At 60.0% G+C, this 57,671-nt stretch carries 44 protein-coding genes and 1 pseudogene (2 of these 45 only partly in view); 17 read left to right on the plus strand and 28 right to left on the minus strand.

Going from position 1 to position 57,671, the window contains the following annotated elements; all coding sequences use genetic code 11:
* From CKW11_RS03070 to gspG, 9 genes are all read right to left on the minus strand, one after another.
* A protein-coding gene (locus CKW11_RS03070; protein ID WP_095136341.1) for a filamentous haemagglutinin family protein crosses the window boundary here: on the minus strand, window positions 1-6,702 show its 5' portion. The gene continues 5,793 nt to the left of window position 1, outside the view; only the first 6,702 of its 12,495 coding nucleotides appear in the window; the start codon lies at window positions 6,700-6,702; the stop codon falls past the left edge of the window.
* Window positions 6,703-6,892: 190 nt separating this feature from the next.
* On the minus strand, window positions 6,893-8,005 hold the full coding sequence (locus CKW11_RS03075; protein ID WP_095136342.1) for a substrate-binding domain-containing protein: 1,113 nt from the start codon (window positions 8,003-8,005) through the stop codon (window positions 6,893-6,895).
* A gap of 490 nt (window positions 8,006-8,495) precedes the next feature.
* A complete protein-coding gene (gene gspF, locus CKW11_RS03080) occupies window positions 8,496-9,707 on the minus strand; it encodes a type II secretion system inner membrane protein GspF (RefSeq protein WP_027613651.1) in 1,212 nt (403 codons plus the stop codon).
* Window positions 9,707-11,113, minus strand: a complete 1,407-nt coding sequence (gene gspE / locus CKW11_RS03085) for a type II secretion system ATPase GspE (RefSeq protein WP_095136343.1) — start codon at window positions 11,111-11,113, stop codon at window positions 9,707-9,709. The genes gspF and gspE overlap by 1 nt, the downstream gene beginning before the upstream one ends.
* Before the next feature lie 304 nt (window positions 11,114-11,417).
* The gene (gene gspD, locus CKW11_RS03090; protein WP_095136344.1) at window positions 11,418-13,799 is read right to left on the minus strand and encodes a type II secretion system secretin GspD; all 2,382 of its coding nucleotides are present in this window, start codon (window positions 13,797-13,799) and stop codon (window positions 11,418-11,420) included.
* Window positions 13,796-14,344 (minus strand): type II secretion system protein GspM, encoded by a 549-nt coding sequence (gene gspM / locus CKW11_RS03095; RefSeq protein ID WP_095136345.1) that lies wholly within the window; start codon window positions 14,342-14,344, stop codon window positions 13,796-13,798. Before gspM ends, gspD begins: the two co-directional genes overlap by 4 nt.
* Window positions 14,337-15,521 (minus strand): type II secretion system protein GspL, encoded by a 1,185-nt coding sequence (gspL, locus tag CKW11_RS03100; protein ID WP_095136346.1) that lies wholly within the window; start codon window positions 15,519-15,521, stop codon window positions 14,337-14,339. The genes gspM and gspL overlap by 8 nt, the downstream gene beginning before the upstream one ends.
* Entirely contained in the window at window positions 15,518-16,471 is a 954-nt protein-coding gene (gene gspK, locus CKW11_RS03105) for a type II secretion system minor pseudopilin GspK (RefSeq protein ID WP_095136347.1), read from the minus strand. Before gspK ends, gspL begins: the two co-directional genes overlap by 4 nt.
* Window positions 16,472-16,479: 8 nt before the next feature.
* Window positions 16,480-16,938, minus strand: a complete 459-nt coding sequence (gene gspG / locus CKW11_RS03110) for a type II secretion system major pseudopilin GspG (RefSeq protein ID WP_041062388.1) — start codon at window positions 16,936-16,938, stop codon at window positions 16,480-16,482.
* A 148-nt stretch (window positions 16,939-17,086) separates the two neighbouring features.
* Here gspG and gspI point away from each other — a divergent pair, with 148 nt between their 5' ends.
* On the plus strand, window positions 17,087-17,461 hold the full coding sequence (gene gspI / locus CKW11_RS03115) for a type II secretion system minor pseudopilin GspI (RefSeq protein WP_159974160.1): 375 nt from the start codon (window positions 17,087-17,089) through the stop codon (window positions 17,459-17,461).
* 232 nt (window positions 17,462-17,693) lie between these two features.
* Here gspI and CKW11_RS03120 read toward each other — a convergent pair whose 3' ends face one another.
* The 7 genes from CKW11_RS03120 to CKW11_RS03150 all read right to left on the minus strand — a co-directional run bounded on the left by CKW11_RS03120 (window position 17,694) and on the right by CKW11_RS03150 (window position 24,011).
* Window positions 17,694-18,053 carry a DUF6124 family protein gene (locus CKW11_RS03120; protein ID WP_095136349.1) on the minus strand — a complete coding sequence of 120 codons (360 nt, stop codon included), beginning with the start codon at window positions 18,051-18,053 and terminating at the stop codon, window positions 17,694-17,696.
* Window positions 18,054-18,547: 494 nt separating this feature from the next.
* Window positions 18,548-18,964, minus strand: coding sequence for a hypothetical protein (locus CKW11_RS03125; protein ID WP_095136350.1), 417 nt, complete (start codon window positions 18,962-18,964; stop codon window positions 18,548-18,550).
* A 249-nt stretch (window positions 18,965-19,213) separates the two neighbouring features.
* Complete coding sequence (locus CKW11_RS03130) at window positions 19,214-19,573, minus strand: DUF6124 family protein (protein WP_095136351.1); 360 nt, start codon at window positions 19,571-19,573, stop codon at window positions 19,214-19,216.
* 1,667 nt (window positions 19,574-21,240) lie between these two features.
* Entirely contained in the window at window positions 21,241-21,600 is a 360-nt protein-coding gene (locus CKW11_RS03135; protein ID WP_095136351.1) for a DUF6124 family protein, read from the minus strand.
* Window positions 21,601-22,008: 408 nt separating this feature from the next.
* Window positions 22,009-22,395, minus strand: coding sequence for a hypothetical protein (locus CKW11_RS03140; protein ID WP_095136352.1), 387 nt, complete (start codon window positions 22,393-22,395; stop codon window positions 22,009-22,011).
* A gap of 87 nt (window positions 22,396-22,482) precedes the next feature.
* Window positions 22,483-22,866, minus strand: coding sequence for a hypothetical protein (locus CKW11_RS03145; RefSeq protein ID WP_095136353.1), 384 nt, complete (start codon window positions 22,864-22,866; stop codon window positions 22,483-22,485).
* Window positions 22,863-24,011 (minus strand): hypothetical protein, encoded by a 1,149-nt coding sequence (locus CKW11_RS03150; RefSeq protein WP_095136354.1) that lies wholly within the window; start codon window positions 24,009-24,011, stop codon window positions 22,863-22,865. The genes CKW11_RS03145 and CKW11_RS03150 overlap by 4 nt, the downstream gene beginning before the upstream one ends.
* A gap of 389 nt (window positions 24,012-24,400) precedes the next feature.
* Between CKW11_RS03150 and CKW11_RS27505 the strand changes: the two genes are divergently transcribed.
* On the plus strand, window positions 24,401-24,652 hold the full coding sequence (locus CKW11_RS27505; protein WP_143499895.1) for a hypothetical protein: 252 nt from the start codon (window positions 24,401-24,403) through the stop codon (window positions 24,650-24,652).
* 110 nt (window positions 24,653-24,762) lie between these two features.
* On the opposite strand, the gene CKW11_RS27510 is transcribed toward CKW11_RS27505, so the two are convergent.
* From CKW11_RS27510 to CKW11_RS03160, 3 genes are all read right to left on the minus strand, one after another.
* Window positions 24,763-25,245, minus strand: coding sequence for a hypothetical protein (locus CKW11_RS27510; RefSeq protein WP_143499897.1), 483 nt, complete (start codon window positions 25,243-25,245; stop codon window positions 24,763-24,765).
* 101 nt (window positions 25,246-25,346) lie between these two features.
* Entirely contained in the window at window positions 25,347-25,667 is a 321-nt protein-coding gene (locus CKW11_RS03155) for a hypothetical protein (RefSeq protein WP_095136355.1), read from the minus strand.
* A gap of 737 nt (window positions 25,668-26,404) precedes the next feature.
* Window positions 26,405-26,836 (minus strand): type II secretion system protein N, encoded by a 432-nt coding sequence (locus tag CKW11_RS03160; RefSeq protein WP_095136356.1) that lies wholly within the window; start codon window positions 26,834-26,836, stop codon window positions 26,405-26,407.
* 133 nt (window positions 26,837-26,969) lie between these two features.
* Here CKW11_RS03160 and gspH point away from each other — a divergent pair, with 133 nt between their 5' ends.
* Both gspH and CKW11_RS03170 read left to right on the plus strand, forming a co-directional pair.
* Window positions 26,970-27,422: a type II secretion system minor pseudopilin GspH gene (gene gspH / locus CKW11_RS03165; protein ID WP_095136357.1), complete on the plus strand. Its 453-nt coding sequence runs from the start codon at window positions 26,970-26,972 to the stop codon at window positions 27,420-27,422.
* On the plus strand, window positions 27,419-28,027 hold the full coding sequence (locus CKW11_RS03170; protein WP_095136358.1) for a prepilin-type N-terminal cleavage/methylation domain-containing protein: 609 nt from the start codon (window positions 27,419-27,421) through the stop codon (window positions 28,025-28,027). The genes gspH and CKW11_RS03170 overlap by 4 nt, the downstream gene beginning before the upstream one ends.
* Window positions 28,028-28,365: 338 nt before the next feature.
* Here CKW11_RS03170 and CKW11_RS03175 read toward each other — a convergent pair whose 3' ends face one another.
* The 3 genes from CKW11_RS03175 to CKW11_RS03185 are packed head-to-tail and all read right to left on the minus strand — an operon-like array spanning window position 28,366 to window position 30,549.
* Window positions 28,366-29,304, minus strand: a complete 939-nt coding sequence (locus tag CKW11_RS03175; protein WP_095136359.1) for a DUF4880 domain-containing protein — start codon at window positions 29,302-29,304, stop codon at window positions 28,366-28,368.
* Between the two features lie 31 nt (window positions 29,305-29,335).
* The gene (locus CKW11_RS03180) at window positions 29,336-29,887 is read right to left on the minus strand and encodes an RNA polymerase sigma factor (protein ID WP_095136360.1); all 552 of its coding nucleotides are present in this window, start codon (window positions 29,885-29,887) and stop codon (window positions 29,336-29,338) included.
* Window positions 29,884-30,549 (minus strand): secretin and TonB N-terminal domain-containing protein, encoded by a 666-nt coding sequence (locus tag CKW11_RS03185; protein ID WP_256582016.1) that lies wholly within the window; start codon window positions 30,547-30,549, stop codon window positions 29,884-29,886. The genes CKW11_RS03180 and CKW11_RS03185 overlap by 4 nt, the downstream gene beginning before the upstream one ends.
* 207 nt (window positions 30,550-30,756) lie before the next feature.
* Between CKW11_RS03185 and CKW11_RS03190 the strand changes: the two genes are divergently transcribed.
* Window positions 30,757-31,071, plus strand: a complete 315-nt coding sequence (locus tag CKW11_RS03190; protein WP_086790949.1) for a hypothetical protein — start codon at window positions 30,757-30,759, stop codon at window positions 31,069-31,071.
* 300 nt (window positions 31,072-31,371) lie between these two features.
* On the opposite strand, the gene CKW11_RS03195 is transcribed toward CKW11_RS03190, so the two are convergent.
* Window positions 31,372-31,812: a carboxymuconolactone decarboxylase family protein gene (locus CKW11_RS03195; RefSeq protein WP_095136362.1), complete on the minus strand. Its 441-nt coding sequence runs from the start codon at window positions 31,810-31,812 to the stop codon at window positions 31,372-31,374.
* A gap of 312 nt (window positions 31,813-32,124) precedes the next feature.
* Between CKW11_RS03195 and CKW11_RS03200 the strand changes: the two genes are divergently transcribed.
* The 4 genes from CKW11_RS03200 to CKW11_RS03215 all read left to right on the plus strand — a co-directional run bounded on the left by CKW11_RS03200 (window position 32,125) and on the right by CKW11_RS03215 (window position 35,530).
* On the plus strand, window positions 32,125-33,558 hold the full coding sequence (locus CKW11_RS03200) for a PLP-dependent aminotransferase family protein (protein ID WP_095136363.1): 1,434 nt from the start codon (window positions 32,125-32,127) through the stop codon (window positions 33,556-33,558).
* Window positions 33,559-33,681: 123 nt separating this feature from the next.
* On the plus strand, window positions 33,682-33,975 hold the full coding sequence (locus CKW11_RS03205; protein WP_095136364.1) for a putative quinol monooxygenase: 294 nt from the start codon (window positions 33,682-33,684) through the stop codon (window positions 33,973-33,975).
* A 198-nt stretch (window positions 33,976-34,173) separates the two neighbouring features.
* Entirely contained in the window at window positions 34,174-34,575 is a 402-nt protein-coding gene (locus CKW11_RS03210; RefSeq protein ID WP_095136365.1) for a cupin domain-containing protein, read from the plus strand.
* Window positions 34,576-34,816: 241 nt separating this feature from the next.
* Window positions 34,817-35,530, plus strand: a complete 714-nt coding sequence (locus CKW11_RS03215) for an ATPase (protein ID WP_095136366.1) — start codon at window positions 34,817-34,819, stop codon at window positions 35,528-35,530.
* A 165-nt stretch (window positions 35,531-35,695) separates the two neighbouring features.
* On the opposite strand, the gene CKW11_RS03220 is transcribed toward CKW11_RS03215, so the two are convergent.
* Both CKW11_RS03220 and CKW11_RS03225 read right to left on the minus strand, forming a co-directional pair.
* Window positions 35,696-40,591 carry an NAD-glutamate dehydrogenase gene (locus tag CKW11_RS03220; RefSeq protein WP_095136367.1) on the minus strand — a complete coding sequence of 1,632 codons (4,896 nt, stop codon included), beginning with the start codon at window positions 40,589-40,591 and terminating at the stop codon, window positions 35,696-35,698.
* A gap of 479 nt (window positions 40,592-41,070) precedes the next feature.
* Entirely contained in the window at window positions 41,071-41,589 is a 519-nt protein-coding gene (locus CKW11_RS03225) for a hypothetical protein (protein ID WP_177439967.1), read from the minus strand.
* 326 nt (window positions 41,590-41,915) lie between these two features.
* Between CKW11_RS03225 and CKW11_RS03230 the strand changes: the two genes are divergently transcribed.
* The 7 genes from CKW11_RS03230 (at window position 41,916) to CKW11_RS03260 (ending at window position 49,319) form a co-directional block, all read left to right on the plus strand.
* On the plus strand, window positions 41,916-42,269 hold the full coding sequence (locus CKW11_RS03230) for a hypothetical protein (protein WP_095136368.1): 354 nt from the start codon (window positions 41,916-41,918) through the stop codon (window positions 42,267-42,269).
* A gap of 207 nt (window positions 42,270-42,476) precedes the next feature.
* Window positions 42,477-43,436 (plus strand): MoxR family ATPase, encoded by a 960-nt coding sequence (locus tag CKW11_RS03235; RefSeq protein WP_003218556.1) that lies wholly within the window; start codon window positions 42,477-42,479, stop codon window positions 43,434-43,436.
* Between the two features lie 5 nt (window positions 43,437-43,441).
* The gene (locus CKW11_RS03240) at window positions 43,442-44,386 is read left to right on the plus strand and encodes a DUF58 domain-containing protein (protein ID WP_027613096.1); all 945 of its coding nucleotides are present in this window, start codon (window positions 43,442-43,444) and stop codon (window positions 44,384-44,386) included.
* Window positions 44,383-44,880 carry a DUF4381 domain-containing protein gene (locus CKW11_RS03245; protein WP_007968588.1) on the plus strand — a complete coding sequence of 166 codons (498 nt, stop codon included), beginning with the start codon at window positions 44,383-44,385 and terminating at the stop codon, window positions 44,878-44,880. The genes CKW11_RS03240 and CKW11_RS03245 overlap by 4 nt, the downstream gene beginning before the upstream one ends.
* Window positions 44,873-45,952: a VWA domain-containing protein gene (locus CKW11_RS03250; RefSeq protein WP_095136369.1), complete on the plus strand. Its 1,080-nt coding sequence runs from the start codon at window positions 44,873-44,875 to the stop codon at window positions 45,950-45,952. The genes CKW11_RS03245 and CKW11_RS03250 overlap by 8 nt, the downstream gene beginning before the upstream one ends.
* Window positions 45,949-47,685, plus strand: coding sequence for a tetratricopeptide repeat protein (locus tag CKW11_RS03255; protein WP_095136370.1), 1,737 nt, complete (start codon window positions 45,949-45,951; stop codon window positions 47,683-47,685). Before CKW11_RS03250 ends, CKW11_RS03255 begins: the two co-directional genes overlap by 4 nt.
* Entirely contained in the window at window positions 47,682-49,319 is a 1,638-nt protein-coding gene (locus tag CKW11_RS03260; protein WP_095136371.1) for a BatD family protein, read from the plus strand. Before CKW11_RS03255 ends, CKW11_RS03260 begins: the two co-directional genes overlap by 4 nt.
* Before the next feature lie 88 nt (window positions 49,320-49,407).
* Here CKW11_RS03260 and CKW11_RS03265 read toward each other — a convergent pair whose 3' ends face one another.
* On the minus strand, window positions 49,408-53,031 hold the full coding sequence (locus CKW11_RS03265; protein WP_143499901.1) for a hypothetical protein: 3,624 nt from the start codon (window positions 53,029-53,031) through the stop codon (window positions 49,408-49,410).
* Window positions 53,032-53,307: 276 nt separating this feature from the next.
* On the opposite strand from CKW11_RS03265, the pseudogene CKW11_RS03270 reads away from it, so the two are divergent.
* A pseudogene (locus CKW11_RS03270) lies at window positions 53,308-53,823 on the plus strand (protein BatD); the annotation flags it as partial.
* A 201-nt stretch (window positions 53,824-54,024) separates the two neighbouring features.
* Here CKW11_RS03270 and CKW11_RS03275 read toward each other — a convergent pair.
* Together CKW11_RS03275 and CKW11_RS03280 are read right to left on the minus strand one after the other, a co-directional pair.
* Window positions 54,025-54,480: a hypothetical protein gene (locus CKW11_RS03275; RefSeq protein ID WP_095136373.1), complete on the minus strand. Its 456-nt coding sequence runs from the start codon at window positions 54,478-54,480 to the stop codon at window positions 54,025-54,027.
* A 3-nt stretch (window positions 54,481-54,483) separates the two neighbouring features.
* On the minus strand, window positions 54,484-57,671 hold the 3' end of the coding sequence (locus tag CKW11_RS03280) for a hemagglutinin repeat-containing protein (protein WP_095136374.1). The gene runs 9,784 nt beyond the window's last position; the window shows 3,188 of its 12,972 coding nt (coding positions 9,785-12,972); its start codon lies off the right edge, out of view; it ends in the stop codon at window positions 54,484-54,486.

The following is a 57,671-nucleotide window of genomic DNA, read 5'->3' on the forward strand; positions in this document are numbered from 1 at the left end:
ATTGGCGGTGATGCGCTCGCTGGCGCTGAGGTTGACGTTGGCAAAGCCCAGCGCCAGACGATTGTTCTGATCCAGACCGCTGGCCTGGGGCATCGGTCCGTAACCCAGCTCGATCCGCTGGGCCTGAATGTCCAGCGTGCCGGCGCCCGTACCGGCGCCACCGGTGATGACGCTGCCGGCGCTTTGCGTCGCGCCGTTCCAGATCAGGTTCGCGGTACGAATGCTCGCCACATCGTTGGCATCGCCCAGACCGTAGATCGCCGGGGTGACCAGCAGCAGATTCTGCAGTTTGCTTTGGCCGGTCTGCGGATCGATTGTGTCGAGGCTCACGCTGCCATAGAAATTGAAGGCATCGCGGGTGGTCAGGCTCAGGGTTTCCAGTGCTGGCGCGCCATATTGGGTGTCGCCGCGCAGCAGTCGGTCGAGCACGTTCTGGTTAAGGGTGAGACCGGCCGGTACGCGACTGCCGGCGGCCGCCAGCGCGGCGGCGCTGCCGGCGTTGACCGAGCCCACGGTCAGCGCCAGTTGGCGCGTGCCGAAACGTACCGCTTCACCCAGTTCAAACTGATTGTCCGTCGCCGCGGTGATGCTGCCGTTCGAATACAGCAGCGCCGGATCGTTGCAGGATGACGTGACACACACGCCAATCCGGATGCTGCCCGCACCGCTGATGCCGCTGGCCGCTTCCGGCGCCAGCACATTGGTCCAGCCGTTGGACACCACCAACAGACTCGAGGCTTGCGGCTGGTAGAGGTAGCCGGACGTTGAATCGAAGGCCACATTGCCACGCCCCAGGGTATTGATCCCGGCGCCCGCTTCGACCGTGATGCCACCGGTGGTCGAGGTGGTGCGCAACACGACTTCCGGCGCAGACAGGATGGCCCCTTCACGCAGCGTGATGTTGTCCGAGGTCCCCACGAACTTGATGATGTTGCCGGTCGTGTTGTAAATCACCTCCGGCAGCGCACCGAGCGTCAGACGTCCGGCATTGAGATTGTTCAGCGTGTCGGCATACACCGACACGCCATTGAAACCCGGCGTCGGCGCATGCCCCGCACCGAGCACCTCGAACTCGGCACCGGCGTAACCACCGCGTAGCGCCGCGGTGCCGATCAGCCCGCCCTCGGCCGCATCAAACAGCGCTCGCCCATCGAACTGCAACGCAGTCTCTTGCTTGCCACCCGTGCTCAGGCGCAGATCGAGCACCTTGCCGTCCATTGGCGCCAACGCACGGGGCACGCCGCGCCGGGCGGCATCGCTGCGGATGAACTGGGTGAAGGTCGTTTCGTTGTACTGCGAGTAACGACGCAACACGTCAGCCGACGTCAGGATCACCTGACTGGCCAGACTGTCGCGCAGGCCGGTATTGGCAATCGACATCTGCCCGCTGCTGGTCCACGACCCATTGCGCAGCTGCAACGCCGCGGTCGGCGCAGCCGGTGTTGCCTGACCATTGACCTCGACCCGGAACGCGCCCGGCAACAAGGCAAAAGTGGACGGCAGCAACGTGTAAGTCCCCGCTGCCAACCCCGGTACGCCAGCGCCAATAGTGACCTGCTGGCCGATGCGTGGATCGACCGCTCCGGCTTCGGCCAGGACCGGCGCGTAACGGCTCTGATTGCCCGGCACGATGGCGTAGACCGGATTACTCGCCAGCCCCGGCAGACTGAAGGTGCCATCGGTGGCGTTGCGCACCAGCGGATTGAAGCGCGCATCGGTAGAGCCGCCGCGTCCGGAAATGAAACCGGCGCCGCGAAGATCGCCACCGCCGGACAGATCGATCAGCGCACCTTTCTGCACCTCGATGTATTGCCCACCGATGGCCACGCCGTTTTTATCGCCCGTGATGCCGTTCAACACCACCGATTTACCGTTGTAGAGATAGTCGATGCCGTCCGTAGTGCCACCGTATGGCATGACCAGACCGGCGCCGCTGACCGACGTGGTGCTGCCCGACAGCAGTCGAACCTCATGACTGGTGGTCTGCAAATCGTCGCCCAGCACAATCTTGCCCAACGGGGCCCGCACCACGCCGCCCTGCTCGATGTACGCCGCGGAAAAACTCAGATTGCCGAATACCGAGTACGGCACCTCAGCGGGTGCCGCACCGTGGCTGCTGATCCGCAGCGTATGGTCGGACACCGCAACGGCGCCCTGATAGCCAACGCGCACTTCAGCCTGGACATCACTGGCGGGATAGATTTGTGCAGCCCCGAGGTTCAAGTCACCTGGCGTCCACAGCCGGGTTTTTTCGGCACCGTCGTTGGGCGCGAGGAAACGCAGATCGCCACGACTGTCGAGGTTCACCAGACCAAATGCCCGTCGGCCATACGCGAGCGCCGGCGCGCCGAGTTGCAGGATCGAACCCTGTGTACCGAACGACAGGCCATTGCCCACGTCCAGCAAATCCGCTGATGCGTTGAAGGTCGCGTCCGACAGCTGTGTCGTCGGATTATTGGTCAATCGCGGCCGTATCAGGCCGAAGCCGGCGTGGTAAGTGCCCACGCCGGACAGGCGCAGGTACGGCGCGCTCAAATCGACGCGGGTCGTACTCGCGGAGGCGTCGGCCAGCGCCAACGCCCCGGCGTACAGCGTCAGGCTCTGGTTCATGTGCAGATTGACGTCGCCGTCAAACGACAGCAAACCGTTGCTCAACAGGCTCAGGTTATCGAAGCCGCCCGCCATCAGGCTGTCTGCGCTCAAGCGCGTCTGACCGTAGCGCAGGCCAGCGGCGCCCTCGCCCGGACGCAGATCCTGCGCAAGCGGTTTGTCCGTCGGCGCCTGGCCAATGATCATCTCTCGCGGCGCCCGCACGGCATTGCTTGCCGAGTCAACGTACAGCGGTGTCTCAAGCGCAATGTCCAGACGACCGCCGGCAGCCCCGACACCGCCCGCCGCTGCACGCAGATTGCCCTCAAGGAACAGGCCGTTGTAGGAACTCAGGCTGATCCGCCCGCCATCCGTCGCAACGCGGGTCGGCCCCTGGCCGGCGATATCCACAACGGCCTCGCTGCCGGAAGCGTCCAGCCGCGCACCCTGACGCACGATCACATAGGCATCGGCGGCCGTGGCGGTGGCCAGTTTCGCATCGATTTCACCGCCGATGATGATACTGCCACCCTTGCCGACCTGACCGTAAGTGCGGCCCAGCGTATCGACTGCCGTATTGGCGCGTCCGGCGACATCCAGCACAGCCTGTTCACCGATCCAGATTGACCGGTCATGGGCGCCCGGATCGGCCACCACAATGGAGGTCGCCGGTTTATTCGAACCGAACTGCTGCTGACGGATATCAATCGCACCACCCCAGGCATTCAGTTCACCGTCCACGGTGATCTGCCCGGCACCGCGCAGTTTGATGCTCTGCCCCGGATCGACGCTGATCCGCGAACCGCGCCCGAGCGTCAACGAGCTGTTGGCGGCATCAATCAAGCCGATCAGGCTGGCCCCGCCCTGCAAGGTCAGGCTGGCGCCGGCACGTTGAGTCAGCAGGCCCTTGGTCGGGTTTTCCTGGAACAGCGGCGGCGTCCACAACTCCAGCGCTGTTTGCGGATCGACACCACTGACCTGATTCGGCGCGGCATCAGCGAAACGGTACACCGGCATGTGCACATCGATTGCCGTACCGTCAGCAACGCCCAGCCCATTCAGGCCAATCAGGTTGTAGGCGGAAAAGCCCTTGCGCAACAGATCGGCAGACAGCTGCAGTGTATTGTCGGCCAGCGCCTTGTCGGTTTGACCGACGAGTATCTTGTTGGCCTGCACCGTCAGCGTGCCGCCGCCCGTGACACCGTAGCCCCGCAGATCGCCCGCAAGGTTCAGGTGGGTTTCACCGGGCGCCGAAATCGCACTGGATTCCAGCGTCAGATCCCCGCCCTTGCCACCCCGGGTCTTGCCGCCGGCCAATACCGCCCCACCGGAAGACACATCGAGCAGGCTGCCCGCGCCCACATCGATATCGCCGCTGCTGCGGATCGACAGCAAACCGCCATTGAGGTACGCCAGACTCGCAGCATCGTCCGGGTTGGTGCGCAGGTTGCTCCACACGCCACGGGTATCGAGTTGCACACCGTCGGCCACGTTGACCTGCGTCGCCTTGTCGACCTTCGCCGTGAGCCGAGTGTCAGCGGTGTCGCTACTGAGAAACTGATTGAGCACGTTGCCCAAGCGCAGACTACCGCCACGCGCGCTCAGGTCGGCGCCGATCTGCACATCCGGGGAATACAGGGTGATGTCGCCACCGCTATCGACCGTCAGCGCACCGTCAACAACAATCTGATCGCTGGCCGCGACCTTGAGCGCACCGAGCCGGAAACCATTGAGTTGATCGTTATCCAGATACAACTTGCCCTTGCGCGACTCGGACACTGCGGCGCTCAGGTTCAGATCACTGCCGGCGAGCGGACGCTCGCCACCAATCTGCACCTGATCCAGCGTCGGATTGAGGGTGTAGAGCAGGCCATTCGACGCCGCGACGAAGGTCGGGTCGTAACTGCCGACGATCAACTGCGCCCGCCGCGCCAGCGCGGTCTGGCTCTGCTGATAGCCGTCGAGGACCGGTTTTGGCGCCTGGTTCTGCCGTTCGCCCTGATACACCTCGCCGATCAATTGCCCGTCGAGTACCGCATTGGCCGTGGCGATCACCAGTTGTCCGGCGTCGCGACCCACGGTGTAACCCGACTCGAAACGCGAGCGCGGGGCGATCAGCGGGCTGTAGTAATAACTGGTCTGGCCCCAGCGTTCGCTGCTGTCTTCATAACCTTTGTAGAGGCCGGTGTAGAGCAGGTCCCCCGGGGCACGCGACACTTCATACAACTTGCCGTCGGCGCCACGCAGCCAGCTCTGGCGGATCTCGCCGCTCTGCACATCCAGGGTTCCGCCGGACAGGTTGATCTGCGAACCCTTTTCGGTGACCACGTCGTTGCCGGCAAAACTCACCGTGCCGCCCTGAGCCATCCATTCGCCGACACTGTGCCCTTGGGTGCCGAGGTAACCGCCGACTTCGAGCAAACCGCCCGCCGTGTACCAGCGATCGGTGGCATAACCGTTGGTGCCCGCCGGCACATACACCAGATCGCGCACGTCGACCCAGATGTCGTTGCTGTTGAGCGCGCCTTTCTCGCGGTTGATCGAGGCATCGCGCTGCTCGTTACCCTGCACGTTGATCTTGATGCTGTTGTTTTCCATCGCCACTTTGACGCCGAGGGCACCGGACACATCGATCATCGCGCCGTCGCGCACAAGGCTGCGGCGTTGTGCGCTGACCGCGACCTGGCCGCCGGTGGCCAGGGTGATCGAACCGCTCTGGAACTCGACAGTGCCGCCGCTCTGAATCTCGACGCGTGACTGGTCGCTACGGATCCGGTTATTCGCGTTGACAGCTGTCAGGGCCGCGTCGCGCTGGCTGTCGAGGGCGCTGAGATCACTGCTGTCGAGCATGATCGCCGTGGCACTGCCCTGTCCCAGCGTCACGCTGCCGTTGGCATCGGTGCTCGGGTTGGAGAGGTGAATCGTGCCCCGCGTCGCCACTGAAGTGCTGGCGAGCAACACACCGTTCTGCACGACCTCGTGACCAGTCAGAGTGATGTCGCCGGTAGACGATTGGATCAGTCCGTTGTTAGTGACTTTGCCCGCAACGGCACCGGCCTTGAAACCCGGTATGACTTCGTTGCCGAATGTGGTGGACAGCGCATTGCCCTCGGTGCCCGAGCCTTTGCGGATGTAGAAACGGTCGCCGGCCGCCAGCACGGTCTGGCCCTTGGCGGAGTTGATGTTGCCGTCGTTCTGCACTTCGTTGCCGAGCAGCAGCGCATAGCCGCCGGCATCGGTGGAAGCCGCCGGCTTGTGGGTTTCAATTGACGCACCGCGCTCCACCAGCACTTTGCCGGCCGCATCGGTGAAGGTCGGCTGAGTGCCGGCACTGTCGAAATACAAGCCACGATCACGGAACTGGATGTCGGTGATGTTGGCGGCAGCGGCCACCAGGTTGCGCACGTTGACCTGACTGCTGCCGCTGAACACGATGCCGTTGCGGTTGATCAGCATCACCGTGCCGTTGCCCTTGATCTGGCCCTGGATCTGGCTGGCCCGTGCATTCGGGTCGTTGACGCGATTGAGCAGCGCCCAGTTCGACTGCTGGGCGAATTCAACGGTGGTGTTGCGGCCGACGTTGAAAGTCTCCCAGTTGAGGATCGCCTTGTCGGCGGTCTGCTCGATCTTCACCGTGGTCTTGCCGTCGACTTGAGTCTGTTGCGGGCCCCTCGCGTTCTGCCAGCCCTGGGTCAGGCTGTTATCGACTTTCAAACCGCCCTCACCCAGACCGTCCGGCACAAACTGCACCGTGCCCAACGCGGCAGCGCGTCCGGCCGCCTGCGCCGCTTGTTGCGCGGCAATCGCGGCGACGGTGTTGTTCAGGGTCTGGATCGAACGCTGCAACTGCGCATTGGCTTTTTGCTGCTGGGCCAATGGCGGTGTCATCCCCGGCAGCCCACCCACGCTCGGACGCGCAGCCGCGGCCTGCTGCGCCGCTCCCTTGGCGGCAAACCAGCTCGAACTGAACGCCGTCTGCGCCTGCGCGCTACCCGCCACCAGACACAGCGCAACCGCGTGCGCCAACGGCTTGAGCAGCCACAGCGCCGGCTCCACGGCATCACGCTGGAAGGACTGAACGTGGGTACGACGACGGGATGGGCGAGCGAGCATCACTACGAGATCCTTTTTGATTGCCACACAAGGCCGCAGGCGTTCAAAAACCTGCTGTTACGACATAGGCCGTTGGCGAGGGGCGCGACCGAACGGATGTCACACAAACTTCATGTTCGGCGTGTATCCGAGCCAAAAAAAATGACGGCAACCCGAAGGTTGCCGTCATCGGTGTTACGACCGCGCGAGCTTACAAAGGACGACCGATAGCGTTGCAGACGCTGGCGTTGTTGATGTCCAGGTTGTTGCCCGAAGTGTTGGTGATGAAGTTGGCGGTCACAGCGGTTTTCCAGGCGTTAGGCACAGCGACGAACTTGTGGGCCTGAGTCGCGGTGTTGTTGCCCGGGTTGCTGTAGTGAGTGGTCAGGAAGGCTTTGACATCCGCGGCCACGGCTGCGTCCTTGTAGCACTGACCGAAGATGAAGTTGGTGTAGGCAGCCAGTTTGTAACCCGAAGCCGGGTTAGCCACCACTGGCGACCAGTTGGCAGGGTTTGCAGCCTGGGCTGGCGTCGAAGGAGCCGACACCGACGACAATGCGAGGGTGACGTTGAGCGAAGTTGGCTGAACGCCGTTGACGCGGGCAACAACAGCGTTGCTGGTAGCGTCGACACCGTCCGGACCGACATAACCGATCGAACCGTCAACCGCGTTCACGGCGGTGGCGACATCGGCAGTGTTGGCGACGCCGACCCAGTTCGAAGGCAGTGCCGAACCGGCTGGCAGACGCGCGTTGGTGAAGGTGGAGCTGGTGGCGAACTGAGTCGGGCAAACCGAGTTCAAGTGACGGCTGAGGATTTCCGAAGTGCCGCTGGAAACGTTGCGGTAAACAACGCGAATCGGCGTGGTGTCGGACGTGCCGAGCAGTTGGCCCCAAGTGGTCTTGGCACCGGAGAACGCATCGCACAGCTGAGCGCTGGTCAGGTTCAGCGCGGTCTGGCCGGCTTTTTTGTACGGGATGGCAACCGAAGTGGCCACCGAAGGCAGTTGAATCAGCGGGCCGAAGGAAGCGCCGTAGGTGGCGTTGTAGGTGTTGATTTCCGCAGTGCTGAGGATCGAGTCGCTACCGGCAAAATGCACGGTGCCGGTGGTGCTGAAGCCGGCCGGGTTGTTGGTCAGGAAAGCGGTCTTGCCGGCACCGCTGCCCACGGCGGCGTAGCTGAAGTTGGCTGGCAGGATGCTGTCGGCCGAACCTTTGTACAGAGCGGCTGGCAGAGTTGCACCGCCACCGGTAACGGCCATGGCTTGAGCGGAAGCCAGAGCGGCGACGGTCAGGGAAGCGGCGATCAGAGTGCGCTTGAACATGAAGAATCTCCTTTTCAACGGTGGTTGTGAACACAGGTTTTCAGGGGTCTTGCATGACACTGGGAAGACTCACCGCTGACCTTCGCAAGCGGGGTCCGTGGTTAAGTCGCACTGAGAAATTCGCAGTTTCCGGTGACAGATAAAGGAAAAAACCTCGGGAGCTGCGCGGGGTTTTTCAGGGAGTTTTCTCGGGTGTTTGCGGGGGATGGCGAGGGGTCTGGATCGTGGGTTTGGCTGAAACTGGCTGCAGCCGTTGCGGGGTGGTTGCAGATGACAGAAAGGAGAACCCGAGGATGGTTCTTTTGAGGGTCGGGTGATGCTGAAGTCCTGGTAAAAAAGTCTGAATTATTTGTTGTTCTGACTGGCGCATTCGCGAGCAAGCCCGCTCCCACAGGTTCTTGTGGTGTGACACATATTGCATTAACAACTCTGTCCCCTGTGGGAGCGGGCTTGCTCGCGAAGAGGCCAGACCAGGCGACCTCGGAATCAGCTACTGCACCAACTGGTTGATTTCAATGATCGGCAACAACACCGCCATCACAATCACCAGCACCACCCCGCCCATCACCACGATCATCAGCGGTTCGAGCAACGCGGTCATACCCATCGCCCGCCGTTCGATATCGCGGGACAGGGTCTGCGCCGCCCGTTCGAGCATCGGCGGCAGTGCGCCGGTTTTCTCGCCGCTGGCGATCAGGTGAATCAGCACCGGCGGAAACACGTTCTCCACCCGCAACGCCGCCGCAAGATTCACCCCTTCGCGAACCTTGGCCGTGGCGTCGCTGACACTCAGGCTCAAGCGATCATTGGATAGCGTCTGCCGCGCCGCCTCCAGCGCCCGCAACAACGGCACCCCGGCACCGCCGAGAATCGCCAGGGTCGAGGCGAAACGTGCGGTGTTCAGGCCCAACACGAAACGCCCGATCAGCGGCAATTTCAGCACCCGATGATGCCAACTCAACCGCGCCGCCGGATTGCGCAGATACAAACGCCAGCTCCAGAACGCCCCGGCCATGATCGCCGCACACAACCAGCCCCACGCCCGAATGAAATCACTGGCGGTAAGCATCGCCAACGTCAGCCCCGGCAGATCCTGCCGCGCTTGGGAAAACGCACTGACCACCTGCGGCACCACGTAACTCAGCAGAAAAATCACAATGCCGATCGACACCAGCCCGACCACACCGGGATAGATAAACGCGGTGAGGATCTTGCCGCGCAGGTTATTGCGCTCCTCGATGTAATCCGCCAGCCGCTCCATGACCTGCGCCAGATCGCCGGACTCCTCGCCCGCAGCGATCAACGCGCGGTAGATCTCCGGAAAATCCCGTGGCCGCGCGGCCAGTGACTCGGCCAGACGCATGCCGCTGCGCACGTCGGCGCGGACCGCGCTGAGGGTGTGGGCGATGTGTTTTTTCTCGGCCTGCTCCACCGTCGCGCTGAGCGCCGCTTCCAACGGCAGGCTGGCACCGAGCAGGCTCGCCAGTTGGCGGGTGGCCCAGGCCAGATCGTTATCCGACATACGCGCACTGAACAGACCACCGCCGCCATGCTGGGCGACGTTGCTTTCCTTGTGCACCGACAACGCGGTCAACCCACGGCTGCGCAACACGCCGAACGCCGCGCCCTGGCTGTCCGCCTCCAGATGCCCGGATTCGATCTTGCCGGTGGCGTCGGCGGCTTCAAAACGATAGCGATTCATCAGGCGTCCCGGGTCACACGGAGGATTTCTTCAGGGGCGGTGGCGCCGCTGCGAATCCAGCGCTCACCGTCCTCGCGCAGGCTGAACATCCCGGCCTTGGCCGCTGCCGCACGCAAGGCCTGCTCGCCTGCCCCCTGGTGAATCATGGTGCGGATGTCGTCGTCGATGCAGAACAATTCGTGGATGCCGGTGCGACCGCTGTAGCCGGTATGGTTGCAGGCGGCGCAGCCCACCGGGCGCCAGGTGCCCGGTGCTGCTGAATCTTCCTGTTTGCACTCCTTGCAAAGGCGCCGCACCAGCCGCTGGGCCAGAACGCCGAGCATCGACGAAGCGAGCAGAAACGGCTCGACACCCATGTCGATCAAGCGGTTGACCGCCGACACCGCGTCGTTGGTGTGCAGCGTCGCCAGCACCAGGTGCCCGGTGAGCGAGGCCTGCACGGCGATTTGTGCGGTTTCCAGGTCGCGGATTTCGCCGATCATGATGATGTCCGGGTCCTGACGCAGAATCGCCCGCAGCGCCAAGGCGAAGGTCATGTCGATCTTGGCGTTGACCTGAATCTGGCTGATCCCCGGCAGGTCGTATTCCACCGGGTCTTCGACGGTGAGGATGTTGCTGGTGCTGGCATCCAGTCGCGCCAGCGCGGCATAGAGGCTGGTGGTCTTGCCGCTGCCGGTGGGGCCGGTGACCAGCACGATACCGTGGGGCTGGCGGATCAGGTGATCGAGTCTGGCCAGCACCTGCGCGTCCATGCCGAGGGTTTCCAGATGCAGGCGCCCGGCCTGTTTGTCGAGCAAGCGCATCACCACCCGCTCGCCATGCCCGGTGGGCACGGTCGACACGCGAATATCGATCGGCCGCCCCGCCACACGCAGCGCGATGCGGCCGTCCTGCGGCAGGCGTTTTTCGGCGATGTCGAGCTGCGCCATGATCTTGATCCGCGACACCAGCGCGCCATGCAGCGCCTTGCGCGGCGAAACCACGTCGCGCAGGGTGCCGTCGACCCGGTAGCGCACCACCGAATGGGTTTCGAACGGTTCGATGTGAATGTCGCTGGCCTCATCGCGCGCGGCCTGGGTCAGCAAGGCGTTGATCATGCGGATCACCGGCGCACCGTCCTGGGTGTCGAGCAGGTCGGTGATTTCCGGCATGTCCTGCATCAGGCGGTCGAGGTCGACTTCGTTTTCTGCTGCGCCAACCACAGCGGCGGCACTGCCGGTGTCGGCATAGGCCGTGGCGAGCAGACCATCGAGTTCGTCATCGCGCACGCGCTTGAGCGACGTTTCACCGAACTGCCGCCGCACCTCGCTGATCGACCAGCCGGGCGTCGATGGGCACACCGTCAGCACGCCGTCGCACAACAGAATGCGCTGGGCCTTGGCCCAGGCGTAGGGAAGCGCACTCATCGCATGCCCTTCCCAATCCCTGTGGCAATACGATCTCCTGTAGGAGCTGCCGCAGGCTGCGATCTTTCGCGTTTAAAGATCAAAAGATCGCAGCCTTCGGCAGCTCCTACAGGTCCAAGGTCGTCCCCCATTCCTGTGTTTCTTGTGGCGAGGGGATTTATCCCCGATGGGCTGCGCAGCAGCCCCGAAACCTGACATCCGAATCCATCTGACTGACCGCGTGCATAGGTTTTGGGGCCGCTTCGCTGCCCATCGGGGATAAAACCCCTCACTACAGGGTTACTTCTCAGATTGAGGACTCTGTTCAAAAGCGTGTGCTCCCATCAATCGGCACCGCTTTGATCGTCGCGCGAGGTCCCGAAGCCGGAACCGGACTCGGCACCCCCTGCGCCGCCGTCGGCAACTGCGGCGCCTGCATGTCCGGCATTGCCCAACTGCGTTCCGGTTGCAGCCCGCCCTGGGCGCGGCGCATGAAGTCGTAGCGGTTGAGGGTGATGCTGCGCCCCGCTTCGCTGTCGCGGATGATGTACGGGCGCAGGAACACCATCAGATTGGTCTTGCTGATCGCCCGGCGTTCGTTGCGAAACAGCGCGCCGATTCCCGGCAAGGTGCCCAGCCACGGCACCGCTTCGTTGCTCTGGCTGTAACCGTCCTGCAGCAAGCCGCCGAGGACCATGATCTGGCCGTCGTCGAGCAGGATGCTGGTGTCGATCGCGCGTTTGTTGGTGACGATCCCCGCCGACGTCGCGCTGGCCGACGCGCGTTCGTCGATGCTGCTGACCTCCTGATAGATATCAAGCTTGACCGTGCCGCCCTCGGAAATCTGCGGCCGCACGTTGAGCTTCAAACCCACCTCTTCCCGGGTCACGGTCTGGAACGGGTTGTTGCTCGTACCCCCACCGCCAGTAACGTAGCTGCCGCTGACAAACGGAATGGTCTGGCCGACAAAAATACTCGCCGCTTCGTTATCGAGGGTCAGCAGGTTCGGCGTCGACAGCACGTTGGTGCCGCCCTTGCTCTTCAACGCCCGAGCCAAGACTTTCAGGTCGAGAATCTTGCCGATGCCGGGGATGTCGACAGTGCCGTTGACGTAGCCGAGGTTCAAACCCTGGGGCAGCACATCGAGACTGGTCTTGCCGTTGAGGTTGATCCCCGAACCGCCAAGATTCGCCCCGCCAATCACCCCTTTACCGCCAAGATTACCGGTCTGCCACTGCACGCCGAATTCGCTGGCATCGTCCTCGCCAACTTCAACAATCAGGCTTTCGATCACCACTTGCGCACGGCGCTGGTCGAGCAGATCGATGACCTCGCGCAGGTTGCGATACAACGGCTCCGGCGCAGAAATCAGCAAGGTGTTGGTGGTCGCGTCAGCCTGAATCGTTACCCCACCGGCGCTGAACGCAACGTTCTGCTCACTGGCCTGATTGCCGGCGCTGCCGGTCGAACTGCTGCCCTGGGCGTAACTGCCACCGGTACTGCCAGTGCTCGACGTGGTCGAAGTGTTACCACTGGTTTGCGTGCCGCTCTGCGCACTCGAACCGCCATTGTTGTTGCCGTTGCTGCCCATGGCACTGAGCACCGAGCGCGCACTGTCACTGGTGCCGCTGTCACTCTCGCCAGTCAACAGCCCGCGCAAGGCCTGCGCCAGTTTCGCCGCCTGCGCGTTACGTAAATAAACCACATGCAGGTTGCTCGGATTGCTCTGCGCATTGTCGAGTTTGTAGATCAGGTTCCGCGCCAGCTCGGTGCGCTCGGGGCTGCCGGCGCGGATGATGATGGTGTTGGAACGCGGGTCGCCGATCACCGCGATTTTCTGCGTCGGATCGTTGCCCGGCGCGTCGAGCAGGTCAGCGACCATCGGCGCGATGTCTGCGGCGATACCGTTCTGGATCTGCACTACGTCGGTGTCGATCGCGCTCGGGGTGTCGATGGTCTGGATCAACTGGGCGACGCGCGTGAGGTTCTCGGCGTAATCGGTGACGACGATGGTGTTATTGCCGGGGTAGGCATTGATCGGGTTGTTCGGCGAGACGATCGGGCGCAGCACCGGAATCAGGTTCACCGCGTTCTCGTATTGCAGGCGAAAGGTGCGGGTGAGCATGCCGTTCCCAGCCGGTTTGTCCGGGCTGTAGATCGGCCCGCCGAGCAGTTTCGCATCGGCTTCCGGCACCACCTGGGCGACGCCGCCGACATCGACCACGCTGAAACCCTGCATGCGCAACGCCGCCAGCAACATGTCGTAGGCCTGCCGCGCCGGCACCTGACCTTCCGAGACCAGCGTCAGACTGCCCTTGACCCGAGGGTCGACCAGAAACTGCTGGCCGGTGGAACGCGACAACGCGCGCACCACCGCTTGAATATCGGCATCAACAAAATTCAGCGTCACCGGCTGATCGCCCAGCGGATTGCTCGGCAATGTGCTGCCGCGCGGGGCGCCGCCACTGCGCGCGCGCTCGGTAATGTTGTGCATCTGCCGAGGTTGCGGCGCGGTTTGTGCCTGGGCGCGTTGCCGATCGAGCAGCGCATCACCGCTGCGCTGGGTGTTGGCCAGTGGGCGGCCGAGTTCGCTGTCCACCAGCAACGGCGGCTGGTTCGGCGGCGTGGTGGTGTTGCTGCACGCGCTCAACGCCATCAGCAGCATCGGCAACGCCATGCGCGCCGGTTTGGATCCTGACCCCTTCATGAAGCTTCCTTAGCGCCCAGCGCCTGATCCATGCGAACGGTGCCTGACAATGTGCCGGCAGTGACTTCGGTCGAAGCGTTGTCGGCGCGTTGCAGACGGGCCTCGACCACTTGCAGAGAAAGCTGTGCCGGAGTGCTCAACAGCCAGTCGAGCACTGCATCGGCCGGCGCCGCGTCGAACGTCAACTGCCACGCGCCGGCCTCTCCGGCCTGCAATTGGTAGTGCCCGGCCAGACCGCTGGCCTGCAGCGTTTGCTCAAGCGACTGCGCAAGACTTTGCCCCTCGGGGCGTACGCTGACTTCGCGCAACAGCACTTCCAGCGCTTCGGTCTGCGCTCGCAACTTTGGAGTTTCGGCTTGCCAGTAAGTGATTTTTTTCAGCGGCGGCTGGATCAGCGCGACCCACACCAACAGCGACAGCAGCACCACCGCCATGCCGCCGACCATGCGTTTCTCACGCAGGGCAAGCGCTTGCCAACGCGCCTGAAGCTGCGTGCTGAAACGCTGCCAACGGGCGCGGTACACCGCGAGCGACGCCTTATTCATCTTCTGCTCCGCTGTCGTCGGTGCTTTCATCGGGAGTGGTGACTTCGTCGCTCGGGCGCAGCAGCCAGCCTTCATCGTCAGCCGTCGCACTGATCCCGACCTGGGCCAATGCGGCTTGCCAATCCTTGTCCTTGTCATTGGCGCTGCGCCGGGCGTCGGCCAGCAGACTCAACTGCAAGCTGCCATCGACAAACGTCAGGCGCTCGACCGTGCCGGCCATGAACGGCATGCCACTGCCGGCCTGCAACACCAGCCGATTGAACGGCTGCGCCGGATCCTCCGCCGCGCCCTTCTGCCGCGCCGCCAGTTGCTGACGCGCCTGCTGCAGCGGATTGAGGATCACCGGCAACTCCGGGAAGGCCTGCTTCACCCGTTGCGCCATCTGCGCCTTGAGCTGCTGACCCTGACTGGCTTCGCGGGAGGCATACAGGTTCAAGCCGATGACCCACACCGCCACCGCCAAGGCGCACAGCCCCAACGCCCGGCCCCAACCGCGATGCTCGCTACGCTGCTGTTGCACCGCGCCCTGCAGGCCCCAACCCGGCAACGGCCCGGTCCAGCGCTGCGCCTCGGCCATCGGCAATTGCGCTTCCGGCGGTGGCGTCGAACCGATCCAGTGCAGCGGCGTGCCACAGCTCAACAGCCAATCGCCAATCTCGTCGTCGAACAGCGGCTGCACCCGCGCCACCTGCACGCTTTCGCGCAGCAACAAATGGCCGTCCTGCCGACAAGCCACCGTGCCCGGCAGCACCGGCAAGCGGTACGCCGCCGGGTATAAACCACGCAGATTCAGACCGGCCTGCTTCAGCAATTGCCCCAGATGCTGCAAACGCTGACGCGGCGCCCAGGCGATCTGCACCTGCCCCGCTTCATCCCGCGAACTGTGAGCGATGTGCATGTCATTGCAGTCGCCGAGCATCAAGGCCTGCGCCGCACATTGCACCGCCGCTGCGGTCTTGTTCGCCGGCAATGGCGGCAGGTCGATGCTCGCCAGCAGGCTGTCCGCCGGGTGCAGAAAAATGTTGAGCGCTGGCTGCTTCGCTAACTGCCCCAGTTGGCTAAAGGTCTGGCGCTGCTCACGAATGACCTGCCCCTGCCGGTCCAGCCAAGCACAGTCCATTTCACTGTCGAGACTCAACTGCGCCAGTGGTGGCAAACTCACACGCAACTGACTCATACGCCCACCCGCGACCAGATCACCTGCGGCAGACGATCCTCGCTGCGGTGCAGCAACGCATCGAGACTGACTCGGCGCTGATCACGCCGCGCCTCGCCACGCAGACGAAACCAGTCACTGGTGATGCCGACCTTGACGCTGCTCAGCTCCAAGTTCGGCATGCGCAAGCGGTTGACGAAATCGCCACGGTTGATGAACCAGCGCCCGGCGTCACGCTCATTGATCAGCGCCTGCGCCCGCTCCAGCGACAACCCCGGCACATACGCGGCCAGCACCGGCGCGGTGGCGGTATTGCCATTGAGCCAAGTGGTCGCCGGAATCACCGTCAAGTACGGCGCCAGTTTGCCGATGACCGCCTCATTCACGCCCTCGACGCTGCGCAAGTCATCGACACTGCGCAGCATCGGCAACTTCGGATTCTGTGGCTTGCGCGACGCATTCGGCGACGTGGCGCGGCCACTGTCAAAGGCGTTTTTGCTCGCGGTGTTCTCGGCAATCTGCGGGTTCAACAGATACGGATAAGAGCCGATCACCCGTTGACTGATGCGCTGACTCAACCCGGCACTGATACCGATCAACGCGCACAACCGCTGAAACGCCTGCACCTGCGCCTCATCGACACGCTCGTTGGCCACCAGATTGCGCAGGTTGAATTTGCCCTGCTCATCCTCCAGCCGCCCCTCGAAACCCTGCGCATTCAAGCGCTGCGCCCACGGTTGATCGAGCCGGGTCAACGGATCACGCTGCCGCGCATCCCAGAGCAATTGCCGGCTGATCTCCAGCCCACCGTGCAACACCCAGCGCCCCTGCACCCGCTGCTGATCCGCCTCCAGCGCGCGGGTCGAAACGCTCTGCCGGGTCAACATCCCCGCCGCAATCACCGCGACCACCGCCGCGATCAACAGCGCACTGATGATCGCCATCCCCTGCTGGTTCGATTGGCTGTTCATCACCGGCCTTACAGCTGCCAGGAACCGATATCGGCATTCACGCCGTCGCCGTCAGGCTGACCGTCGGCACCGAGGGAAAAGATATCGATCTCGCCATTGGCGCCGGGGTTGAGGTACTGATAAGGACGACCCCACGGGTCATTCGGCAAACGCTCCAGATACGAACGCCAGTTACTGTTCTTCGCATCCGCCGGCCGCTCCACCAGCACTTTCAAACCCTGAGTCATGCTCGGGTAAGTGCCGTGATCGAGACGATACAACTTCAGCGCCTGCATCAAACCACCAATATCCTGCTTGGCCGCCGTGGCCCGCGCCTGATCCGGCCGATCCAGCACCTTGGGCACCACCATCGCCGCCAGAATCCCGAGAATCACCACCACCACCATGATCTCGATCAGGGTAAAACCCTGCTGCCCACGGGGCATCCGGCTCGGTCGTCCGGGCTGTTTGAACTGCGCGATATCCATCTCGACATTCCCTTGGCTTGATTCGATTCGACGCGCAGTGTTGCAAGAAGATATGTCAGGGATGTTGAAAATCCTCGGGAGTTTTCGTCGTCAAGCCGTCAAGGACGGGGGTTAGGGTCGAGGGCTGAGTTTGGGTTTTGGGCCTGTTATGCCGACGCGTTCCCGAGAAAGCGGATTCACCCTGATTGAAGTGCTAGTGGCGCTGGCGATCATTGCTGTGGCGATGTCAGCGGCTGTGCGTGTGGCGGGGTTGATGACGCAGAGCAGCGGGATTTTGCGGGATCGTTCGGTTGCGATGATTGCGGCGCAGACACGCATGGCCGAGTTGCAACTGGAAGGTCGATTGCCGACCGGTGTGAAAGCCGTTGATTGTGATCAAGGACGGTTGTTGTTGCGATGTGAGCAAGTAATCGCAGCTGCCGAGAACGGCAGACTGCTCAAGGTCGGCATCCAGGTCTTCGACCGCAACCAGGACACCCCGCCCCTAGCCCGCCTGGAAACCCTACTAAATCGCCCCCTGTAGGAGCTGCCGAAGGCTGCGATCTTTTGATCTTGTTTTTAAACATCAAAATCAAAAGATCGTCCGATCGCGGCCCGAGCCTCCGGCAGCTCCTACACAAACATCTCAGGCAACAAAAACAACGCATGCCCCACACGACATCCGCAATCAGCCTGAAACCCTGTGGGAGCGAGCTTGCTCGCGAAGGCGCCAGAATGAACACCCGGTCAATCACCAAGTGTCCCCGACACCTACATCACCCCGGCAACTGCAAATTATCCAAAGCCCGATTCACCGCCAACTCCCCGAGCATGATCAACTGCGCAATCCCCGCCAGCGCATGACGCTGCGACACCGGCAACAAACTGGCAATGTTCTGCGCGAGGGTTTTGGCCGAAGCAAGCGTCTCACTGGCATCGACCAGCAGTTCTTCGGTTTTGTTATCCGCCGTCACGGCATACATCCCACGGTATTTACGTGGCGGCGGCGTGGAACCGGGCGGACAGAGGTAATGGTCGAGCGCGCGGTCGGCGGCTTCGTGGAGTTTTTTGGAATCGATGGATTCGTAGGGGGAAACCGAGGCGGTTTCGGGTGGGTTGGGCGTAGGTTTGATCATGGTGAAGCTCCTTGAGAAATGGAGCCGTCAGCCATCGCTGCTAAACGAAGAGGTGGCGGCTTTACGCGGGTTAGCAGACCAGGCTCAAGGATCCCGGCGCACCGAAGTGCCCCACGCAAAGCCACCATAACGTTATGGCGGAACCTGCGTGCCTTGAAAATTGGCGAGCTGCTAAACCCGGTCACTGAACATTCAGCGACCGAACCACAATAGAACCCGCCCCCAAGGCGCACAAGCCGGCGGATTCTGGCGTAGCTGTAGGCAAAGGCGCAAGGATGTGTAGCCTGGGAGAGTGACAGGAGATGTCTTTTTAAACGGTGGTGTTTATCGAAATCCCACCGCGTCACCTCCCCCCTTAAATAGATACGGCCCTATGGTCCCTTACCAAGGTGTCCCGATACGCCTGCCCCCCCTTGGAGATGGACGGACCGAGTTGTCAGGTTCGACACATGTTCATCCGTACCCACGTTTTGCTCGCCTACAGAGCTTCCAACTCACGGCGTTATCGTTTCACAAACAAGATCCTGAGGCGCACCATCCTTAAATGGAATAGTACATTTTTTTAGAAACTCGGGTGCCGGCTCAAGTGGCATTATCTCAAACAAGAAAGTCAGCTTATCTTCTTGAAACTCTCCCTTTTTCAATTCAACTTGAGTGTATCCGTCGAGAAAGCTTTTGCCGTCAACGGAGCACAGCTCTTTTTCTTTAACTATTTCCCCGTTACCCCCTGGCACGAGCGATTGCACCCGTATGCACGGAGAATCGAATGTCCTCAAATATCTCACGATATATTTGCCTACTTTCCCTGCATCTGCCTGGTAGATCCGCTTGTAGTCAAATTCAGCCGCCGTCGCGGATGAAAGGCAAGCCAAACCAAAAAGCGTGTAGGCTGCGAGACGCAAAGTACGCATTAATTACTCTCCAAGTAACGATTTCTTTCGGCGAACCTGTTTGGGGGCACGCCTACCCAATTGCTATGCTTCGACATTTCTACTTTTATTAACCACACGAAGACGGCACGGTAGTAATCAACTGTTCCCACAGGTTTCAGCGTTGTACACAATATCTGCAATCAGCATAAAACCCTGTGGGAACGAGCCTGCTCGCGAAGGCGCCAGAGTGAACATCCGGTCAATCACCAGGCGATCCCGACACCCGCATCACCCCGGCAACTGCAAATTATCCAAAGCCCGATTCACCGCCAACTCCCCGAGCATGATCAACTGCGCAATCCCCGCCAACGCATGACGCTGCGACACCGGCAACAAGCTGGCAATGTTCTGCGCGAGGGTTTTGGCCGAAGCGAGTGTTTCACTGGCATCGACCAGCAGCTCTTCGGTTTTGTTGTCCGCCGTCACGGCATACATCCCACGGGTTTTACGTGGCGGCGGCGTGGAACCGGGCGGACAGAGGTAATGGTCGAGCGCGCGGTCGGCGGCTTCGTGGAGTTTTTTTGAGTCGATGGATTCGTAGGGGGAAACCGAGGCGGTTTCGGGCGGGTTGGGTGTAGGTTTGATCATGGTGAAGCTCCTTGATTAATGGAGCCGCCACGGTTCGCTGCGAAACGAAGGGAGGTGGCAGCTGTACGCAGGTTCGCAGACCGGGAATCAAGGAACCCGGCATACCCGAAGGTATCCCGCGCACAGCCGCCATGAAGCACAATCGCCAGAAATGGCAACGATTGGGAGCGCTGTGCGCCTTGATTAATCCGGGCTGCGAAACCCGATCGCTGATTCGTCAGCGACCGAACCACAATAGAACCCGCCCCCAAGGCGCACAAGAAGGATGTGTAGTCTGGAAGAGTGTTTGGAGATGTCTTTTTAAACGCTGGGTTTAACAAAATCCCTTTCCATTGCACCACCCTAAATAGATCAGCCCCCTTATTTCATCAAATCACCCCTACTACTAACCTCATAATCACGCGCTGATACCTGCGAACAAACAAATACCAAAAATTCCGTCGATAGTTATTTCCAAAAAATATAAAGGACTGTCAGTTCTGACAGGTTTAAAAATTTATCTTCAACATTAAAATTTAAATACAGAACACCACAGAAACAACCAACTACCGACGGAGATGAACATGTTTAACCTCGATAAAAAACTCATTGCTTCACTAATACTGGCACTAGGAATGATTGGCACTACTTACAACGCTCAAGCCACCACTGTCACGTTCAAAATCCCTTCGCCTCCATAAAATGGTCCGGAAGCTTACAACCTCCCCAAGAAGGGAGAGATCAGGGGTCAACATTTTACGGTGCCCAACGGGTAACCAAAATAACCATCACAGCGACTGGGGGTGGCGGGGGCGGAGGGGGCGGTGGCGGTGCATACTCAAATATTATCAACAGTCGAGCTAGTGGTGGTGGAGGTGGTGGGGGCGGGAGTACCATCAAGTGTACTTTTGATCTAGTTAACGCGTCAGATGTTGGTTTTGTCGTCGGTAATGGGGGAAGAGGAGGAACCGGGGGGGAATTAAGTAATGATGGGCAGAGTGGCGAATACGGAATACCGGCAGACTTCCTATTCACTAGTAACACTAATAAAGACAACTTCAAATACACTCGAGTATCTGCAGGTGGAGGCTCACCTGGACAAGGCGGCTCACGAGGAACGATAACTGGAGCTGGGCCCGGCGGATCAGGCGGCGCTGGTGGTCACGGAAACGTCATGCCCGACGAACCCAACTGCACAATAATGAATGGAGAATCTGGCACAGCTGGAGGTTCAAGTGGTCCCCCTCAAAAAGCAGGAGCAGCTGGCAAGGCTGGATCGAACTCCTGCGGCGGCGGGGCCGGCGGTGCTGGTGGTGAAGGAGGTATCATAAATAATAGTACTTACGCAGGAACTAGCGGGAGTGCGGGAACGAAAGGCGGTTACGCTTGCGTCACCTTCGAGTACTAACCGACCCGAAGTCCACTTTTTAGGACGTGGCGATAAGAGCTCCCATCATACGAAATCTGACACTCCCCCTCCGATACGCCGATCACCTCGCAGATGTTGCTTGAGCTGCAAAAACAACTGCTTGATCGGCCGTATCTCAAAAGCAACCAGGTACACTCCTAGTAATCCAGAACGCACCAAAACAACCAGATAATTGCCTTCAGCCCCGGAAATCACGCGGAATACCAAGCGGCAGAAACAGCGCATGTGTCATCACCGTTGCTGCCCGCCCTACTCCGCATCACCCCGGCAACTGCAAATTATCCAACGCCCGATTCACCGCCAACTCCCCGAGCATGATCAACTGCGCAATCCCCGCCAGCGCATGACGCTGCGACACCGGCAACAGGCTGGCGATGTTCTGCGCGAGGGTTTTGGCCGAAGCGAGCGTTTCACTGGCATCGACCAGCAGCTCTTCGGTTTTGTTGTCCGCCGTCACCGCATACATCCCACGGGTTTTACGTGGCGGCGGCGTGGACCCGGGCGGACAGAGGTAATGGTCGAGCGCGCGGTCGGCGGCTTCGTGGAGTTTTTTGGAATCGATGGATTCGTAGGGAGAAACCGAGGCGGTTTCGGGTGGATTGGGTGTAGGTTTGATCATGAGTGAATCTCCATTTTTATACCTGGTGGAACCACCAAAACCCGTCGCTAAACAAGTAAGGGTGGCAGCTGTACGCGGGTTAGCGAACCGAGAGGTATAAGACCCGGCAGACCCGAAGGTCTCCCACGCACAGCCACCATATCGTCGTCGCAAACGTCTGCGACAAACTGGAGCGTCGTTGCACTTATACCTGGTCGGGTCGCTAAACCCGGTCGCTGGGTTACCAGCGACCCATAGACGATAAAGACCAAGTACAAAGCGCACAAGCCGGCGGATTCTGACGTAGCTGTAGGCAAAGGCGCAAGGATATGTAGCCTGAGAGAGTGTCTGGAGATGTCTTTTTAAACGTTGCCGTTTACCGAGATTCCCCTGTGCCAACGGTGGGGGTTGAGCACACGCAAAGGAGCGCTAAAGGAAACCTGATTTCACAGTTGCTCCGAAGCTGATCATGACCACCAGCAAACAAATCACGCTCCATTGCAGCGCGACTAACTTACGTTTAAGCGGGCCTGGGAAATTGGCTAGATCTTCGGAGCTTATCTCGCCCCTTTTCAGATAAAACCTGGGGAAGGTAACAATTCCCGAAATGCCACCCACGAGCAGAAGCTTTCCCCAAGGCCCGCCATGCCGAAGTGGAGCGCGAGTCATGATCGCCGGGCAGTTTTTCAGGTGCTCCAGCATTAAATCCATCTTTGTATAAGCGAGTTGTAAACACACGCCTATCCAAAGAATAATCCCCGCCAGATCAATCAGCGCGATGGACAGAAGTACCGTATCAATAACGCTCAAACTCATTTGCCCGGCTCATAGATCTTCCCACCGCCCCTTTCACCTGTTGTACCTCCGAGTTTGCAAACGGGGCTGAACAAACCTGATGTCCGGTTACTTGAGAACTCCTGATTTACCCAAAGCGACCAGCACAACCATCGCAGAAAGCAGCACTATTGCGCTCCATTGCATCCATACAAGTTTCTGCCTGAGTGAGACCGGAAAGCTCGCTACATCCTCAGTGCTGAGAGTGCCGCGTCTAATGTAGAAATTCGTAAACGTAACGAGACCAGAGGCGCCACCTACCAAAAGCAATCTGCCCCAAGCGCCTCCGTGCTTCAGCGCCGCTAACCTGGTGCCGGCAGAGCTGTTTTTGAGGTGCTCAAGGATCACGTCCATCTTGATGTGGGCAATGTAGAGGGCAATCCCGATCCAGATGATCATCGAGATAATCACTACACCACACAACCCTCCAACTATCAGTTCAGCGGTATTCATTTAGTCACCTCGTAAATCACTTCGCCGAACATTTCACCGCCGGCCCCTCCTACCGCCCCACCAGCGAATGAGCCTGCCGCTACAACTACCACGCCGCAAGCAAGGGTTCCCAATCCACCGGTAGGCACGCCAAGCCCCACGCAGATTGCACCGACCACAGGAGCAGTTAGCACTGCTCCTGTCATTGCGCCACCGGCCACCCCACCAATGAAGCTACCGCCCTCCGTGTATTTAATCTTTTCACAGGCGTCTTTGTTGCCTGCCGCACAGACTTCTTGAACCTTCATGTAAGACGCCCCGCCACCTACGGCTGTACCAATCCAGCCGCCGTACTTAACAACCTTGGCCGCTCTGGCGACACCTTCCGTATGAGTGGCGTAGCCAGGAATCTGCCCCGGAGCTCCCGCCAGACTCCAGTGATGCACCAGACTTTTGCTGGATATGCCGAGGGCTGATTTCAGGCTCGGATGATCAGGGAAGCCGATGCCCTTTCTGGTTAAACCGGTGAGCTGTCTATCGAGCTTGGCAAACAAACGTGCACGTTCTGCAAAGAACTCTGAACTACGCAAGTGACCGTCACGCTGAAAACTTTTCTGGTGCAACGCTTCGATTTCCTTCAGCGAGGTTTTCACGTCCTCCAGGTTCTTGGCGAAAATCGATTCACCCACACCGATTGATGTTGAACCTTGCGAAAGAATGGATTCAATCTCGCTCCGATAGCGAACCATGAAGCTGGCCTCTTCGTCGCTCATGGGTTTGAGTGCCGCATCCACCTTCTGAGCGGCTTCCATGAGCAACGCCTCCTCACGCGTGCACTGCGGATTGTTCGGATCACTCAACACGATAAGTTGACCGGGCTTGGCATAACCGCTGACGTGAGGGTTGAGGCGCGTGAACTTCTCAAGCGTCGCCCCATCCGGCTTATCGAACAGCGCAGCTTCTAGCGCAGAGCGTGGCATGACTTGCTGAACGATGTAGAAACCGGGTTCCGCTGGTGCCTTCGCAGCAGCCGGTTTCTCCGCCGGTTCCTCAGGGTATTCCGCCCAGTACTTGGCGTGCAGGTCGGTCGGTTCTACGCCGCGATAGACCTTATTTCTAGGTGGGTTAGGTAGCGCGGGCCTTGGTACGTTTCCATATTCACTCATGAATCATCCTTGTCATTTCGGGAATCCTGACTTGAGATTCTGACAGCCGAACGCTATCGGAAAGCCCAAGTGCTGGCTGTAGGACAAAGCCTAAAATGCTACGTCCTAGCTGCTGATTCCTTTCATTCGTGGGGTGCGCAGGATAACTGGTGAGGGGAAATGGTTGTATGGCAGCAGATGGCCATCTCGTAGCGTTACCAGATGAATTGCATGCATTGATCTATTTTTCACACCCGATGGCTGCTTTCGGCCAAAAGCGGACGCTAAGGACCGGCTACCCGATCCATTGCTCTGGTTAAGATGATGTGGATGCTGTGAAATTCTTATAAATGGGGTTATTTCAGCTATTACTGATTACACCGGCAATGACGTCGGTCGGGAGGTGGATGATGGGTAGCATTAGCGGTGGAGATGGTGGTGGAGACGTTGTATGGCCATGGTCAAAAGATACTCGGCCAGTGCCCTTTCCCCTACTGGGAACTTCGTTGCTTATAAATGAACTAAAAGGTCGAAAATGCCGGGTTATCGCTTTTGGCGATAAAGTGATTCAGGATTGCGATCCTGGCCGTGTCACAATTTTTTTGACCAAAGAAGCCAAAATTGAAAAAATTTATATGGAGCCAGACCTGCCGAATATTTAGCCGCTCCGAAACCTCATTATCCAGCGCGCCAAAAAAACTTGGTTGGCGCTGGGTAATGTTTGATGTCTGCCAAAGGCTACGACAGAGCACGCTCTGACAACGTGTAAAAATTAATGACCTTGATTGTCATTGACGTATGCTTCGCAATCTCCAAACGCGGCCGGCCCGAAAACGCGAGCATAAACTGAGGGAAGGATCGCGTCACAATTTGCGATTTGTAATTTGTCAGTTCCAATCCATGAAAAAACACAAAACCCGGGATCAGATGCAGAAGGTAAGGCTGATTTTATTTCCGGGATCTCAATCTCTTGAATCTTGACCCCGTGCTTACCATCTGCATCTAGGATTGTAATTACTCTTGATTCTTTTGGGAAAGCAACACGTTCTTTGTAGCAAAAAGGATGAAGAGCGGGAAGAACGATGTCTGGTATTAAAAAATAGAGACCAAACATTGGCGGGTATATAAAAAATGCCAACTGTTCGATGTCGACCTTTATATTTATCCCGGAAGTAACTCCCGATGCGACAATCTCAACTAAACCACCTGCGCGAAACGCCTCGTATTGGGCGCTACCAAGTTCTTTTTTAGACACGGCCACACTCCTTCTGCTCAACGGTTATTGATTTTATTTTTTACTTAAACACCTTGATCAAGATCAAGATTTCAGTGCAGCGCCACAATTTTTTGCGATTCTTAGGCACTCATCAAATCCTTTGCCGGCATATTTCCGAACTTATTTGTCAGCGTAACCTCAAATAAGTCATTAATACCTAGCTCTTTTTTTGTGAAAATTACTGAGACCACGCTCGGCATCATCTTGCAAGTATCTGGCGCTTTCCTAAATACAGTTATTTCAGTTGGTGACAGCCCTGTAAAACCTGTATTTACATTAATTACAAAGCTCTCCTTGTCAGTGCAGCCATTGGATGTAACGAGAAGTTCAATAGTGTCTTCGTTGATTATGAATCCTCGGAGTGGCTCCAGTATTTCTTGTGCCTGCTCATTGAAAGGCATGGACTATTCCTTTTGTTAATTTACGCACCCAGCCTGAGATTTAAGTCTAAGCTGCCCTAGTGTAGTACTCCGGCCATTGAAACTGCCTAGCTAATTTGCATGTAGGTGCCTACTATTATTTTTTAGCTCAGAAGTCTTGCAGCTTGCAATACCATCACTCACTCATCACTGTAGTATGTAATAAAAAAACGGCACCTTTTTTTAGGAATAAATGGAAATTAAAACTCGAATGCTTGCTTCAAAAACGGACGGATATATTTTCTGAAAGCATATCCACTCCCACTGACTGACTATTCCCCTATCTTGATTTTTGAGGTTCAGGCAATAAACCAAAATAACGGTTAACCAGTTTGCATGTTGTTCTCGCAAAGCACATATAGTTACTTATTAATGAATATTTTTGCCAGTGTCATCTGACAACGAGAAACTATTTAGAATTACTTTCACGTAAATGGCCGATTGCCGCCTATACCGACCGATATATTGAACGCCATTTATGGTCAATCGCCCCTCATATCTTGACCCAGTGTGGGAGCCTTTTTCGCGTATACGGCCCACCCAGGGGACTGGCTTACATTTACCTGACTTTGTCCCCTTTCGATAGCGGACATTTTCGTCTACCCGTATCAGCTTGGGAGCGAAAACAAGCACTCGCTTGCGTCTCGGTTCCCTGCTTTTGGAGGCCCTTGAACCGCCGTTCAAATGAACGGCAAAAATAACGTCTCCGATCCAACAAATCAGGGCCTCACGAGGCTCGGCAAAACCACCCCCTCCCCCAACCTCTCCACCCCCAACCTCACCCTCTCCCCCCCTTGCTCAATCACCACCCCATCCCCCTCCACCGCCACCAGCTTCACCCCAGGCCCCACCCTCTCCCCCTGCAAAAAACTCCTCGGCGGCCCATCGTTCAAACTCAGAATCGCCACCGCCCCGCGACTCCCCGCCATCACCCCGCTCACCTTGATGTCCATCGGCGCCGTCTGGTTGGAAAACCATTGCAACGCCGGGCTGTCACTGCGTGCCGCGAGCATTTGCGGTGGCGCCGGAGGGGTGTGGGATTCGGCGGAGGTCAGGAGTAGCGACGACCAGGTCGCGACACCGACCAGGGCGGCGAGCAGTGCGAGGGCCTGGACGGTTCGCGGGGGGGATATGCGGGTGGTGAGCATCATGGGCTGAATCTCCTTTTTGTCCCTGCTGACAGGCTACGCGGCAATTCTCACGGTTTTATTTCACACGTCTTACATGTTGGCCGTGCAGGATGGTTTTTTGGGACGGGGCTGGACGCAAGGGAGTGCGCAACCGATGAATGTGGGCAAGCAACGGGGCTTTACGCTGATTGAGCTGATGGTGGTGCTGGTGATCATCGGGATTGCCAGTGCGGCGATCAGTCTGAGTATCAAGCCGGATCCGCTGCAGTTGCTGCGCAAGGACGCCGAGCGTGTGGCGCAGTTGCTGCAGGTGGCGCAGGCGGAGGCCCGCGCCGATGGCCGGCCGATTGTTTGGGTGAGTGATGGCAAGGGCTTTCGCTTCAGTCGGCGCAGTGACAGTGGTCGGGGTTTTGAGCATTTCAAGGATGACCCGCAGTTGCGGCCGCGTACCTGGCAGAGTCCGAAGCTGGAGGTGCGGGTGGAGCCGAAGCAGAAGGTTGTGCTCAATGCCGAGTGGATCAATCCGCCGCTGCAATTGACCCTGTCTGATGGGCTGAATCGGCTGAGTGTGCTGCGTGATGCCAGTGGAAGGATCAGTGTGCAATGAACGATCAACGGGGCTTTACCCTGATCGAGGTGATGGTCGCGATTCTGCTGATGGCGGTGGTCAGTCTGATTGCCTGGCGCGGGCTGGACAGTGTGACACGGGCGGACAGTCATTTGCAGGCGAGCAGTGAGCAGAGTGACAGTTTGTTGCGGGCGTTGAATCAGTTGCAGCGAGATGTGGAGATGCGCGCGGGGATTGAATTGGCCGAGCCGAGGAAGGTTGGCGTGGATGATGAGCCGCCGAGTGCGCCGCCTGCGCTGACGGTGCGGAGCAGTGATAGCAAGGGGTTTCGGCTGGATATTATTCGTAGTGCGGCGGATCTGCCTGGGGCTTTGCAGCGGGTGCGTTGGTGGGTCAAGGGGGATACGTTGTATCGGGCGGTGGCTGAGGCGCGGGGTCGGTATCCGTTGCCGGCGCCGACTGGCGGGGTGGCGGTGTTGCAGGGGGTGAGTGATGTGCAGGTGCGGGTTTGGGAGGTGGATAAGGGTTGGCGGCAATTGAGTGGGAATCGGCGGGAGGATCCGTTGGGGTTGGAGGTTCGGTTGACGCGGGAGACGGCGCAGGGGGTGGAGCGGTATCGGCAGGTGATGGGGCCGCTGCAATAGCCAGCATCACTGCAAAAACCTGTGGGAGCGGGCTTGCTCGCGAATGCGGTGGGTCAGTTGATGATGATTTGGCTGAATGGACGCCTTCGCGAGCAAGCCCGCTCCCACAGTTGGATTGGGTTTGGTCAGTTGGGGAGTGGTTGGCTTGTGAGCTGTCATCGCTGGTAGGTCAGCTCCCGTGCACCTGGTAGATATTAGTCGGCTTTCGGGCCGTCATCGCGAGCAGGCTCACTCCTACAATTGGATCGTATGCGGTCTGGGAGAGATTGGTTGGCTGGAAGGCCGCCTTCGCGAGCAAGCTCGCTCCCACAGGGGGTGGTGGGGTTGGTGGGATTGGGTTAGCTGAGGACGACGACGCCGCCGGGGAGTTCGGTGCATTTGACGCCGTAGGCGTCGCGGATCAGCAGGGCGACGCCGGCGAGTTGGTCGAGGCTGAAGCGGGCCTGGACGCGGCGCTGGCCGAGGTCGCGGTTGAGCAGCAGCAACATGCCTGGGCGGTAGCGGTTGATCTCGTCGATCATCTGGCTGAGGGTCGCGCCGTTGAATACCAGCACTTGTTGGCGCCAGTTCATCACTGCGGCGGTGTCGACGCTTTGCACTGTGCCCACTTGCTGCGCGTCGTAGGTCAGTTGCTCACCCGGCTGCAGGCGCAGGCTGCGGCCATCGACATTGACGTCCACCAAACCATCGAGGCACGTCACGCACACTTGCTGATCGGTGTTGCGCAAATTGAACCGCGCTTGGCTCGCCCGCAACCACCCTCCCCCGGCCTGCATCGCCAATGGCAACCGCGCGGTCTGCACTTCAACCTCACCGCTGACCAGCTCAAAACCTTGCACACCATCATCGCCAGAGCGCTGGTTGATACGGGTCTGGGTGTTGAGCTCCAGGCTTACGCCATCGGCCGGTTCGAAACGCTTCTGCTGGCCGACTTCGGTGATGTAATCGGCGCCGAGCCCTTCGAAGCCGCCCGGAATTGTCCCGCGCACCAGCAAAAACGCCGCCGATGCAGCGATGGCACCACCGAGAAACGCCCGTCGACCGAAGCGCCGTGGCGACTGCAGCATTTCAGCGGCAGGCTGCAGGTTGTGCCACAACACCTTGGCCTGCTCGAAAGCCTGAGCATGTTCGGCGCTCTGCGCGCACCACTCGCGCAAGGCGCGGGCGTCGGCCACGGTGGCGCGGCCGGAGGTCAGCAGGACCAACCAGTCGTGGGCTTCACTGTGCAGATTGTCGGCCGCCGATGGCTCGGCAGGTGTCAGTCGAAAGATGTTCAAACGCGCAGATTCTCAACGAATTGATCGGGCACTAATCAGAAGACGGTTTTCCGGCCCCGCGACCGAACCGCTGAAACACTTTTCTTTCCAGTTTCGCCGCGCAGAAGCCCAATGCAGCTTTGATTTCCTTCTCGACCATGCGCGTGGAGATGCCGAAGCGCTGGGAAATTTCCAGGTGTGGAGCCTCCTCCAGCCGCGCGGCGATGAAGATTCTGCGACGCCGCGCTGGCAGTTCGTAGAGGGCGCTGAGCAGCGACTGGATTTCCTTCTGCCCACCGACCACCCGCGCCGGATCCAGCGCTTCGTCGCCGATCTGCAGCAGCTCTTCGACTTCCTCGCCGGTGAGCAGGCGCGCATCGGCCTGACGGCGGTCGGCGGCGATGTTCAGGGCCATGCGATAGAGGTAGGCATTGGGCCGCAGCAGGTTCGGCGGCGTTTCCATGCGGTCGACCCGCAGGTAGGTTTCGTGCAGCACGTCGTTGGCCAGGTCTTCCGAGCCGAGACGGCGTCGCAAGCGCACCCGAAAGTCCTCGTAGGACGTCAGGAACAGCTGGACCATCGAACCTTGTCCGGTGTCTTTCATCCCCCGGAAACTCCTTCCCATTTGGTGCATTCCATGCGTTTCCCTGACGACTCCGGTAACAACAGCAACGTGACCGGCTGACGCAACGCGCTGGGCGTCGGCCGGTCGATCCTGAGATTGCGAAAGCTCTCCACCAGCGCGGTATCGCGCCGTACATCACCGGTGGTGGTGACCAACCGGTTGTGCTGCACCACGCCGTCGCGCCCGACCCAGACCTGTAACACCGCGCGATAACTGCCCGGACGGGTCAGTGGCGAACGGCACAGGTTGCGCTCGATCGCCGCTTGCACCGCGGTGGCGTAACTGCGACTCACGGCGGCACTGGCCGGGGTGGTTTTGTCCAGGGCCGATGGCACGTCTTCGACCTGCGCCACTTGCAGGGTGAACGCGTCGTCGCGGGCATAACGCGCCATCAGTCCGCTGCCGCCGAGCAGACGGCGCAAGGCGTCGGCAGCGGTGTATTCGCCATCGACCGCCAACGAGCGCCGGCCACGACTCAACTGGCTGTCGACCAGCACCGCCACACCCGTGGCATGGCTGTACTGATCCAGCGCCCGGGCCAGGTCCTGCGCCGGGATGTGCAACGTCATGCGCAAATCGGCCGGCACCGGTTCGGCTGTCGCAGCGCCGCTGAACCAGCCAAGCAGCAGCCCCAGACTCACCCGGCGCACGAGAGTCGCTGAACGCTGAAGACCGTCCCTGGAACTGCCTCGCTGCACGGCTGACGTACCCCTGAAAACCGTCATCCTGATGGCTGTTTATGAATCTGGTGTGACGGGCGGTGCAAAAAAACCATCACGGGATTCGCGCGAGGCTTGCACTAGACTCCATACAGAGAACGGCCGCTTCGGGCCGGCCAGGAGGCTTGCATGAAATCACTGTGGAAAATCGCCCTCGGCGGGCTGCTGCTGAGCGCCTTCGCCAGCGCCCACGCCGAGCAGCCGCTGGGCTGCGTGGAGGTGACGGTGGGTGGCTACAAGGCGCCGAATTACGACTGTCTGAGTCAGCAGATGGGCAACAACCCGGAAGGTGCTGCCGCTGCGCAGAAGAATCAGGAAGCGCTGAATGTGCCGGTGAACAAGCGGCCACCGAATCAGGTCGGGCTGGCGACGCCGGCGGCGACCAGTACGCGGATGGGCAATACGTTCGGCACTTCAGTCAAACCACAACGCCCACCAAACTGAAGATCCTGTAGGAGCTGCGGCACGCTGCGATCTCTTGATCTTGCTTTTAAAAATCAAAGTCAAAAGATCGCAGCCTTCGGCAGCTCCTACATTCGGTCCCATGTAGGAGCTGCCAAAGGCTGCGATCTTTCCACCAAACTGAAGACCAAACTTTGTGGCGAGGGAGCTTGCTCCCGCTGGGGTGCGCAGCGCCCCCAAACCTGCCGAACCGGTTTTGACTGACAGACCGCATGCAAAGGTTTTGCGGCTGCTGCGCAGCCGAGCGGGAGCAAGCTCCCTCGCCACAGGGTTATGTGCACGTCAATCGCTCGGGGTCTGGCGAAAGCTTACCGCCAGACGATTCCAGCTGTTGATGGTGGTGACGGCCATGGTCAGATCCACCAGTTCCGCCTCACTGAATTGCGCTTTGGCCAACTGATAAACATCGTCCGGCACATGACTCTCGGCCAACAGCGTCACCGCCTCGGCCCAGGCCAACGCCGCCCGCTCACGCGGATTGAAAAAGCCGCTGTCGCGCCACACCGCGATCGCATACAAACGCCGCTCACTCTCCCCGGCCCGCCGCGCGTCCACCGAATGCATGTCGGTGCAGAACGCGCAGCCGTTGAGCTGCGAGGCGCGGATCCTGATCAGTTGCAACAGCGGCGCCTCGATGCTCAGGTCGCTGGTCAGCGCCTCCATGGCGATCATCGCTTTCATCGCCTTGGGCGATGCGTTGTAGTAGTCCAGACGCGGGGACATGGCAGGTCTCGGGAAGCGGAATGATGAGTTCACGGTAAGCGCTGAGCCCTCGGCATTACAGCCCCAATTCCACGGAATATCGCTACACCACTGCCCCCCGGCCAAACACACAACCTTGTAGGAGTGAGCCTGCTCGCGATAGCGGTCATTCAGTCACCGCCATGTTGGATGTGCCGACGTCATCGCGAGCAGGCTCACTCCTACAAGGGAGACGGTGACCAATTTCGGGTTTTTGTGCTGCGCAACTACTGCCCATCACGCAACAGCGGTAATCTGGCCGACACCTCAATCGCCCCCCGGAGCCGCGTCGGTATGGAACTTCACGTCGTGATCAATGGCCGCAAGGACCTCGCCGGCCAGCTATACAACCAGCTGCGCAGCGCCATCGAGTCCGGGCGGTTGGCTGCCGGCACGCAGTTGCCGCCCAGCCGTCTGCTGGCCGAGCAACTGGGGATCTCGCGCAAGACCATTTCCGACACCTACGCGCAGCTGACTTACGAAAATTTCCTCACCGGGGTGATCGGCAAAGGCACTTACGTCAACGCCCGCCCGGCGCAGATCCAGCGCAAGCAAAGCTACACCGAACTGGCCAGCGCCGAGGTGATCGAGCGCTGGCGCAACCTGCCGGTGTTCTTGCGCCACCCGTCGCTGGAAGGTTCGCTGCGCTATGACTTCATCGGCGGCGCCACCAGCAAGGGCCAGTTCCCGCATGACGACTGGCGCCGTTGCGTGTCGCACGCGATGCGCCAGATGGCCGGCTCCAAAGGTTTCTACAGCGTGCCCGAAGGTCTGCCGGCGCTGCGCAATGCGATTGCCCGGCACATCGCCTTTTCGCGCGGGATCAACTGCCAGGACGAAGACATCGTGGTGTGCAACGGCGCGCAACAGGCGCTGGACCTGATCACCCGCGTGCTGATCAGCCCCGGCAGTCGGGTGGCAATGGAAGATCCGGGCTACCCGCCGGCACGCCTGCTGTTCGGCACCCACGGCGCCGAGGTGGTCGGAGTACCGGTGGATGCCGAAGGGATTGTGGTCGAGCAGATTCCCGAGGGCACGCGGATGATTTATGTCACCCCGTCGCACCAGTTCCCGTTGGGCATGCCGATGAGCCAGGCGCGCCGCGAAGCCTTGCTGGCCCGGGCTTATGAGCTGGGCGCGATCATCATCGAGGACGACTATGACAGCGAGTTCCGCTACGAAGGGCGGCCGACAGACTCTCTGTTCAGCCTTGATCAGCGCGGCATCGTTGCCTACGTCGGCACCTTCTCCAAGACCTTGCTGCCGGAGTTGCGCCTGGGTTACGCGATCCTGCCGCCGGCGATTCTCGAAGCGGTGATCCGCGCCAAACAACTCACCGACCTGCACGCCTCGACCCTGCCGCAATGGGCGCTGGCCAAGTTCATCGCCGAAGGTTGCCTGCTCAAGCACATCCGCCGTTGCCATACGATTTACGCCCAGCGCCGTGAACGGATTCTGGCGCGCATGGCGACGGATCTGGCGCCGTGGCTGGAGGCGATTCCGCCCAGTGCCGGTTTCCACATGGCGGTGCTGTGCAAGGTGCCGATCGACCTGCCGCTGGTGATCGAACTGGCGAAAAAAGTCGAGGTCGGGCTGTATTCCATCGACATTTTCCATTATCAACAGCCGGTGAAGAGCGGCCTGTACTTCGGCTTCGGCGCCATTGAAACCCTCGATATCGACACCGCTCTGGATCGCCTGCGCGACATTCTGCAACAAGTGGCGTGAATGATTGGTCTGGGTGATAAACCGCCGATTGGTTATTGGTGATCAGCAGGTGCAGGCCTATTCTGCATGGGCGTTATCCCTCAATGAGCAGGATTCGTCCGGCCTGATTCAGGAGTGTGAGCAATGTCCAACGAAGTGATCAACACCGTCGAGGTGCGCGCTGCCGCCGGCCGTTCGGAAGAACTCGGCCGGCAGTTGCAGAAGATCGTCGACACCTTGCGCCAGACACCGGGCTGCGACGCCTACATGGTCGACCGCTGCCCCGAGGACAGCCAGCGCTGGACGGTGAGTGCACGCTGGCAGTCGGAAGCGGCAATGCAGGCGCACTTCAACCGGCCCGAGGCGCAGGGGTTTATCGACCTGATTGATAGCCGTCTGGCCAACAGTGTGGATTTCAATAGTTTCCCCATCGTCTGACCGGACGCCTTCGCGAGCAAGCCCGCTCCCACATTGGAATGCGATCAACTGTGGGAGCGGGCTTGCTCGCGAAGGCGTATTCAGCCGCACCGCCGAACGACTGATTGGTCACCCAATCTTCCCGAATATTGGCCGTTTGAATACCCCATCCCGCAGACTACTGTGGTCACCACCCCCTCCTCCCACAGGTGATCCACCATGAAAGCCCTGCACCTCTTCACCGCCATTCTCGCCCTGTCTGTATCTGCTGCCGCCCTGGCCCACGACCCGTCCGAGAAAGTCACCGTCCTGCAAGACCAGATGCTGAAGAACGCCCCCGGCAAGAAAGCCATGATGATCGAAGTCGACTACAAACCCGGGCAGTCCTCGATCGCCCACAAACACGACGGCACCGCCATGGCCTACGTGCTCGAAGGCGAAGTGATTTCCCAGGTCAAGGGCGAACAGCCGATCACTTACAAGAAAGGCCAGTTCTGGTACGAACCGGCCGGCTCCGAACATCTGGTGTCGAAAAACGCCAGCCAAAGCAAACCGGCGAAGTTGCTGGTGTTCATGGTGTTGGCCCCGGACGAGCAAGTATTGATCCCCCTGAAAAACTGATGGTTGTTTGCACAGCCATAAATAAAAAGGCGCAAAACACTGTTTTGCGCCTTTTTATTTCCCGAGGCAATTAACCGCTTTGCTTTAAAGCCAATAAAACTAATGCATCGCCACAACTCGAAAAATTGTCAGCTTATTTACAGGTTGGCGGCTTTAGTCTGAATCAACTGTCGTGCGCCCGTCACCCACAGCCGCGACAACGCTGACTTTCCGACTGAAGTTGCTTCACGGGAGACTCACCATGAAACTTGCGTTGGCCAGTACCTTATTGATTTCGGTTATCGCCCTCTCCGCCTGTTCAGTGCCCACCGCGCCGCGAGCGGTCTCCTCCCTCGACACGCTGCTTCCCCACCCGACCGGTCGCAGCAGCGCCGCCCAGGTGCAAAGTGGTCCCGGCGTGTCACTGGGCGTGGTCTACAGCCCGAGCACCCAGACCAACCGCGAATACCTGCGTGACTATCAGGCCAACGCCGGCACCGGTTTCGGCCAGAGCCTGCTGGTGCAGCCGATCCATGACGCCTACGTCAACACCTCGAAACCGGACATGGCCGTGGACTGGGTCAAGGCCTCGTTGCAACGGCAGTTCGGCTCAGTGACGGTGTACCCGGACATGCAGAGCCTGCGCGCGGCGCACCCCGATGTGGTGGCGATCGTCGACACCCACAGCCAGTTGATCACTTCGCGCAGCTCCGACATCAAGGCTGATGTCAGTGCGGATTTTTATGATGCGAAGTTGAATTACATCGGCACGGCGAAAGGTTCGGAGGCTAAAGAACTGACGCCGGTGTGGGCGGACTTCAAAGGTTCGGACGAGATCGTCGCTGATATTAATCAGCAGCAGGATGTGCAAGTTCGGGCGTTGCAGAAGTTTGATCAGTCGCTGAGTAATTTATTGACCAGGCCGACAGATAAAGTGTCGATGCTGGATAACAAACAAGCACATAAGTTGTATTGATCCAGAGGGCCTCTTCGCGAGCAAGCTCGCTCCCACAGGGGGAATGCATTTCAAATGTGGGAGCGAGCTTGCTCGCGAAGGGGCCAGACCAGGCAACACAAAACCCACAGATATAAAAAAGCCCCGGCATCTCACGACACCGGGGCTTCTTCATTCAACCACTACTCAGGCCAGCTCAAGCTCGGCATTCGCAGCAGCCGCAGGCACCACCGCCTGACCGCTCAACGCGAGGTCAAGCAGTTCACGGTTGGCCACCGCATACATGGCGTAGTCAGTGCCGCTCGCAGCACGGATTTCCACCAGCATGGCGCGCCAGCGCTCGATCATGCTTTCGTGCTGTGCCATCCACAGCGCCAGGCGTGCTTCCACGTCCTGAGTGCCGTCGCCCTGTTGCAGGACAGAGATGGTGATCGCACGTTGCTGCCAGTCCACATCATCACGGAACGCTTCACGGGCCAGAGCCTGCCAGTTGTTTTCAACCGGCAGCGCGCTGATCTGTTGCAGGTACCAGGTGATGTCCAGCGCACTGCCCACGGCGAAGTAGGCCTTGGCCACTTCAGCCGGATCCTGGCCAGTGACGTCGGACGCTTCGATGATCGGCAGCAGGGTGTACAGGTGCGAGGTACCCGCCACCATACGCGCCAGCAATTCCGGAACACCGGCCGCAACATAAGCCTGATAACGCGCCTGCCAGTTTTCACGGATTTCACCGCTCAGCAGTTCGTCCAGCTTCAGGCCCAGCTCCTTGAGGTGCGGACCAAAGTGCGCGACGTCACGGGCAGCGTTCTGCTCGTTGCGACGGGCACGCAGGAACCAGCGTGTAGCACGGCGGCCCAGACGCATCAGCTCGTCCATCAGCTCCAGTTGCACGTCAGCGCTGACCTGGTAGTCCAGCGCTTCGATCTGACGGAACCAGTGCGGGAGGTGGAAGATGTCACGCACGATCACGTAGGCGCCGGCCACGTTCGCCGGGCTCATGCCGGTCGACTCTTTGAGTCGCTGAACGAAGGTGATGCCCATGTGGTTGACCAGATCGTTGGCGATCTGGGTGCTGACGATCTCGCGCTTCAGACGGTGACGACGCATGGCTTCGGAGAACTTGCTGACCAGGGTCGGCGGGAACGCCGTTTCCATGTCGCGGGTCAGGTAGTCGTCGTCCGGTACCAGCGAGTTCAGCAGCTGTTCCTTGAGGTCGATCTTGCTGTACGAGATCAGCACGGACAGCTCGGGACGGGTCAGGCCATGGCCTGCCGCAACGCGCTCGTTGATCTGCTCTTCGGTCGGCAGGAACTCGATGGCACGGTCCAGCTTGCCACGGCCTTCCAGATCGCTCATCAGACGCTTGTACTCGGCAATGCGCTCGTAGGCACGACGCGCCGCCAGGGACAGGGCCTGGGTCTGCTTGTAGTTGTTGCCCAGCACCAGACCACCGACTTCGTCGGTCATGCTCGCCAGCAACTGGTTGCGTTGCTTGTCGGTCATGTCGCCGGCCTGAACCACTTCGTTCAGCAGGATCTTGATGTTCACTTCGTGGTCGGAGCAGTCCACGCCACCGGCGTTGTCGATGAAGTCGGTGTTGGAACCGCCGCCATTCAGACCGAACTCCACACGACCCAGTTGGGTCATGCCGAGGTTACCGCCCTCGCCCACCACTTTGCAGCGCAGCTCGTTGCCGTTCACGCGCAGTGCGTCGTTGGCCTTGTCGCCCACGTCGGCATGGCTTTCGGTGCTGGCCTTGACGTAAGTACCGATACCGCCGTTCCACAGCAGATCCACCGGCGCCTTGAGCAAGGCGTTCAGCAGTTCGGTCGGGGTCAGCTTGTCGGCCTTGATGTCGAAGCGTTCTTTCATCTGCGGCGAGATGGCGATGCTCTTCGCGCTACGCGAGAAGATGCCGCCGCCTTCGGACATGATGCTGGTGTCGTAGTCGGTCCAGGCCGAACGCGGCAGGTCGAACATGCGCTGACGCTCGACGAAGCTGGTCGCCGGGTTCGGGTTCGGATCGATGAAGATGTGCATGTGGTTGAACGCGGCAACCAGTTGCAGCTTGTCGGACATCAACAGGCCGTTACCGAATACGTCACCGGCCATGTCACCCACGCCGACCACGGTGATGCTGTCTTCCTGAACATTGATGCCGCGCTCGCGGAAGTGGCGCTGTACGCCGACCCACGCGCCCTTGGCGGTGATGCCCATTTTCTTGTGGTCGTAACCGGCGGAACCACCGGAGGCGAACGCGTCACCCAGCCAGAAGCCGTAGTCGATGGCGATGCCGTTGGCGATGTCGGAGAAGGTCGCAGTGCCCTTGTCCGCTGCCACTACCAGGTACGGGTCATCGTCGTCATGCCGCACGACGTTGGCCGGCGGCACCAGCGCGCCGTCTTTCAGGTTGTCGGTGATGTCCAGCAAACCGGAAATGAAGATGCGGTAGCAGGCGATGCCCTCGGCCGCGATCTCGTCACGGCTGCCGCCCAGTGGCAGGCGACGCGGCAGGAAGCCGCCCTTCGCGCCCACCGGCACGATGACCGAGTTCTTCACTTGCTGGGCTTTTACCAGGCCGAGGACTTCGGTGCGGAAGTCTTCTTCACGGTCGGACCAGCGCAGACCACCGCGAGCAACGTTGCCGAAGCGCAAGTGCACGCCTTCGACACGTGGCGAGTAAACGAAGATTTCGAACTTCGGTACCGGCTTCGGCAGCTCAGGAATCGCGTGCGGGTTGAACTTGAAGCTGAAGTACGACTTGTTCTGGCCGTTGGCATCAGTCTGATAGAAGTTGGTGCGCAGGGTGGCTTTGATCAGGTCCAGGTAGCGACGCAGGATGCGGTCTTCGTTGAGCACCTGAACGTCGTCCAGTGCGGTCAGAATCGCCTGTTCCAGACGCTGTTGCTTGTCTTCCAGATCGTCGCTGCCCAGCTTGCGCGCCAGGTAGAAACGGGTCTTGAACAACCGGGTCAGCTCGCGAGCGATGTCGGTGTGGTTGTTCAGGGTGCTGGCGATGTAACCCAGGTCGAAGCCCAGACGGATCTGCTTCAGGTAACGGGCGTAGGCGCGCAGCAGCGCCACGTCGCGCCATGGCAGACCGGCGGTCAGCACCAGACGGTTGAACGCATCGTTCTCGGCATCGCCACGGACGATGTGGACGAACGCGTCCTGCAGGGTGTCGTTGAGTTGCTGGATGTCCAGTTCCAGACCTTCAGCGGCAGTGAACGCGAAGTCATGAATCCAGAACTCGCGGCCGTTGGTGTGGCGCAGACGGTAAGGGAATTCACCCAGCACGCGCAGGCCGAGGTTTTCCAGAATCGGCAACACGTCGGACAGCGCCAGCGGGGTATCGGCGTGGTACAGCTTGCAATGCAGCTCGCGTTGGCCGGAGACCTGGCCCAACGGCTGATAGAAGCTCATCACCAGCGGATTTTTTTCGTTCAGGCTCAGCAGGTGCTGCATGTCGACCACGGCCGAATGCGCCGCGAAACGCTCGCGGTAACCCGCCGGGAAGCCTTTCGGGAAATCCGCCAGCACGTTGGTGCCGTGGGCTTCGCCGAAGCTTTCGACGGTCAGTGCCGCGTAGTCGTCCTGCCAGCTGCGGCAGGCCTGTACGACTTCTTTTTCCAGCAGCAGCGGATCGATGTCGATGCGGTTCTTCGGATCGACGCGCAGGATCAACTGCACGCGAGCCAGTACGGACTCGGAGAAGAAGGTCCAGAACTCGCAGTCGGTGGCCTTCAGGCGCTCCATCAGCACCTGCTGGATCTTCTGCCGCACTTCGGTGGAATAGATGTCGCGCGGCACGTAGGCCAGGCAGTAGCAGAAACGACCGTACGGGTCTTTGCGCAGGAACACGCGGATCTTGTTGCGTTCCTGGATCTGCACGATCGACATCACGGTGCTGAACAGTTCGTCGACCGGGGTCTGGAACAGGTCGTCACGCGGCAGTACTTCGAGCACCTGCGCCAGTTCCTTGCCCAGGTGAGCCTTGGACTGGAAGCCGGAACGGCGTTCGATTTCTTCGACCTTGCGGCGGATGAACGGGATGACCCGCACGCTCTCGCCATACACCGAAGAGGTGTACAGGCCCATGAAGCGGTGTTCCTTGATGACGTTGCCGTCGGCGTCGATTTCACGGATCGACACGTAATCCGGGTAGGCCGGACGATGTACACGGCTCGGGTGCGCAGCCTTGGCGAACGACAGCAGGGTCGGTTCGCGCAGGTAGTTCACCGCGTAGTCTTCGATGTGCCGGTCTTCGTTGGTCAGGCCGGTGCGCAGCAGTTTGGTCAGACCGAGGAAGGAGTTCTGGTCGTATTCGATATGGCCGCCATCGGCTTGATCGACAACGGTGAACTCTTCGTAGCCGAGGAAGGTGAAGTGGTTGCCCACCAGCCATTCCAGGAAGCTCTTGATTTCGGTCTTTTCGTCGGCATCGACGGCGAATGCGCTGTGATCGAGCTTGGTGAGGATCTCCTGCACCTTGGCCTTCATCGGCTCGAAATCAGCGACCGCGACGCGCACTTCACCGAGCACCTGCTCCAGCTCTTTGCTCAGTACATTCAGTTCGGCCGCGTTGGCGCAGCGGTCGATTTCCAGGTACATCAGCGACTCGTGCAGCACGCCTTCGCCGGTGCTGCCCTTGGGCAGGATTTCCAGCAGCTCGCCCTTGCTGCCACGGCGTACGCTGAGCACGGTGGTCTGCAGGGTGTGGATGCTGTAGCCGCGGCGGTTCAGCTCGGTGCGGACCGAGTCGACCAGGAACGGCAGGTCATGGTGCAGGACTTCGACCGCGGTGTGGGTCGACTGCCAGCCATGACGCTCGTAATCGGGGTTGTAGACGCGCACTTGCGGTTGCGCGTGATCGAAGCGCTCAAGCAGGCGCCACGCGGAAAGAGTACAGCCAGCGAGGTCGGAGAGGCGACGTTGGGTCAGCTCGTCCAGGGAAATGATGCCGAAGAATTGTTCAGCGAACAGCGCCACTTGTGGCAGTGCCTGTTCACTGATGTGCTGCGCCAGTGCCGCTTGCAGTTGGTGCTGGAAGTCGGCTTTGCTGGCTGCGGTGAAGAACGCCATCTGTGGTACTCCGCTTAAGCTTGTTATTGATGGAAAGCGTCGCGTGCAACACCCCTTGCGGGGCTTGTGTCGCCCTGCTCCTGATTCTCGGGCAGAGGAAACAGGGTGACAGGTGGGTGAAGCTGGACGAGACACTCAGGTCACATTCACCTTCCATTGAATGGGCATCTGCAAAAACGACTGTCGAGGCCGCCGACAATGCCTTTACGGGTGCTCATCCGTTGCGCAGCTTAATGGGTGCGACAATGTGTCTGCTTGCGGTGCTGCGACATATTCGGTCATTGGCACGTAAATCAAGGCGTGCGCATCGATAAACACTAGCAGTCGTGAGGAAAAATGACGGCCCGAGCGCCCGGTTTCACGGCACTTTCGTACCAGAAACAGCCTTCGGTGCGCTACATATCCGGAAACGAAAACGCCCAGGGACGTTTATTGACCCTGAGCGTGGCATTGGGTTCACCGCCAGCGGCTGACGCGGATCAGTCCGGCAACTCTTCGTAGGCTCTGAATTTGCTGATGGTGGTGCAGTCGTAGCACGTCGTCCGCAAGATCTGTTTGTTCATGCTGACGTCGATATTTGGAGAGTCGCACTCCCGGCAAAACATCTGCGAAAGATCGTACAAGCGCTCAGCCTGAGCCGCGGCCTGCTGCTGACGCACGCTCACGCACGCGCTGCACGTGCACGGCGCGCTCCGCCGGGGGCCGAGTGGCTGATATTGATGCTCGCAACTGACGCATTGATAGGGTTTGCGCGATGAAACCGGCGTACCCTTGGCATGTCGACGAACCCACATTGGCAGGCAACAGTAAGGGCACGTCAAATCCCGACTGACAATCGGCGGCAGCACCGTCAACAAACTGCGAACGGTCGCGGGAATCTGGAATTCGGCCTTCAGGTTGGCACTTTTCTCGCCACTCAGATAGCGCTTATAGATCTGCTCGATCTGCGCTTCGGTAAGATGCCGGATTTCGTCAGCGCACTCGAAATACTGATTCAATTGAAAACTCCTTGTTTTCAGTTTTTGTCTGCGCACTCCATTGCGTTCGAAAATAAAAATAGTTGTAAAAATGCCACGAAAACAAGCGATATCCTCTATTAGATCTGAACAATCATTCAGATTCCGCGCTCCTACAAAGGTGTCGGATCTTTCAGGCAAAAGAAGTAGAAAAGGCCCTCGGCATGTTCCCGCTTCAGTCGACTTCTCGATCATCCGCCCCAAGGCTTTGTTCAGTGGCCGCCAAGATGTAGCAGCAGAAATCTTCCCGGACTGGCAGAATCGCGCCCAATTGCGACCAACACCCCCTCCGAGGCAGGAATTCCCCCATGCAAATGACCACCGCCCTACTGATCGTCAACCCGTGCGACGACGAAGAAGACAACATGGCCATGCTCTGCTGCCATAGCGACAAGGGCGACATGTTTCTGATGAGCCGCTATCCGGACGAAGATGAGCTGGAGATCACCCTGGATGGTGAGCCTTCGACGCTGGATGGCGTGAAAGTCACCCTGAGCAAGACCCTGCTGAAGATCGAGATCGCAGCGGCGGATGCCGATGCGTTGAATGGGGATGATGTGCTGGAGATCACTTTCAATCCGGATATGGTGGATCTGCCTGAAGTTGAAGAAACCCTGAAGAATATTCTGGATGGCACCGGGACCTATATCAGCCAGATTTGATATCGGCTGGACTGGCCTGCTCGCGATAGGGCCGGTACGGGCAACCAATCACTCCCCTGCTACAAAATTCCAACAAATCCCCCAGTCATTTCCCGCACTTTGCGCAAAATGCCGTTAGTCGCCGCCCCCCTCGATGGATTAAAGTAACGCCCCCAGCCCCGGCGTTATCCGAACGCCTGCGGCCACCCTTTCCAGGAACAGTCACCGATGGAACATCGTGAAGCGCTGCTGGCGCTGCGAACCTTTCTTTCAACGCAGATTCTCGGCCAGGAAAAACTCATCGAGCGTTTGCTCATCGCCCTGCTCGCCGACGGCCACATGCTGGTCGAGGGCGCTCCGGGTCTGGCCAAGACCAAAGCGATCAAAGAACTCGCCGAGGGCATCGAAGCCCAGTTCCATCGCATCCAGTTCACCCCGGACCTGCTGCCGGCCGACATCACCGGCACCGAGATCTATCGCCCGGAAACCGGCAGTTTCGTGTTCCAGCAAGGGCCGATCTTCCACAACCTGGTTCTGGCGGACGAAATCAACCGGGCGCCGGCCAAGGTGCAATCGGCGCTGCTCGAGGCCATGGCCGAGCGTCAGGTCAGCGTCGGGCGCAGCACTTACGAGCTGTCGCCGCTGTTTCTGGTGATGGCGACGCAGAACCCGATCGAGCAGGAAGGTACCTACCCGTTGCCCGAAGCGCAGCTCGACCGCTTCCTGATGCACGTGAAGATCGGCTTCCCGGATGCCGCTGTCGAACGCCGGATCCTGCAACAGGCCCGTGGCGAAGCGCTGAATGGCGAAACCAAACCGGAACGCCGGGTCAGCCAGCAGGCGATTTTCGCCGCGCGCAAGGAAATCCTCGGTCTGTACATGGCCGACGCCGTGGAGGAATACCTGGTGCAACTGGTCATGGCCACGCGCACCCCGGCCAAGTTCGACCCGGAAATGGCCGAGTGGATCGCCTATGGCGCCAGCCCGCGCGGCTCAATCGCCCTCGACCGTTGCGCCCGGGCCCACGCCTGGCTGGCCGGTCGCGACTTCGTCAGCCCGGAAGACATTCAGGCCGTACTGTTCGACGTGTTGCGGCACCGCATCATTCTGTCGTTTGAAGCCGAAGCCGCCGGCATCGACCAGGATCGGGTGGTGCAGCGGATTCTCGACGTCGTAGCCGTCGCTTGACCCCCATGAACGCCCCCCTGCCGTCCGAACCGGGCATCCGCATCAGCCTCACCGACCTGATCGAGATGCGCCACCGTGTGCGCGAAGTGCAGCTGTTTTCCACGCCAAGCCAGCGCAGCCCGCTGATCGGCCTGCATCACTCGAAATTCCGCGGGCGCGGGGTCGACTTCGATCAGGTGCGGGTCTATCAGGCCGGCGACGACGTGCGCACCATCGACTGGCGCGTGACCGCGCGCACCCAGGAGCCGCACACCAAGCTGTTCCATGAAGAACGCGAGCGGCCGATTTTCATCATGGTCGAGCAAAGCACCCGGCTGTTTTTCGGTTCCGGGCTGATGTTCAAGTCGGTGCTTGCGGCGCAAGCGGCGGCGCTGATCGGCTGGGCCGCATTGGGCCATAACGACCGGGTCGGCGGGCTGGTGTTTGGCGACAACGAGCATTACGAAATCAAACCGCGCCGCAGCAAGCAGAGCCTGCTGCAATTGCTCAACCGCCTGGTGAAGGTCAATCAGTCGCTGCACAGCGAACGCGAGCCGGATCGCGACGCCCTCGGCGTGGCGCTGCGCCGGGCGCGTGAGGTGTTGCGTCCAGGCAGTCTGGTGATCGTGATCTGCGACGAGCGCGCGCTGTCCGACAGCGCCGAGCAGCAACTGAGCCTGCTGTCGCGTCATTGCGATCTGTTGTTGTTGCCGCTGTCCGATCCACTGGACCACGCCCTGCCCGCCGCCGGGCTGTTACGGTTCGCGGAAAGAGGTGCACAACTGGAACTCGATACCCTCAATTTCGAGCTGCGCCAGACCTATCGCGCCCAAGCCGAAGCACGCATCGCCCGTTGGGAATTGCTCGCGCAAAAACTGCGGGTGCTGTTGATGCCGCTGAGCACGCAAAGCGAGATGGTCGAGCAAATGCGCGAGTTCCTCAATCCGCAGCGCCCGGGGAGCAGTCGATGAACGGCCTCGAACAACTGCAACCGCTGATTTCGCCGCCGCCGATCGACTTCTGGCCACCGGCACCGGGCTGGTGGCTGCTGCTGTTATTGCTGCCGCTGCTGGGCTTCGCCGTGTGGCGTTTGCGCCGGTTCATTCCGACCAGGAAACGCCCGATCGTGCGCGCCGAACAGCCGCTCGATCCGGTGCGCATCGCCGCGCTGGCCGAACTGGCACAAATGCCCAAACCCTACGACGGCGCACCGGCCGGGGCCTGGCTGCAGCAGCTCAACGGTCTGCTCAAACGCCTGTGCCGCAACCACTACCCCTACAGCCAGAGCCACACGCTCAATGGCCGCAAATGGCTGGCGTTTCTCGACAACCGTTGCCCGGCTGCCGGCCTGACGCGCTGGATGGTGCTGGTCGAAGGCGCCTACAAACCCGAATGCAAACTCGACGACAAGGCTATCGCTGGCCTGACCCAAGCCGTCGACACCTGGATTCGCAAGCATGTTTGAGTTCGCCTGGCCGTGGATCTTCGTGCTGCTGCCACTGCCGTGGCTGATGCGTCTGGTGCTGCCGGTGGCCGACAGCGGCGAGCCGGCGCTGCGCGTGAGTTTCCTCTCCGACCTCGAAGGCCTGGCGCGGCGCCGGGCCCGCGCCAACCTGCCGGCGTGGCGCCAGCAAGCGCCGTTCCTGCTGCTGTGGCTGTTGCTGCTGAGCGCCGCCGCGCGTCCGCAATGGCTCGGCGACCCGTTGCCGATTGCCTCCAGCGGCCGCGATCTGCTGGTGGCGGTGGACGTGTCCGGCTCGATGGATTTCCCCGACATGCAGTGGCAGGACGAAGACGTCAGTCGCTTGTCGCTGGTTCAGCATTTGCTCGGGGACTTCCTTGAAAGCCGTGATGGCGACCGCGTCGGTCTGATCCTGTTCGGCAGTCAGGCCTATCTGCAGGCACCGCTGACGTTCGACCGGCATACCGTGCGCGTCTGGCTCGATGAAGCGCGCATCGGCATCGCCGGCAAGAACACCGCCATCGGCGATGCGATCGGTCTGGCGTTGAAGCGCCTGCGCATGCGTCCGGCGCAAAGCCGGGTATTGATTCTGGTCACCGACGGCGCCAACAACGGCGGCGAAATCGATCCGCTGACCGCAGCAAAACTGGCCGCCAGCGAAGGGGTGAAAATCTACCCGATCGGCATCGGCGCCGACCCCGAAGACAGTGGCAGCACCGGCCTGCTCGGGGTCAATCCGAGCCTGGACCTCGACGAGCCGGCCCTCAAGGCCATCGCCAACGCCACCGGCGGCCAATACTTCCGCGCCCGCGACGGCAAAGAGCTGCAAGCGATCCGCGACACCCTCGATCAACTCGAACCGGTGACCCAGCAACCGACCCAGGCGCGCCCGGCGCAAGCCTTGTATCAGTGGCCGCTGGCCTTTGCCCTGCTGCTGAGCCTGTTGCTGGTCGCCCGCGAATTGTGGCCGGACAACCCGCTGCAACGCCTGTTTACCAAGGAGCTGTATCTGCAAAGTCCGTTGCCTGACTGGCGCGAGCGTCTGAAGCGCCTGCGTCTGCGGAGGCGCCGATGATCGCGCTCTGGCCGCACTGGTTCCGCCCTTGGTGGCTGCTGCTCCTGCCGCTGCTCGGCTGGCTGATCTGGCAACTCTGGCACCGGCAGAAACGCGCCGGGCGCTGGCAGATGATTCTGCCGCCGGCGTTCCACGCGACGCTGCTCAGCGGAGGCAATGGGCGCACCAGCAAACTGCCGTGGGTCGCCCTCGGCGTGGCGTGGCTGCTGACCATCGTCGCCCTGCTCGGGCCGAGCTGGGAACGCGTCGAACAGACCAGCCAGAAGCCTGCCGATCCATTGGTGGTGGTGCTGGAGCTGACCCCGGAAATGCTCGCCACCGACTCGCCGCCAACGCGACTGGAACAGGCCCGGCGCAAGCTGTTTGACTTGTTGCAGGCGCGCAGCGATGCGCAGACCGCGATCGTCGTCTACGCCGGCAGCGCGCACACGCTGGTGCCGCTGTCGGATGACTTGGCGACCAGTCGCAATCTGCTCGACGCCCTCAAGCCATCGCTGATGCCGGAAAGCGGTCATCGCGCCGATCTCGGTGTGAGCAAGGCGCTGGCGTTGCTCAAGCAAGGCGCACTCGGTCAGGGGCGGATTCTACTGATCGGCTCCTCGCTCACAGATGAAGAACGCCAAGGCATTCGCCGCGCCCTCGGCGAGCAATCGGCGCAACTGCTGATGCTCGGCATCGGCACCGCTGAAGGCGCACCGATTGCCCAGGAAGACGGCAGTTTCCTCAAGGACGAACAGGGCGCGATCCGCGTGCCGCAACTCGACAGTCCGAGCCTTGGCGCATTCCTCGCCAGTGTCGGCGGCGAGTACCACAGTGCGCGGCTGGACGAGACCGATTTGCGCGCCCTCGGCCTGCTCGATGGCCCGCGCAGCTTGCGCGACGATGGCCAGACCGTGCGCCTCGACACTTGGGCCGATCAGGGATACTGGCTGTTGTTGCCGCTATTGCTGCTGGCCGCCTGCGCCGGACGGCGTGGCTGGTTGTTCTGCCTGCCATTGCTGTTGTGCCTGCCGCAGCCGAGCTACGCTTTCGACTTCGAAGACCTGTGGCTGCGCCCCGATCAACAGGGCCTGCACCTGCTCAAACAGAAGCGTCCGGCCGAGGCTGCCGAACACTTCGAAGATCACCAGTGGCAAGGGCTGGCGTTGTACGAGGCCGGCGATTACAGTGGCGCCGCTCAGCGTTTCGCCGAAGGCAGCGATGCCCGCGCCCACTACAATCGTGGCAACGCCCTGGCGAAAAGTGGTGAGCTGGAAGCGGCGATCGATGCCTATGAACAGGCGCTGGAACTGCAACCGGATTTGCGCCCGGCGCTGACCAACAAGGCCCTGGTGGAAAACCTGCTCAAACAGAAGAACACCCCGCTGCCGGTCGAGCCGCAGCCACAACCGGCGCAGCCGAACGTGCCCGGCGATGAACCACCGCCAGCGACCGCGCCGCCACCCGCGGTGAAAAGTGACGCCCCGAGCGAGGCTCAGCCCGGCGAGTCGGCCAGCGAACCGCCACCGACCACCCCGCCGCAACCGGGACCCGATGAAGTGCCGGGCAGCGATGAAGCGGAAGAAACCGACACCGTGCCTACGCTGCGCCCGAGCGAGGACAACCTCGAAGGCGAGCAACGTCAGGCACTGGAACAATGGCTGGGCAAGATCCCGGACGATCCGGGCGAACTGCTGCGACGCAAATTCTGGTACGAACAGCAACAACATCAGGATCAGGAAAAAACTCGATGACCCGTTTCACCGCTCTCTTGCTGCCCCTGCTGCTCTGCACGGCCACCGCCCAGGCGGCCGAGCTGACGGCCAGCGTGGATCGCAGTCGCCTGAACTCCGGCGAGACGGTCGAACTCACTCTTGAAACCAGTGATGTCACGCAGTTCGGCAAACCCGACCTGACCCCGCTGGAACCGCTGTTCGAGGTGCGCGGCACACGTCAGGTCAACCAGTTGAACACCCTCAATGGCGACAGCCGCGCCACCACCCGCTGGATCATCACCCTGCTGCCGAAAGAGAACGGCAGCGTGGTCATTCCGCCGCTGCAACTGGGCGAGGTGCAGAGCCAGCCGATTACCGTGCAAGTGGTCGAGAGCGACACCCGCGAAGAACAGAACAACCTGGATCCGGTGTTCATCGAGGCCAGCCTCGACCAGTCCAGCGTTTACGTGCAGGCCCAGGCGATCCTGACCCTGCGCATTTACCACTCGGTGTCGCTGTACGACGACAGCAGCCTCACCCCGCTGCAAATCGCCGACGCGCGCATCGAGCAACTGGGCGACACCCGCACTTACGAGAAAGACATCAACGGCGTGCGCCATGGCGTGATCGAGATGCGCTATGCGATCTACCCGCAGCACAGCGGCTTGCTGACCATCGCCCCGCAGACCTTCAGTGCCACGCTGGTCGACACTCAGCCCGCTCAGGACACGACCGCGCAGGGCTCGAAACCCGGCAAGCTGCTGCGCGTCAGTTCCTCAGAGATTCCGCTGACGGTCAAACCGAAACCACTGACCTACCCGGCCGATGCGCCGTGGCTGCCCGCGCGCAGCCTGAGCCTGAGCGAAAGCTGGAACCCCGAGCCGGATCACCTTCAGGTGGGCGATTCCCTGACCCGCAGCCTGACGCTGAAGGCCGAAGGCCTGGCCAGTTCGCAGCTACCGGCCCTGCCCGCCACAGAGGCCAACGGCCTGCGCCGTTACCCGGATCAACCGGTGCTGAGCAACCAGAGCGGCGAGCGCGGCCTGATCGGCAGCCGTGAAGAACGCGAAGCGCTGGTGCCCAGCCGCAGCGGCAGCATCGAACTGCCGACCGTCGACGTGATCTGGTGGAACACCTTCGAAGATCATCTGGAACACACCAGCCTGCCGGCGCGCACCCTGCAAGTGGCGAACAACCCGACCCTGCAGGTCGACACCCCGACCGGCAACCTGCAACCGGGCGCCGCCGATAACGATGTGTTGTGGTGGTGGAAACTCAGCACCCTGATCCTCGCCTGCACCACCCTGCTCGGCTTCGGCCTGTGGTGGCGTGCGCGCTGGCAACCGGCGGTGCATCGCGCCGCCCAAACCGGGCCGAGCCCGCGCACCTTGATGGACGACATCAAGCGGGCGTGCCAGGCGAATGATCCGCAAGCGACGCGGCAGGCACTGGATGCATGGGCGCGGCAGCAGCCGGAGACACTGGCGGATATGGCGGCGCGCTTCGTACCGCTTTCCGACGCCCTCGACGGCCTCAACGGCGCGCTGTACAGCGAGACCGGGCAGCATTGGCAGGGCGAGGATTTGTGGCGGGCGATCCGCACGATTCCGGCGGCGGAGCGGGTGCAGGATCCGGTGGGTGACAGTGGGTTGCCGCCGCTTTATCCGAAGTAAAAAGCAAAAGATCGCAGCCTGCGGCAGCTCCTACAGGGATCACGTGTAGGAGCTGCCGCAGGCTGCGATCTTTCAGGCGTTGAAGGTGTTATGACGTTTGTTGGCTTTCTGCCGCTTCAAGCAGTCGCGTCTCACGCATTCCCAGACCACGGGACAGCGCTGTGGCTTCGTAGAAGATTTTGCCGTTGAGCTGGTCGGCGACAGCATCGCTGTTACCGCCGGCCGGGCCACGCCCCCAGGTCACGACTTCGCCGCTGGAGGTCAGCGCGGCGAAGGCATGGGTGTTGCCATAAATGGCGCGGACGTTGATCAGTCGGGCCGCAATGGCCTCCGGGATTTCACCACCTCGATCAGCAGTCCCCCAGGCTACAACGGTGCCGTTGGCCCGCAGCGCGGCAAAAGCAACGCCTGTGCATACCACCTGGACGACGTCAATCAGTAATGCAACCGGTGTTGGAATTGCCTGTTTTCCCCATCCCACGACACGCCCACTGCTGAGCAATGCGACGAATGATCCTTTGTTACCCGTTACCGTGCGGATGTCTGTCAATAAGGTGATCGGCGCAGGAACGCTTGCGCCACTTGAAGGGTACCCCCAAGCAACAACACTGCCATTGCTGCGTCGTGCGGCAAAGGCTGCTTCGGCCCCGCTCAGTTCCACAATGTCCGTAAGCAGTTTGATCTTGCCAGGCACGGATCCCCCGTAACCGTAGTCTCCCCATGCCACTACCGCACCATTGGCACGCAGGGCTGCAAAGGAGTAGCTGGTAGCGACTACATCAACAACGTCAGTCAATGCCGCGATGGCCGCAGGCAAATTACCTCCCCAGGTTTGGTGCCCCCAAGCCACTACCGAACCATTGGCACGTAGCGCAGCAAAGGCGTAGAGGTTGCCAATCACTCTGACGACATCCCTCAGCGCAGATATCGGCTGTGGAAGTGTTGCCCCAAAATCAGTTCGTCCCCACGCCACCAAGCTCCCATCGCGACGCAGCGCACAGAACACATAACCGTTGCCACTTACGGCTACGATATCCCGCAAAAGACTGATGGGTTCCGATACATCTCCCCCCATTCCCCTCAGCCCCCAAGCCACTACCGCACCAGTGGCCTGTCGTGCCGCAAAGGCATAACCGCAAGCACTGAGCGAAACGGCATCAGAAATGGCGGGTAACGAATCCCCCAGATCCCCACCACGGGCAGGCTTACCCCATGCCACCAAGGCTCCACGTTCGGTGCGCGCCGAAAAGGCGGCGCTATTTTCTTCTTGGCTGGCTACAAAATTCCCGTTCCCGCACAGGTTCTGCGGATTGATCGTCACCTGATCATCACTGATCCGCACATGCAGCAGCCGGTCCGGACGGGTGTCACGGAACGTCGCACCACTAACCTCGCCCTCCTCGCCGTTATAACGCCACCAGGCCTTGACCGGCTGCCGGGTGGTTGCATCCAGCGCGGTCAACCACGCAGTCCCGCCGCCATACATCTGGTAATTACCCCGCGAGCGCGCGCCCATCACCTGCAACCGGCCCGTCCCCAGCGAAGCACGCACGTCATAAACCGCCACCCGCGAATACTGGCGACCACCGGCCTGACGCACCACGGTGCAGTCCAGCGAGATCTCCCGCCCGACGTTGGCCAACACCACCGACTGCGGCACGCTGATCAGTTTGTCGCGCCCCGCTTCTCCGCTCTCCACGCGAAACGGCACGATGGCGGTACCGCCGCCGGCAACGCCGATCCAGCGGATCTCGCCGCTGTCGCCCACCCTCAGGCCATACGCCGCAGCCAGACGCACGGTTGCACCTACCGCTGGCACCGCGCTCGCATCAATCTGGTCGCCGCGCGCGTCGTCAATTGAGGGCGGATCGAAATCCAGCAGGGCATTGCCGACCCGCAAGGTCAGTGGAAAGGAGTAACCCAGGGTCTTGCCGTCACGCACGATGAAATAGTCGATTACGATCCGGCGATTGAGGTTGTTGGTCACAAACTGTTTCGGCACCGTGAACGGCACTTCCTTACCCGCAGTTTGCGCTGTAAGACGCAGTGAGCCACTGGTGCTGCCGTTACCGCCCGTACCGCGCCAGCGATAATTCACCAGGTCTTCGGGCTGTGTCTGCAGATACGGCACAATCAATTTACAGCCCAGCGGCGCGACGGCTTCCGGATCGATCAACGACGTGCCAGGCACCGCCTCTTCCACGCGCGGCGCCACGAACAGCGGTTGCACTTCGCCCACCTGCATCTCGAACGGCAACGACTCGCGCACGTTGAGTGTCGCCTCATCATCATTGGCAACGGTATAGAAAACCGAGACCTGCAAGCCGTCGAAACGCTGGATCTCCGCGTTCGAGACATTGCGCAACACCGGCTCGTCATCCGGCACATCGCCAACCGGGCGCGGGTCTTCGTAATAGACGATGGCGCCGCCGGGACGCGTGGCCTCCCAGATCAGCGTCAACAGGTCACTGGCGGCGCGTCCCGCAAACCATGGAATGCGCACGGTGGCCCAGCGTTCGTCCGGGTTCAGCGTACCGGTAGGGGCTTCGTCCACCGTAGGAGACGGCAGTCTGAAGGCCTCCCCCGTCACCGAGATACCGACGGTTTTGGACGACCGATCGGCCACGCCCGTTCGCTTGAGTATGTAGGAGACACTGGCCCGGCCTTTGGCAATGGCGCGTACCTTGTCGTTCGGCACAGTGAACACCAGCGCAACACCAACTCGCGTCACCGGCAGCTCTACCGGGCCATGGTTGATCGGTGCGCCCTCGGCGTTGGTTCCTCGCCATGTCAACGCGACGACATCCTGCTCCTGGAAGGTGCCAGCGGGGGTATTGACCAGAACCTTCACGTCGTCATCGTTCAATTCGTCGAGGTCGATTTCGTAAGTTTGCGGATCGGCCTCCACCACGATAGGCGCATCGAGCCGATTTCCTTTCAGATCCACCACGACTCGGGTTGGCGCCGACCACAGGGAACGTGGATCGGGATAGTTGCCACACTCGTCGATCACCTGGTACATCACCATCACCCCGGCGCTGTCGCCCGCCTCCTCGATCAGTGCTTGATCGATGGTCACGACCAGCGGGTTGTCGTTGGGGTCGTCAATATGTTTTTGCTCGACAAGGACGTTTTTCTCTACGCTGCCCCACGCCACCTTTACACGGTCGTTGATACGCATGAAGGGGTACGGCAGGATCGTGATCGGCACACCCGCCGCGGCCTCCTCGGGGCCGACGCCATTGTCGATGATGCTTTGGGGAATGTGGTAGCGCAGGTTCTGGTTGCCGGGCGTGGAAAAGTCGTCATCGAAACCGCCCGGGCGATCCAGTTTGACCAGAACCCTCTGAAGCGGCGACTCCTCCGGTGCCTGGTTCGCGCGGGTCACACTGTAGAACACGGGATAGGCATCCCCCCTGCGGATATGCCCCTCGTCGATGACCCCTTTGACGATTTGGTTTTCATCCTCGAGTTCGATGGTTTTACTCCAGACCGGCACCGTCCCGTCGGCCCAATAAACCTTGAATTCGTCGCCCTCCTCCATGTGCAGCCAGGGGCTCACCCGAAAATGCACGCCCCCTTCCACACCGGCCACCCCCAAACCACCGTCGTAGCCCTCCACGGGGGTCGCGAATTTACTGATGGTCATGGGCCTGAGTGCGTCGATATCAGGATCAGAAGACGTAGAGGCTGATGGTGATTGCGTTTTCATACAAGCAACTCCTCAAGTGACAGAAAGCCCCGGCCTGACGCCTTGGCGACTGCGGTATCCCATCACCCGAAGCTGCCGGCCAGCTACTGTCAGATCTGACAGTAGCGACAGACGGCATCCGCCACGACCTCCTGATTTCTCAAGCCTTTGGGGAGGTCCGCCCGTTTGCCAGTAAACTCCACCCTCTTTAGCCGCCTATCACTTCCCCGCCGTGTGAAACGGGGAAAGACTACGTTTTCGCAGTACTTTCTAAATGTGGTCTGTCCCCATTTACGCACTAGCCTGCCGGCGCGCACCCTGCAAGTGGCGAACAACCCGAGCCTGCAGGTCGACACCCCGGCGGGCACTCTTCAATTGAACGCCGTCGATAACGATGTTTTGTGGTGGTGGAAACTCAGCACACTGATCCTCGCCTGCACCACCCTGCTCGGCTTCGGCCTGTGGTGGCGTGCGCGCTGGCAACCGGCGGTGCATCGCGCCGCCCAAACCGGGCCGAGCCCGCGCACCTTGATGGACGACATCAAACGGGCGTGCCAGGCGAATGATCCGCAAGCGACGCGGCAGGCGCTGGACGCATGGGCGCGGCAGCAGCCGGAAACTTTGGCAGACATGGCGGCGCGGTTTGTGCCATTGTCGGATGCCCTCGACGGGCTCAATGGCGCGCTGTACAGCGAAACGGGGCAGCATTGGCAGGGCGAGGATTTGTGGCGGGCGATTCGTACTATACCGGCGGCGGAGCGGGTGCAGGATCCGGTGGGTGACAGCGGGTTGCCGCCGCTTTATCCGAAGTAAAAGATCCAAAGATCGCAGCCTTCGGCAGGTCCTGCAGAGTGGGCACGTATCCCCTGTAGGAGCTGCCGTAGGCTGCGATCTTTTGATTTTGATTGAGGTAGGGAGGTAGGCGGCACGCAGGTTGACACGGCGCTTGACGGCGTTTACCTGTACTCAACCTCATCCCCCTTATTACGCTCAGCGGAGCGACCGTTTAGTCGCTCAAGCATCGACTTCCCTCTTCAATTTTTCTTTGAAACTGAGCACTTCCGAAAGAGGTACGACCCATTCGGAAATCTTGTCGCCATCTTCGTTAACCACCTCGCGCTCACCGACGTAAGTATTGACATCGTCCCCATTAAACCCGAGAACAACGTCGTCTAGAAAAACCACACTATTCTGAATGTGAACAGACTCTCCAACAAAATACAAAACCCAAACCATCAGGAAATTTGCCAACTCTGGATCAAGCATTGAAGTAACCAATACAGAGTGCTGTCTCCTTTCGAGACCACGGCAAAGCGATGAGTACCAGCTACTCAAGTATTCCTGCCTGCCCCAAAAGGAGATCGGAGCAAAGAAGCTTTCCTCTTGGTCACCCAGTCGGATCAAGCCACGTAGAGCTTGGACTCCAAAGTGCTCGGAAGGCTCTTTCTCCAGCAAGATTTCAAAGCTCATTATTTAATCCTTCACCCAGTTCAAATCTTTATCGTATGTACCGACACGTCTACCTTTTTTATCAAACACTTTCCATCCACCCGTTACGTTATGCCCATCCACGTCTGGCGTTATGTATTTTTTTCCATCAAAAAATACCGGTTGCCCATGAGAGTCGAATGGAGCTTTCTGGGGAGGAATGCGTCGATCGAATCCTAAACGCGCAGCAGCCTCCTTGAATTCGGCTCCTCTTTTCAGATCTGAAGAGCCACCACTGGTATGTCTTTCACCAGACCGGTCGCGAACAGCCAAAACTCTACTGCCAGCTTTGATACCCAGCGATTGCAGCTCACCGAGAACCGCATCGACCAAAAAGCGTGCCGCTACAACGTTTCCGTCACCATTGAAAGGATGTTGGATTTTATCTTCCTGATGGGCTGCCTTGCCTTCCGTATTTAGCTCAATCACTTCACTTTCAGGCACACCAAGGAAAAGCGCCGCCAGCTTGACAGCGGCCTCATCTTTGTACTGTTCAATCTTTCCATCCGTAGCGGCGTTAATGGCAGCATTGAGCGTAATGGTCAGCATGAATTTCAGTGGCCCCATTACAGCTTGCGCTGCAACGGCAATCGCTTGAACCTGCTCAAGAGGTAATTTATCAGCGAGCAGCAGTACATCCTGCAACTGACCGAGGGCTTGCCTGCCCATTTTGATTCCTGTCCCCTCTACAAAAGAAGGGTCAAGATAAATGACGTCTTTTTTGCCGCCACTGCCGTCATCTTCAAGGCTGAACGAACAGTCCCCTCTGGTGACACACGACTGCACTTCCTTGTCATAGTTCTCCGCCAAGTTGGCGAAGTTGCTCAAGCCCTGGAAGATTCCAGCATCCAGCGATTTCAAATCGGAAGGATCGAAGCCTCGTCGAACAAGATTTTTCGCGACATCCAGTGCCTTCTCGTCACCCAGACTCTCACGGGCCAATGAAGGCACGTCATCAATGTCAAGTCGTATAAGTGCGATTTCTGCCTGTACGTTTTTTGCGGCATGCACGGCAAAAAGCGCTTGGTTGAGCAGCGTCTTATGAATGTTGGTAACGTTATCGCCCCAACGCTCGAGTGTCTCTAACGGATGGCTAACGGCATCAAGGGAAGTATTGCTTACATACAACGTCGTGCGATGTTCCTCATCCTTGGTGACCTCATAGGCCTTGTTCACATCACGATTAAGACCCGCCGTGGAATCCTGACCGGTGACCTTGTCGTTACGCACGACAATCTGACCTTCACCCACGGTGGCATTCAGCGTCTGCTGACGATCCTTGTCGTACTTGTAGCCCTCCACGGCCCAGCTGTTTTTGCTTTCGCCTTCCATGCCCTTGTTCGGCTTGTCGGCTTGGGCGCCACCGCCCCCGCCATAACTGCCGCTGACATTGAGGTAATACCCGTGCTCGTTATCCTTGCCCGTGATGTTGCGGTAGCCGAGGGTGTCAGTGTCGAGTTTCAGGTTGCCGTTGTCGGCACTGATCACCGAGCCATCGAGTTGCGTATGTTTTTCGGTACGGATGTCGACTTTGCTTTTGCCACTGATAACAGTCTGATTGTCGACCCAGTTGGTCTTGCCGTTGGTCTCGCCATAACCCAGCGAGCCGCTGACTGTTGCACCGAAGCTCACCGCGACCGTCAGGCTGGCGTCGAACTCCTTGCCTTCGACCTTGCCGGTGTTCGGCACAGAGGTCACGGTCAGGTTACGACCGACATCACCGATGACTTCGTCGCCACGCAAAGTCGCGCCAGCGATATTGGTATCGCGACCGCTTTCGAAGCCCAGTTTGTTGCCGGCATACAGATAGGCTTCTTGCTGCTTGACGCCCTCACGGTTGAGATCGCCGATACCCACATTCGCCGAACCATAAATCCCGAAGCCATCCTGGCCGGCGATGATGCCGCCCTCCGCACCCCAGCTACGCCGATCGTGCGAACTCTCGTAAGCGTTTTGCGCCGAGAGAATATTCAGATCGTTACCGGCCTTGAGGGAGATATCACGATCAGCGGTGGCGCGGGTGCCGATCAGGGTCAGATCGTTTTCCGCGTCAAGGTTGATGCTGCCACCGGCATTCAACTGGGTTGCCGTCGAAGTGCCCTGAGTCGATTTGCCTACGGTGCCGGCATTGCTGACACCTACGCCGAGTTTGAAGCCGCCGGTGGTGCCCCCTTTGACGCCACCCTTGCTTTGGGTCGAATGCTCGTCACTGCTTTCCGAGCCATGCGCAACGTCAAAGGTGATGTCTTTGCCTTTGACGTTGATGTCACGGCCGGCATTGAACTGGCTACCGCTGACGTTGACGTTGTTGCCAGCGTCCAGCGAGATGTCATTACCTGCAGAAAGTGTCGACGGACGTTGAGTAACCGACGTTTGAGTCTGGCTGGAACTTACGCTCGAGCCGCCGATATGTCCGTCAAATTTCGGTCCACTGAAGAACTGATCCAGCGTATCAACCGACTTCAGTACGCTTGAGCCCTTGCTGACCCCATCTTCACCTTTGCCAGTGCCTTTGAGACCCTCCATGGTGTTGCCGATGTTGTAGGCGGTGGTCACGGTGATGCCGTTACGTTTGATGCTGTCACGGATGGTGACTTCGCTGGCCTCTTCCTTGGCATCGATGTTGATGTCGCGATCGGCCTTGAGCTTGATGTTGTTCTCGGCGGTCAGATCGGAACCTTGCTGGTTGATGTCGCGACCGGCGTTTACATTGATGTTCATCCCCGCATCGATGGAGCTGCCCGCTGCGGTGTAGCCCTTGCTGTTGACGCCATGTTGAAGGGTTTCGCTGCCAACGAACGTGGTGAAGGCATTGCTGTCGATGGTCTGCATGATCCCGACGCTTTTGTCCGTCTCCCAAGTATTGCTGCGCTGCTGATCGATCGAGGCGACTACGTTGACATCGCGGCCGGCATCGAGCGAAACGCTGTTATCGGCACTGATTCCACTGCCAATGACGTTGATGTCGCGAGATGCATTGAGAATCGCATCGTGCCCGGCATTGACCTGGCTGCCAATGCTGTTGGAACTGACGACTTCACGTCCGCCATTGTGCGAGGCACCGACGGTAATATCGGCTCCCAGCCCCGGAGTACCGGCAAAGACACCAATGGTGTCCTTGAGCGACATACCCAGTTTTTTCTTGTATTCCTCGGCTCGGCTGTACGCTTGGT

It is taken from the genome of Pseudomonas sp. Irchel s3a10 (assembly GCF_900187525.1).
Lineage (GTDB): Bacteria > Pseudomonadota > Gammaproteobacteria > Pseudomonadales > Pseudomonadaceae > Aquipseudomonas > Aquipseudomonas koreensis_G.

Coding starts and splice junctions, on each gene's coding strand:
- CKW11_RS03265 (WP_143499901.1), bottom strand. CDS start 53,031: ATGAAAACGCAATCACCATCAGCCTCTACGTCTTCTGATCCTGATATC.
- CKW11_RS03190 (WP_086790949.1), top strand. CDS start 30,757: ATGAAATCACTGTGGAAAATCGCCCTCGGCGGGCTGCTGCTGAGCGCC.
- CKW11_RS03215 (WP_095136366.1), top strand. CDS start 34,817: ATGAAACTTGCGTTGGCCAGTACCTTATTGATTTCGGTTATCGCCCTC.
- gspD (WP_095136344.1), bottom strand. CDS start 13,799: ATGAAGGGGTCAGGATCCAAACCGGCGCGCATGGCGTTGCCGATGCTG.
- CKW11_RS03150 (WP_095136354.1), bottom strand. CDS start 24,011: ATGAGTGAATATGGAAACGTACCAAGGCCCGCGCTACCTAACCCACCT.
- CKW11_RS03145 (WP_095136353.1), bottom strand. CDS start 22,866: ATGAATACCGCTGAACTGATAGTTGGAGGGTTGTGTGGTGTAGTGATT.
- CKW11_RS03230 (WP_095136368.1), top strand. CDS start 41,916: ATGCAAATGACCACCGCCCTACTGATCGTCAACCCGTGCGACGACGAA.
- gspE (WP_095136343.1), bottom strand. CDS start 11,113: ATGAGTGCGCTTCCCTACGCCTGGGCCAAGGCCCAGCGCATTCTGTTG.
- CKW11_RS03240 (WP_027613096.1), top strand. CDS start 43,442: ATGAACGCCCCCCTGCCGTCCGAACCGGGCATCCGCATCAGCCTCACC.
- gspH (WP_095136357.1), top strand. CDS start 26,970: ATGAATGTGGGCAAGCAACGGGGCTTTACGCTGATTGAGCTGATGGTG.
- gspF (WP_027613651.1), bottom strand. CDS start 9,707: ATGAATCGCTATCGTTTTGAAGCCGCCGACGCCACCGGCAAGATCGAA.
- CKW11_RS03260 (WP_095136371.1), top strand. CDS start 47,682: ATGACCCGTTTCACCGCTCTCTTGCTGCCCCTGCTGCTCTGCACGGCC.
- CKW11_RS03220 (WP_095136367.1), bottom strand. CDS start 40,591: ATGGCGTTCTTCACCGCAGCCAGCAAAGCCGACTTCCAGCACCAACTG.
- CKW11_RS03245 (WP_007968588.1), top strand. CDS start 44,383: ATGAACGGCCTCGAACAACTGCAACCGCTGATTTCGCCGCCGCCGATC.
- CKW11_RS03160 (WP_095136356.1), bottom strand. CDS start 26,836: ATGATGCTCACCACCCGCATATCCCCCCCGCGAACCGTCCAGGCCCTC.
- CKW11_RS03180 (WP_095136360.1), bottom strand. CDS start 29,887: ATGAAAGACACCGGACAAGGTTCGATGGTCCAGCTGTTCCTGACGTCC.
- CKW11_RS03120 (WP_095136349.1), bottom strand. CDS start 18,053: ATGATCAAACCTACGCCCAACCCACCCGAAACCGCCTCGGTTTCCCCC.
- CKW11_RS03075 (WP_095136342.1), bottom strand. CDS start 8,005: ATGTTCAAGCGCACTCTGATCGCCGCTTCCCTGACCGTCGCCGCTCTG.
- gspI (WP_159974160.1), top strand. CDS start 17,087: ATGCCGACGCGTTCCCGAGAAAGCGGATTCACCCTGATTGAAGTGCTA.
- gspL (WP_095136346.1), bottom strand. CDS start 15,521: ATGAGTCAGTTGCGTGTGAGTTTGCCACCACTGGCGCAGTTGAGTCTC.
- gspG (WP_041062388.1), bottom strand. CDS start 16,938: ATGGATATCGCGCAGTTCAAACAGCCCGGACGACCGAGCCGGATGCCC.
- CKW11_RS27505 (WP_143499895.1), top strand. CDS start 24,401: ATGGGTAGCATTAGCGGTGGAGATGGTGGTGGAGACGTTGTATGGCCA.
- gspK (WP_095136347.1), bottom strand. CDS start 16,471: ATGAACAGCCAATCGAACCAGCAGGGGATGGCGATCATCAGTGCGCTG.
- gspM (WP_095136345.1), bottom strand. CDS start 14,344: ATGAATAAGGCGTCGCTCGCGGTGTACCGCGCCCGTTGGCAGCGTTTC.
- CKW11_RS03135 (WP_095136351.1), bottom strand. CDS start 21,600: ATGATCAAACCTACACCCAATCCACCCGAAACCGCCTCGGTTTCTCCC.
- CKW11_RS03200 (WP_095136363.1), top strand. CDS start 32,125: ATGGAACTTCACGTCGTGATCAATGGCCGCAAGGACCTCGCCGGCCAG.
- CKW11_RS03205 (WP_095136364.1), top strand. CDS start 33,682: ATGTCCAACGAAGTGATCAACACCGTCGAGGTGCGCGCTGCCGCCGGC.
- CKW11_RS03130 (WP_095136351.1), bottom strand. CDS start 19,573: ATGATCAAACCTACACCCAACCCGCCCGAAACCGCCTCGGTTTCCCCC.
- CKW11_RS03195 (WP_095136362.1), bottom strand. CDS start 31,812: ATGTCCCCGCGTCTGGACTACTACAACGCATCGCCCAAGGCGATGAAA.
- CKW11_RS03155 (WP_095136355.1), bottom strand. CDS start 25,667: ATGCCTTTCAATGAGCAGGCACAAGAAATACTGGAGCCACTCCGAGGA.
- CKW11_RS03210 (WP_095136365.1), top strand. CDS start 34,174: ATGAAAGCCCTGCACCTCTTCACCGCCATTCTCGCCCTGTCTGTATCT.
- CKW11_RS03255 (WP_095136370.1), top strand. CDS start 45,949: ATGATCGCGCTCTGGCCGCACTGGTTCCGCCCTTGGTGGCTGCTGCTC.
- CKW11_RS03140 (WP_095136352.1), bottom strand. CDS start 22,395: ATGAGTTTGAGCGTTATTGATACGGTACTTCTGTCCATCGCGCTGATT.
- CKW11_RS03235 (WP_003218556.1), top strand. CDS start 42,477: ATGGAACATCGTGAAGCGCTGCTGGCGCTGCGAACCTTTCTTTCAACG.
- CKW11_RS03125 (WP_095136350.1), bottom strand. CDS start 18,964: ATGCGTACTTTGCGTCTCGCAGCCTACACGCTTTTTGGTTTGGCTTGC.
- CKW11_RS03275 (WP_095136373.1), bottom strand. CDS start 54,480: ATGAGCTTTGAAATCTTGCTGGAGAAAGAGCCTTCCGAGCACTTTGGA.
- CKW11_RS03250 (WP_095136369.1), top strand. CDS start 44,873: ATGTTTGAGTTCGCCTGGCCGTGGATCTTCGTGCTGCTGCCACTGCCG.
- CKW11_RS03170 (WP_095136358.1), top strand. CDS start 27,419: ATGAACGATCAACGGGGCTTTACCCTGATCGAGGTGATGGTCGCGATT.